39 protein-coding genes and 2 pseudogenes (1 of these 41 running past the window's edge) are annotated in these 49,755 nt (G+C 58.5%); 10 read left to right on the top strand and 31 right to left on the bottom strand.

Annotated features, from left to right (window positions below; genetic code table 11):
• The 23 genes and pseudogenes from HMPREF3143_RS11785 to HMPREF3143_RS11900 all read right to left on the bottom strand — a co-directional run.
• Positions 1–9, bottom strand: the start of a protein-coding gene (locus tag HMPREF3143_RS11785) for a hypothetical protein (RefSeq protein ID WP_227463224.1). It extends 402 nt beyond the left edge of the window; 9 of the gene's 411 nt are visible here — the first part of the coding sequence; its start codon is at positions 7–9; its stop codon lies off the left edge, out of view.
• Between the two features lie 231 nt (positions 10–240).
• Positions 241–1,659, bottom strand: coding sequence for a serine/threonine protein kinase (locus tag HMPREF3143_RS11790; protein ID WP_039024227.1), 1,419 nt, complete (start codon positions 1,657–1,659; stop codon positions 241–243).
• A gap of 24 nt (positions 1,660–1,683) precedes the next feature.
• On the bottom strand, positions 1,684–4,299 hold the full coding sequence (gene tssH / locus HMPREF3143_RS11795) for a type VI secretion system ATPase TssH (protein ID WP_070533148.1): 2,616 nt from the start codon (positions 4,297–4,299) through the stop codon (positions 1,684–1,686).
• Positions 4,300–4,337: 38 nt separating this feature from the next.
• Positions 4,338–5,381 (bottom strand): type VI secretion system baseplate subunit TssG, encoded by a 1,044-nt coding sequence (gene tssG / locus HMPREF3143_RS11800; protein ID WP_070533150.1) that lies wholly within the window; start codon positions 5,379–5,381, stop codon positions 4,338–4,340.
• The gene (tssF, locus tag HMPREF3143_RS11805; RefSeq protein ID WP_070533152.1) at positions 5,378–7,249 is read right to left on the bottom strand and encodes a type VI secretion system baseplate subunit TssF; all 1,872 of its coding nucleotides are present in this window, start codon (positions 7,247–7,249) and stop codon (positions 5,378–5,380) included. The genes tssG and tssF overlap by 4 nt, the downstream gene beginning before the upstream one ends.
• A gap of 2 nt (positions 7,250–7,251) precedes the next feature.
• Complete coding sequence (gene tssE, locus HMPREF3143_RS11810; RefSeq protein ID WP_024909842.1) at positions 7,252–7,815, bottom strand: type VI secretion system baseplate subunit TssE; 564 nt, start codon at positions 7,813–7,815, stop codon at positions 7,252–7,254.
• Positions 7,808–8,620 (bottom strand): type VI secretion system accessory protein TagJ, encoded by an 813-nt coding sequence (locus HMPREF3143_RS11815; protein WP_070533154.1) that lies wholly within the window; start codon positions 8,618–8,620, stop codon positions 7,808–7,810. The genes tssE and HMPREF3143_RS11815 overlap by 8 nt, the downstream gene beginning before the upstream one ends.
• A gap of 9 nt (positions 8,621–8,629) precedes the next feature.
• Positions 8,630–9,628, bottom strand: a complete 999-nt coding sequence (locus HMPREF3143_RS11820; RefSeq protein WP_021240378.1) for a hypothetical protein — start codon at positions 9,626–9,628, stop codon at positions 8,630–8,632.
• A 16-nt stretch (positions 9,629–9,644) separates the two neighbouring features.
• Positions 9,645–10,442, bottom strand: coding sequence for a PP2C family protein-serine/threonine phosphatase (locus tag HMPREF3143_RS11825; RefSeq protein WP_008502637.1), 798 nt, complete (start codon positions 10,440–10,442; stop codon positions 9,645–9,647).
• Entirely contained in the window at positions 10,439–12,199 is a 1,761-nt protein-coding gene (gene tagH / locus HMPREF3143_RS11830) for a type VI secretion system-associated FHA domain protein TagH (protein WP_070533160.1), read from the bottom strand. The genes HMPREF3143_RS11825 and tagH overlap by 4 nt, the downstream gene beginning before the upstream one ends.
• An 86-nt stretch (positions 12,200–12,285) precedes the next feature.
• Positions 12,286–12,639 (bottom strand): T6SS amidase immunity protein Tai4 family protein, encoded by a 354-nt coding sequence (locus tag HMPREF3143_RS11835; protein WP_070533162.1) that lies wholly within the window; start codon positions 12,637–12,639, stop codon positions 12,286–12,288.
• Position 12,640: 1 nt separating this feature from the next.
• The gene (locus tag HMPREF3143_RS24835; RefSeq protein ID WP_084832175.1) at positions 12,641–13,063 is read right to left on the bottom strand and encodes a putative T6SS immunity periplasmic lipoprotein; all 423 of its coding nucleotides are present in this window, start codon (positions 13,061–13,063) and stop codon (positions 12,641–12,643) included.
• A 67-nt stretch (positions 13,064–13,130) separates the two neighbouring features.
• Positions 13,131–13,615, bottom strand: a pseudogene (locus tag HMPREF3143_RS11840) (Hcp family type VI secretion system effector).
• A 681-nt stretch (positions 13,616–14,296) separates the two neighbouring features.
• Entirely contained in the window at positions 14,297–14,962 is a 666-nt protein-coding gene (locus HMPREF3143_RS11855; RefSeq protein ID WP_254668430.1) for a hypothetical protein, read from the bottom strand.
• Positions 14,963–15,060: 98 nt separating this feature from the next.
• Positions 15,061–16,560 (bottom strand): annotated as a pseudogene (gene tssC, locus HMPREF3143_RS11860) (type VI secretion system contractile sheath large subunit).
• 3 nt (positions 16,561–16,563) lie between these two features.
• On the bottom strand, positions 16,564–17,088 hold the full coding sequence (gene tssB, locus HMPREF3143_RS11865; RefSeq protein WP_008502644.1) for a type VI secretion system contractile sheath small subunit: 525 nt from the start codon (positions 17,086–17,088) through the stop codon (positions 16,564–16,566).
• Positions 17,089–17,163: 75 nt separating this feature from the next.
• Positions 17,164–18,180, bottom strand: coding sequence for a type VI secretion system protein TssA (gene tssA, locus HMPREF3143_RS11870; RefSeq protein ID WP_070533166.1), 1,017 nt, complete (start codon positions 18,178–18,180; stop codon positions 17,164–17,166).
• A gap of 11 nt (positions 18,181–18,191) precedes the next feature.
• Complete coding sequence (gene tagF, locus HMPREF3143_RS11875) at positions 18,192–18,908, bottom strand: type VI secretion system-associated protein TagF (RefSeq protein WP_070533168.1); 717 nt, start codon at positions 18,906–18,908, stop codon at positions 18,192–18,194.
• Between the two features lie 16 nt (positions 18,909–18,924).
• On the bottom strand, positions 18,925–22,545 hold the full coding sequence (gene tssM / locus HMPREF3143_RS11880; protein ID WP_070533170.1) for a type VI secretion system membrane subunit TssM: 3,621 nt from the start codon (positions 22,543–22,545) through the stop codon (positions 18,925–18,927).
• Positions 22,546–22,548: 3 nt separating this feature from the next.
• A complete protein-coding gene (locus HMPREF3143_RS11885; protein WP_008502648.1) occupies positions 22,549–23,787 on the bottom strand; it encodes a DotU family type VI secretion system protein in 1,239 nt (412 codons plus the stop codon).
• A 17-nt stretch (positions 23,788–23,804) separates the two neighbouring features.
• The gene (tssK, locus tag HMPREF3143_RS11890; RefSeq protein WP_070533172.1) at positions 23,805–25,148 is read right to left on the bottom strand and encodes a type VI secretion system baseplate subunit TssK; all 1,344 of its coding nucleotides are present in this window, start codon (positions 25,146–25,148) and stop codon (positions 23,805–23,807) included.
• A 28-nt stretch (positions 25,149–25,176) separates the two neighbouring features.
• On the bottom strand, positions 25,177–25,680 hold the full coding sequence (gene tssJ / locus HMPREF3143_RS11895; protein WP_023344389.1) for a type VI secretion system lipoprotein TssJ: 504 nt from the start codon (positions 25,678–25,680) through the stop codon (positions 25,177–25,179).
• Positions 25,681–25,703: 23 nt separating this feature from the next.
• Positions 25,704–26,198 carry a hypothetical protein gene (locus tag HMPREF3143_RS11900; protein ID WP_039266581.1) on the bottom strand — a complete coding sequence of 165 codons (495 nt, stop codon included), beginning with the start codon at positions 26,196–26,198 and terminating at the stop codon, positions 25,704–25,706.
• A gap of 1,003 nt (positions 26,199–27,201) precedes the next feature.
• On the opposite strand from HMPREF3143_RS11900, the gene HMPREF3143_RS11905 reads away from it, so the two are divergent.
• Both HMPREF3143_RS11905 and HMPREF3143_RS11910 read left to right on the top strand, forming a co-directional pair.
• Positions 27,202–29,490 carry an FdhF/YdeP family oxidoreductase gene (locus tag HMPREF3143_RS11905; protein ID WP_070533174.1) on the top strand — a complete coding sequence of 763 codons (2,289 nt, stop codon included), beginning with the start codon at positions 27,202–27,204 and terminating at the stop codon, positions 29,488–29,490.
• Positions 29,491–29,511: 21 nt separating this feature from the next.
• A complete protein-coding gene (locus HMPREF3143_RS11910) occupies positions 29,512–30,408 on the top strand; it encodes a LysR family transcriptional regulator (protein ID WP_023294033.1) in 897 nt (298 codons plus the stop codon).
• Here HMPREF3143_RS11910 and HMPREF3143_RS11915 read toward each other — a convergent pair.
• Both HMPREF3143_RS11915 and HMPREF3143_RS11920 read right to left on the bottom strand, forming a co-directional pair.
• Positions 30,387–31,145, bottom strand: coding sequence for a phosphate/phosphite/phosphonate ABC transporter substrate-binding protein (locus HMPREF3143_RS11915; RefSeq protein ID WP_070533177.1), 759 nt, complete (start codon positions 31,143–31,145; stop codon positions 30,387–30,389). The two genes, HMPREF3143_RS11910 and HMPREF3143_RS11915, sit on opposite strands and share 22 nt — an antisense overlap.
• Positions 31,138–32,109 (bottom strand): fatty acid desaturase, encoded by a 972-nt coding sequence (locus HMPREF3143_RS11920; RefSeq protein WP_045334984.1) that lies wholly within the window; start codon positions 32,107–32,109, stop codon positions 31,138–31,140. Before HMPREF3143_RS11920 ends, HMPREF3143_RS11915 begins: the two co-directional genes overlap by 8 nt.
• A 148-nt stretch (positions 32,110–32,257) precedes the next feature.
• Here HMPREF3143_RS11920 and HMPREF3143_RS11925 point away from each other — a divergent pair, with 148 nt between their 5' ends.
• Together HMPREF3143_RS11925 and gap are read left to right on the top strand one after the other, a co-directional pair.
• Positions 32,258–33,238, top strand: coding sequence for a GlxA family transcriptional regulator (locus tag HMPREF3143_RS11925; protein WP_039024216.1), 981 nt, complete (start codon positions 32,258–32,260; stop codon positions 33,236–33,238).
• Positions 33,239–33,316: 78 nt separating this feature from the next.
• On the top strand, positions 33,317–34,327 hold the full coding sequence (gene gap / locus HMPREF3143_RS11930) for a type I glyceraldehyde-3-phosphate dehydrogenase (protein ID WP_070533179.1): 1,011 nt from the start codon (positions 33,317–33,319) through the stop codon (positions 34,325–34,327).
• A 41-nt stretch (positions 34,328–34,368) separates the two neighbouring features.
• On the opposite strand, the gene HMPREF3143_RS11935 is transcribed toward gap, so the two are convergent.
• Positions 34,369–35,556: an MFS transporter gene (locus HMPREF3143_RS11935; RefSeq protein WP_070533181.1), complete on the bottom strand. Its 1,188-nt coding sequence runs from the start codon at positions 35,554–35,556 to the stop codon at positions 34,369–34,371.
• Between the two features lie 115 nt (positions 35,557–35,671).
• Between HMPREF3143_RS11935 and HMPREF3143_RS11940 the strand changes: the two genes are divergently transcribed.
• Both HMPREF3143_RS11940 and HMPREF3143_RS11945 read left to right on the top strand, forming a co-directional pair.
• Positions 35,672–36,628, top strand: coding sequence for an AraC family transcriptional regulator (locus HMPREF3143_RS11940; RefSeq protein WP_008502659.1), 957 nt, complete (start codon positions 35,672–35,674; stop codon positions 36,626–36,628).
• 102 nt (positions 36,629–36,730) lie between these two features.
• Positions 36,731–38,416 carry an alpha,alpha-trehalase gene (locus tag HMPREF3143_RS11945; RefSeq protein ID WP_070533183.1) on the top strand — a complete coding sequence of 562 codons (1,686 nt, stop codon included), beginning with the start codon at positions 36,731–36,733 and terminating at the stop codon, positions 38,414–38,416.
• A 64-nt stretch (positions 38,417–38,480) separates the two neighbouring features.
• Here HMPREF3143_RS11945 and HMPREF3143_RS11950 read toward each other — a convergent pair whose 3' ends face one another.
• Together HMPREF3143_RS11950 and HMPREF3143_RS11955 are read right to left on the bottom strand one after the other, a co-directional pair.
• The gene (locus HMPREF3143_RS11950) at positions 38,481–40,583 is read right to left on the bottom strand and encodes a TonB-dependent siderophore receptor (protein WP_070533184.1); all 2,103 of its coding nucleotides are present in this window, start codon (positions 40,581–40,583) and stop codon (positions 38,481–38,483) included.
• 112 nt (positions 40,584–40,695) lie between these two features.
• Positions 40,696–40,950 carry a GlsB/YeaQ/YmgE family stress response membrane protein gene (locus HMPREF3143_RS11955; protein WP_008502662.1) on the bottom strand — a complete coding sequence of 85 codons (255 nt, stop codon included), beginning with the start codon at positions 40,948–40,950 and terminating at the stop codon, positions 40,696–40,698.
• Positions 40,951–41,158: 208 nt separating this feature from the next.
• Between HMPREF3143_RS11955 and HMPREF3143_RS11960 the strand changes: the two genes are divergently transcribed.
• Positions 41,159–41,890: a flagellar brake protein YcgR gene (locus HMPREF3143_RS11960; RefSeq protein WP_008502663.1), complete on the top strand. Its 732-nt coding sequence runs from the start codon at positions 41,159–41,161 to the stop codon at positions 41,888–41,890.
• Positions 41,891–41,928: 38 nt separating this feature from the next.
• Here the strand turns inward: HMPREF3143_RS11960 and emtA are convergent, their stop codons facing one another.
• A complete protein-coding gene (gene emtA / locus HMPREF3143_RS11965) occupies positions 41,929–42,540 on the bottom strand; it encodes a membrane-bound lytic murein transglycosylase EmtA (RefSeq protein WP_008502664.1) in 612 nt (203 codons plus the stop codon).
• A 107-nt stretch (positions 42,541–42,647) separates the two neighbouring features.
• Here emtA and ldcA point away from each other — a divergent pair, with 107 nt between their 5' ends.
• Positions 42,648–43,562, top strand: a complete 915-nt coding sequence (gene ldcA / locus HMPREF3143_RS11970) for a muramoyltetrapeptide carboxypeptidase (RefSeq protein WP_070533186.1) — start codon at positions 42,648–42,650, stop codon at positions 43,560–43,562.
• A gap of 97 nt (positions 43,563–43,659) precedes the next feature.
• Positions 43,660–45,393 carry a potassium/proton antiporter gene (locus tag HMPREF3143_RS11975; RefSeq protein WP_032675016.1) on the top strand — a complete coding sequence of 578 codons (1,734 nt, stop codon included), beginning with the start codon at positions 43,660–43,662 and terminating at the stop codon, positions 45,391–45,393.
• A gap of 95 nt (positions 45,394–45,488) precedes the next feature.
• Here the strand turns inward: HMPREF3143_RS11975 and dadX are convergent, their stop codons facing one another.
• Both dadX and HMPREF3143_RS11985 read right to left on the bottom strand, forming a co-directional pair.
• A complete protein-coding gene (gene dadX / locus HMPREF3143_RS11980; protein ID WP_008500515.1) occupies positions 45,489–46,559 on the bottom strand; it encodes a catabolic alanine racemase DadX in 1,071 nt (356 codons plus the stop codon).
• Between the two features lie 9 nt (positions 46,560–46,568).
• Positions 46,569–47,867, bottom strand: a complete 1,299-nt coding sequence (locus tag HMPREF3143_RS11985; RefSeq protein ID WP_021240402.1) for a D-amino acid dehydrogenase — start codon at positions 47,865–47,867, stop codon at positions 46,569–46,571.
• Positions 47,868–48,188: 321 nt separating this feature from the next.
• Between HMPREF3143_RS11985 and HMPREF3143_RS11995 the strand changes: the two genes are divergently transcribed.
• On the top strand, positions 48,189–49,721 hold the full coding sequence (locus HMPREF3143_RS11995; RefSeq protein ID WP_023293929.1) for a SpoVR family protein: 1,533 nt from the start codon (positions 48,189–48,191) through the stop codon (positions 49,719–49,721).
• Positions 49,722–49,755 lie beyond the last annotated feature (34 nt).

Raw genomic sequence — 49,755 nt, forward strand, 5'->3', positions numbered from 1 at the left:
AAGATCCATACTTCCCCAGAAATACCATAGATGGCTATTTAAATGAGCGAGGTTGTTTTGTGTACGCCCGTTATTGTTATTTAAAAAAATGGGGGAGCACATATTGGCTTCAACTCAACCCTCCGGGTTAGGAATAAATTCAAAACGCACAAACAGGAGAGACAATCTTCTCGTACTCCTTTGAATGAAGCCTAAGACTTCTAAAATCGTACACTTCCATAGTCTCCCCTGTTTATATTCCTACGGATTCACCAGCCAGGTGCCCGGCTTGGTAATATCCAGCGTCTGGCCACGCGTTCTTCCGTTGCCCTGCAGTTCAATCTTCGCCTCACCGGCCGGCAGCTTGAGCGATGCATAGCCGTTGGTTCCCGGGCGCAGCGCTTTTGGCTCGCCGTTCACTTTCAGCGTTTCGCCGTCGAGGATGCGGATATAGACCAACGCAACAGGGCTCGCGGCAGGCGGTGGCGTCTGCTGTGCCGTCGCCGGTTCGCTCACCTTCGCCGTTTCTGGCTTCACGTCTGGGGCGTTCGCGGCGGTTTCGGTTGGACGCGTCTCTGCCGGTGCCTGCGCAGCCTGCTCTGGCGCATCTTTGCCGCCGCTGAACAGCATCGCGCCAGCGACAACGCCGACCAGCACGCCTGCGGCAACCATGCCCGGGATCCTGTAGCGACGCCAGTCGAGCAGCGATGCCGGCTGTTCCTCCTCCACCGGTACCAGCATCGTGCCGGGCTTTTTCGCCGTCAGCACGTCGTTAATCCCGGCGACCGGCATCTCTATCAGCGCGGCGAACTCGTCGATGGACTGCGGACGGTCTTCCATGTGCAGCGCCAGCGCGCGGTCAATGGCCTGCAGCAGCGGAATGGAATAGCCCTGCGGCATGATTTCCACCAGCGGTTTGCAGGTATCCTGAATAGAACGCACCACGCTGACCGGCGGCGGAGAACCCACAATCAGGGTACGCAGCACGGCGCCGAGGGCGTAAATGTCCGTCCACGGGCCCTGCTCGCTTTCGTTGTCGTCGGTGTACTGCTCGATCGGCGCAAAGCCCGGGCGCAGCATGGTTTCCGTTTCATCGGAAAGGTTACCGATGGTGCGGCGCGCGGAGCCGAAATCGAGCAGCACCGGCAGGCCGTTATCCTGGATCTGGATGTTATCCAGCGAGATGTCGCGGTGCAGGTAGCCTTCGTCGTGGATGGTCTTGATCGCACCGAACAGCATCGGCAGGGTGCGACGGATCCAGGCTTCGTTGATCAGCTCCGGCTTTTCCTCGCGCAGGCGCGAAAGCGTGGTACCGCTGTAAAACAGCGTCCCCATATAAGCCGTGTCGTTTTGCACCCAGAAGCGCAGGACGTGCAGCAGGTTTGGGTGGTTAAAGCGCGCCAGCAGACGCGCTTCCTGAATGAAGCTGTTCAGGCCCGCGGAGAACGCTTTGCCAAAGCGCTCGCTGCGCAGCACCAGGGTCATGTCATCGCCGCGTACGGCGAGCGAGGAAGGCATAAATTCTTTGATAGCGATAGTGCGTTCGAGCTGGTGATCCCACGCGCGATAGACGATGCCAAAACCGCCGCCGCCGATCACCTCTTTGATTTCAAACTCGTTGAAGCGGTACCCGATCGGGAGCGCGTTTGGGACAGTCCGATTGTTATCATTATCCGTCATCTTTTACAGTTCTCTTGATGATTATTACGCGGCAAACTGACAGTGAAACTCGCCCTGCTCGCAGGTGACGTGCAGACGTCGGTACTGTTCGTCGCTGCGGCTGGCGGTAAGTAAGATCTGGCTCATCTGAGGCAGCAGGGTGTTGGTCAGAATAGCATCCACCATGCGGCCGCCGGACTCCACCTCGGTGCAGCGCTGAACAATCTGTTCCACCACGCTGTCGTCAAACTCAGAAATAATGCTGTGATTCTCTTCCAGACGACGCTGAATGCGCCTGAGCTGCAGGCGAACAATCTGCCCCAGCATCTCGTCGCTAAGCGGGTAATACGGCACCACCAGCAGGCGGCCCAGCAGCGCGGGCGGGAAGACCTCCAGCAGCGGCTGGCGCAGGGCACCGCTTAACGCGTCCGGCTCCGGCATCAACTCCGGATCGGCGCACATGGCGCTAATCAGCTCGGTGCCGACGTTAGACGTCAGAATAATAATGGTGTTGCGGAAATCGATGTGGCGCCCCTCGCCGTCCTCCATCCAGCCTTTATCAAAGACCTGGAAGAAGATCTCGTGGACGTCCGGGTGCGCTTTCTCAATTTCGTCCAGCAGCACGACGCTGTATGGACGGCGGCGGACGGCCTCGGTTAATACCCCGCCTTCACCATACCCTACGTACCCCGGAGGCGCACCTTTTAAGGTGGAGACGGTGTGCGCTTCCTGGAACTCGCTCATGTTGATGGTAATGACGTTCTGCTCGCCGCCGTACAGAGATTCGGCGAGCGCCAGCGCGGTTTCGGTTTTACCAACGCCGGACGGGCCGCACAGCATAAAGACGCCCACCGGCTTGTTCGGGTCGTCCAGCTTCGCCCGCGAAGTTTTCACGCGGCGGGCAATCAGGTCCAGACCGTGACGCTGGCCGATAACGCGCTGGTTCAGCGTGTCGGCAAGGTTGAGTACCGCGTCGATCTCGTTTTTCACCATCCGGCCCAGCGGGATCCCGGTCCAGTCAGAGACCACCGCAGCAACCACGTTTTCATCCACCGCGGCAAAGAGCAGCGGCTCGTCACCCTGTAAGGCGTTCAGCGCTAGCTGCTGTTCCGCCAGCTGGCCGCGCAGCTCGGCGGTATCTTCTTCGCCCGCCGCGAACAGCGCGGCGCGCAGGCGGATAATCTCCTGCACCAGGCTGCGCTCTTCTTCCCAGCGCCGGGACAGGGCTTCGCGTTTTGTCTCATACGCGTCTCGTTCGGCGCGTAATGCCGTGACGCGATCGGCATCACCGGCCCCCACGCGCGCTTCGCGTTCGGCAATCTCAATTTCCACATCCAGCGCGGCAAGATGGCGCAAGCAGTCTTCCAGCTGCGCAGGCGGTGCGCTCTGGCTGACCGCGACGCGGGCGCAGGCGGTGTCGAGCAGGGCCACGGCTTTGTCCGGCAGCTGACGCGCCGGAATGTAGCGATGAGACAGCTTCACCGCCGCGCTGACCGCTTCGTCGAGCAGCAACACCTGGTGATGCGTCTCCAGCGGCGACACGGTGCTGCGCAGCATCAGAATGGCTTTCGCTTCGTCCGGCTCGTGCACCGGCACCGTCTGGAAACGACGGGTCAGCGCCGGATCTTTCTCAATGTACTTTTTGTATTCTGCCCAGGTGGTGGCGCCGATGGTGCGCAGCTGGCCGCGCGCCAGGGCTGGCTTCAGCAGGTTCGCCGCATCGCCGGTCCCCTGCTGGCCGCCTGCGCCAATCAGGGTGTGGATCTCATCGATAAACAAAATGATCGGCGTGGCGCTGGACTGGACTTCGTTAATGAGCGCCTGCAGACGGGCTTCAAACTCGCCTTTCATGCCTGCACCGGCCTGCAGCATACCGATATCCAGCAGCCACAGCTGAATGTTCTGCAGCGGCTCCGGCACGTCGCCGTCGGCGATACGCAGCGCCAACCCTTCCACCACCGCCGTTTTCCCGACTCCGGCTTCCCCGGTCAGCAGCGGGTTGTTCTGACGACGGCGCATCAGGATATCGACCATCTGGCGGATCTCCTCGTCGCGCCCGACGACCGGGTCAATCTTCCCTTCCCGGGCGCGGGCGGTCAGGTCCTGGCCATACTGGGCCAGCGTCCCCTGAGCAGCCGGTACTGCACCCGCCGGTGCGTCGACAGCGGCAGCGGCCTGCTGCGTCTCTTTGCTGTTGGCGCAGATGGTATCGAACTGCTCAATCAGCACCTCGACGTTAAGGCGGGTGAACTGCGCCGAAATGCTTTTCAGCACGTTGGCCAGGTTCCAGGTTTTGAGTATGCCGATCAGCAAATGGCCGCCGCGAATGCGGCTGACGCCAAACTTCAGCGAGCCGAAGACCCAGGCGCGCTCCACGGCGCTGTCGATATGCTCGGAGAGATCGGAAACGGAACTCGCCCCGCGCGGAAGCACATCCAGCGCGGCAATGATATCGCGCGTCAGCTGCTGCTCGTCGAGGGCAAAGTGGCGGATGACCTGCTGCAGATCGCCATCCTGCTGCTGCATCAGCTGATGCAGCCAGTGCACCAGCTCAACATAGGGGTTGCCGCGCAGCTTGCAGAACGCAGTGGCGCTTTCCAGAGAGGTAAATAACAGCGTATCCAGTTTGCCGAAAAGCACGGCACGGCTAATTTCTGACATGTTAGTTTCCATTAACAATGATTCGGTATACGGAAGGATTACCGCTCTGCGCGATACACCAGATCGCCGCGCGGGACAGGCTGCGGCTGAAGGCCCAGCCAGGTGTTATAGCCTAATCGCCCATGACTGCCGAGCGTGGCGCCCTGCACCGCGTCTGCGCGCAGGATCACCCGCGTTTCCCATTCAAACTCCACGCCGGCGTACTGACGCACCCAGTCGCGCAGCTCGGTGACCCACGCTTCACCCGGCAGAAAGCGGTTGTACTCCTCCGCGCTCAGCGGGCCAATCTCGATGCGAAACTTATGCTGCACGTCGCGGACGGCGACGCCGAGAAAGGCGGACTCACCCATGCGCGGCATGCGGCGTCCTTCCCCAAGCTGCGCCTGCTCGCGCGTGGAGAGCGGCATCCACTGCGGCACGTTGCTGACCAGTTTGACCGGCGCCTTAAAATAGCTGCGCAGGATCTTCTCCAGCCCCTCCGGATCCCGCCCGTGACGGGTCAGGTGCCCGGCGTGGGTAAAGCGCGCGTGTGAGCTCAGGCTGCCGTTGTCCATCTGACCCGGCTGGCCCATACCAATCAGCGACGCCAGATAGCCCTCAAAGCGCTTGTTATCGGCACGGTCCAGCGAGACGGTGGGCTGCGCATCCGCCCAGGCGCGGTAAAACAGCAGCGCCAGACGATGGTGGAACAGATCGGCAAACGCGCTCAGGCTGGTGTCCTGATGATGATAAATACGCTCGCGGGCGTACTCGGTCATGTGGACCGGCAGCGGGCCGTTCGGGCCAAACAGGCCGAAACTGAGGATAGAGACCTCATGCAGCCCGCTCTCTTCCCGCTGACGCACCCTGGCCAGCGTCGACGGGGCAAAACTCATCGACGGCTGCTGGCCGATGCGCAGCGGTTCAAATTTTGGCAGCGGCGCGCGGCCCAGCGGATAGCGCTCGCCGCCCTGGGCATCAATGCGCCTTAACAGCTGAAACAGATCGTAGCGCCAGGGCGTCTCACAAACGCCGTGCCAGAACGCATCCGGCAGCTTCGTCAGGCGATGCACGCGCAGCGGTGCAGTGGCGGCGTCACTCATATCAGCGCCCTTTTACCCATGCGCGGCGCCCAGTAGCCAATCTCGCCGCGCTGCTGACTTTTCAGGGTGAACTCGGTGAAGCTGTTGATAGAGACCAGACGGGCAAAGAGGCGCTCCATCACGCTGCCGAAGAGCCACGGACTGGCCCCCGAAAAGGCTCGCTCATCCACCGTCAGGGTAATGCCGATCCCGCGGGCGAACACCACCGGGCCGGGTTCAGGCACGCGGCGGTGAACCGGCTCCAGCACGCAGTGGCGAACGCCCTCCACCTGACGCGCCACGGGCGTTTCGGCCAGGTTGGCGTACAGCCCTAACAGCTGGCGCAGCGCGGCAGCCCCCTCCTCATTGTCACTGTCCATCAGGCTGAGGTAGTTCATCTGCAGCTGGCTGATAAGCCGCCAGGTGCTGAACCCTTCTGCCAGCGCCGGACGCGGCGGCGTCGGCCCTTTACGCAGGGTGAGGGATTTCACCGGCATGGAGTCAGCCATAATGAACTCCCCGAGCTCCTGCTGCAGCATCAGCGGCAGGTCACGGCTGGTGCAGAGCACCTCCGCAGAGATATAGCGCAGATTTTCCTGCCACGGCGCGTGCTGTTCATCCACCAGCGAGACGAAGACCTCCGAGCCGATATAGCCGGTACGGGTGCCGTAGCGCAGCGCGTGCTCGGACAGCACGCGCTGCTCGCGTCGCAGGGAAAAATAGGCCCCGTAGTTGCCCGCATCGCCGCTCCAGGTGCTCCAGAACGGACGAAACGTCTGGTCATCACGCTGGCCGTCCGCGCTGCCATAGATTTTTTTTACCGCGTAGATTTCATAATCCAGCGGACGGATGTTATCGACCACCAGATGGTATTCATGCTGACCGTCATTTAGCTTCTGCCGCGCCGCAACTTTCGGGAACAGGTTGATGACCGGCGTGCAGTGCAGCGCCAGATGGCTGGCATCGACCACGCGCTCCAGCTGTTCATCCGACTTATCCAGCAGGATGAAGATGTCGAAGGCTTTTTCACCTTCACAGCGCTGGATGAGCGTGCTCAGGCCGCTGAGGCTAATGAAGCGGAAACGGGCCGGAAACGCGAAATACTCCTGCAGCAGGCGATAGCCGTCAAAGTTACGCAGATCGTCCGGCAGCAGCGCCTGGTCAGGCTCAAATCCCTCCTGGCGCAGCGCATCCGTTGCCAGCAGCTGCCGCTGCGGCTGCGGGCTGACCGTCTGACAGACGATCCCGGCGTGGTGCTCCATCACCAGCTCCAGCAGCTTCAGCGCCTCGATATCCGGACCGGCGAGGAAAAACTCAAGACGGTCAAAATCCAGGTGCCCGAGATGTTGCGGGCCGTCGCAGGCGATGCGGATCCGCAGGGCGCTGCCGATCCCCCGCTGGCTCAAACCCAGCTGTGCGAGCGGCAAATCGGCGGGGACTCCGCCCAGCTCGACCTTGTCGATTTTCAGCGGCAGCAGGTTGACCTCGTGCGCCGTGGTATAGCTGCAGGTCACGCCGGTTTTTTTCAGCGCCAGGCTGTCCATCATGGTGCCGCGCGGCACGATGAAGCCCTTGCTCAGGTCGCCCCGGCTGCTGTCGGGCTGAATCTCCGCAATCGCCATCGACGGCGTGGGCGCAAGATAGTTTGGCGCAATCATCTCCAGCAGACGCTGGGAGAAGCGCGGAAACTCCGCGTCCATTTTCATCTGCACGCGGGAGGTCAGGAAGGCGAACCCTTCCATCAGACGTTCGGTATATGGGTCCGCCACGTCGATGCCGCGCATGCCCAGCCGTCCGGCGACTTTCGGGTAGCGTTCGGCAAACTCGGCCCCCATTTCGCGCAGGTAGGCCAGCTCACGGTTGTAGTATTCGAGCAGTTTACTTTCCATGATTACCCCGCATCTTTCAGTTCAAAATGGCCGTTTTCCAGATCGACATCGGTGCGAAACAGAAACTCCAGCGGGTACGGCACGCACCATAAACGCCCTTTGATCTCGATGGAGAGCACGTTGTGCAGATCCAGCGAGGAGGTATCCGACACGCAGCGGACCTGCAGCCCCTGCGGCAAAATGCGTGGTTCAAAATTGATGATGGCCTCGGTGAGCTTGCGCTGAATGTCGTGCCATTCGATGTCCGACATTCTTTTCCCGGCCAGGGGCGCGACGCCGAAGTTAACCACCGAGCGGCTCACGTGCGGTAGCGCGCTTAAATCGCCGGAGGCATCGTGGTTGATGGTATTAAACAGCCACTGCAAATCGCGCAGCACATTGCGGCGCAGGGCGGCGTGGGTGATCAGATTGCTGTTGGCCGACTCACGCTTTTTTTCCGGGTCGTTATCAGTGAGGCGATCGAGCAGCGAGGGCTGCATTTTGTCGCGCGCCCCCACCTTCTCCTGCTTGCTGCGGGCTTGCCAGCCGCTGCGCAGCAGATCGCCTTCGCCAGCGGGATTACTCATCGGCTCCATCCGTCGCAAACGTCACGAGGCTTAAGGACAGCAGCGGGCTTTCGCTTTGCTCGCTCAGCCAGGCCTTCTGGCCCTGGCCTTCATAGAGCGTGCCGTCAGTATCGAGCGGGTGCCAGTCGGTGGTCCGCCCCAGTTTGACCGCATCGGAAGCATCGGCGGCAAACGGGTAACGCGCCGGGATCTGGCACACCTGCTCCGTCCCGTCCGTCAGGCGCACCAGCGCGTGACGCCAGACCAGGTCGGTCACGCTGGCAGGTGCCTGGAAACGGATCTCCGCGATAGCGTTAAACGGCAGCCAGAAATAGCGGCCGTTGACGATGGTTTCGCATACCGGGCCGAGACGGGCATCGCCGTCCATCAGCCAGTCAAAAGCCTGCGTCTCCTCGTTTTCGAGGGTAATCTGGCCGGGGGTGGCCTGCGCCTGTTCAAGGGCTTCCAGACGCAGCGCCTGCGCGCGCTCACCCTCCTCGCTCAGCGCCGCCGCAAGGGTGGTTAGCCACGGCCACTGGGTTTCAGGCATCGCCGGACGCGCCTGTCCCGCCATCACCTGCGCGCGCTGCAGCTCGCCCTGAATGGACTGCTCCAGCAGCGTGACGGTGGGTTTCGCCTGCGGCTTCAGCGCCAGCCAGCTTTTCAGCTGGGTCAGTGCGCGCGTCCAGTTGCCGCTCAGGGTTAAAAACTGCACGAACGCGGCGCGGAGGTCGGCATCCGCCGGACGAGATTTGATGTCTGCTTCCAGACGCGCGAGCGCGTCGTTGAGCGACTCACCCGCCAGGTGTTGATAGAGCGTATTCATCGCCATTCCTTAATTTGCCGCGCGCCATGCGCCAACGGCCGGATCGCGCAGCTGAGGACGCAGGGTGTCAATCAGCACGATATTCAGCGGGGTGCCGGGTGCCACCCAGGCGCTCCAGGTTTTTTTCACCGCGGCGATACGCGCCTGCAGCTTTGCATCGTCGCTGGCGGTTTCACGGGAGATCTCCACCGCGACCGTGCCGTTGCTCTTCCAGCTGTTCAGGGCGCTGTCGTAAGGCAGGATCATCCAGCTCTGGTCGCTGTTTGGGGTGCTGAATACCATGCGCTCTTTGTTGACGGAGGTGATCAGCGCGTTTTCCGGGTCGGCGCTTTGATTCAACCCGGTGACCGGGAAGCCATGAATGTACGTTACCGCCATCTCTTTCTGCCCGCCGTTGCGGGACTGCGACACAACGGTGTGTCCGCTCAGCCAGCTGCCATTCCCGCAGCGGGTGGTGTCAGAATCCGGAATGAAGAGCGCCGGTGCAGAGGCGCCCCCTTCCCAGAAGGTGCGCAGGTGGCAGCCGTCCTGCAGGGTAAACTCCTGCCACGGCGTACGGTCGGCGGCAACGGTGCGGGAAGCCACGTTCTGATCGGGCGGCAGTAACGCGCCGCTGGCTGGGGTGGCGGTGACGGTCGCAGCAGGCGCGGCCTGCTCCTGTTTCACCACCAGCGCCCAGTCCTGCGCTTTGCCAGCCGTGCCCTGCGCCAGCGTGGTTCCCGCCGGATCGTTGAGCGTCCAGCTGAGTTTATTGACTTTACTGCACTGGTGTTCCAGCAGCGCGCCAAGACGCGGCACAAAGTTCTCCAGCACGGAGACGTCTTTCTTGCCGTTCGCCACAATGCGCAGCGCCACCTCAGGCTTACACCAGCTCTGCGGCGTGTTGTCTTTGATGTTGTCGATCCAGATATCCAGCTTCTGCGCAGGAGACTGCACGATGCGGAAATTTTCAGCCTGCGCGGTAGAGGTCGCCGCCAGAAGTGCCAAACCCGATAGCCAAAGTTTCATATCGTTCCTTGTGTGTCTAATCAGTTCCGCAGGGAAGAAATTGTGCTGCGTCAGAGAGGGTGTGCAGCAAAGTGGTGTCCTGAGGGTTGCCCATCCATACCGCCAGGGCAGTATAGTTATCCTGGGCATTCCCCTCCTGTTCGCCATTCTTTTGAATGATTTGGTTCATTAAGGTCAGCCACTCCTGCGGCGTATTCACCATATGCAGCGACTGCTTCATTTGCTCTTCGCTGACGCCGTGCCAGAACCCGTCGGTGCAGAGTAAAAAGGCATCGCCGTCTTCAACCTGCACCACGTCGCTGTAGCTCGCTTCCGGCCCGCCGTTTTCAATTCCCAGCGCCAGATAGAGCAGATTGCTGTTCAGGTTGTCGGTCTGGTGCCCGGCATCTTTCATCTGCTGTACCAGGCTGTGGTCGGTGGTCACATGCCACAGCCATCCCCGGCGGAACAGGTACAGGCGGCTGTCTCCGGCATGGGCCCAGTAGGCCAGCCCGTAATCACGGTCAATGAACAGGCTAACCAGCGTCGTGCCCATCCGGCGATAGTCCTGAACGGCCTGCTGTTCGCTGAGAATAGTGCGATTCGCCGTCTGCACGTAGTCGCGAATATGCTGCGCATTAAGATGTTTGTCGCCATCAAAGCGGGAGATAATGCTGTTGCGGGCCAGCGCGGCGGCCACTTCACCGCCCGGCAGCCCCGCGATGCCGTCGCAGACGACAAAGCAGGCTGAACGTTCCCCAATGGTTTCTCCCGTCTGATCCTGGTTGCTGGCGCGCGTCCCCTGGCGGGAGAGAGAAGCCGTTGCGATATTCATTTGTCTTCCGATCCGCTCTGTGAGTCTTTGTACTGATTGACCTCCATGTCATACGCATGAAGGAAGGCCTCGCCGAACAGGGTGTGGAAGTCGTCCTCAATCTCGCCCGCCGTCTCGCCATAGCTACGAACAAAGTAGTCCCACAGGGCGGCTTTGCGGCTGCCCGGCAGCGCCAGACGCGAGGTCATGCCGTTCTGCTTCGCCTGCTCTTCCAGCTGTTCCGGGTTAAAGGACTGCAGCATCGCGGCAATGATGGCGCGGATGCCGGAGATCATGCCCAGCTGGTGCGCCTGCAGATCGATCAGCGCGTCGCGCACGGATTTGGTCGGCGGCATAAAGCCCGGCATCGGGGTGCCGAACATCTGGATTAACACGGTTTTGCCGGTCGGCAAAAGCTTGAACGGGTTGTTGGCATCGTCCAGCACCATGGTCATGTCGGCTTTTACGCCGCGCTTGAGAATGGAGCGCGAGGAGAGCAGCGCCACTGTCCCCTGGGAGAACATGCCGAGGATCTGCCCCAGCTGACGCATATTTTCACGGTCAAACTGCGGAACGGGCTGCATTTCGCTGAGCCCCATCCCCTCCAGCAGCGCCTCCAGCAGCTCGCCCTGCAGCACTTCGCCCTTCTCACCGCTGTTTGCCGTGGCAGTTGGGGCGGCGGCGTTATTCACCGGATCGATGCGCAGGCGGCCCTTCGGTGCCTGAGCGCTGCTGCGCGCAACGGCCTGTGGCGTCGGCATGGTGAAGCCAGCGTAATCCGGTCGCGCGGGTTCCTCTTCAGCACGCGGTTCTTCCTGCGGCTCAGGGGCGAACAGCGGAGAATCGGCCAGCGCGTCCTCTTCCTGCTCAGGTTCCGGCACGGGGGCTGGCTTCTCGTTAATCACGTCATCCGGATGGGTTAACGGCACGCCGCCCATCAGCCCGAGCGGGTCGTCATTACGCGCGGCTGGCGCGCTGGACTTACCGCCAAACAGGGCCAGCGGATCGAGCTCATCCGTCGCCTCTTCGTTCGGGGCTGGCTGGGTCTCAACCGGTGGCACCAGCGTGGAAGGCGTAACGTCGTCAAAAATGCTCTCTTTTTTAAACAGCGCTTCGTCGCTGAACAGCGAGTCCGGATCGACATGCTTACGTTCGAGCGTGGGATCGCTGTCGTTGAACATCGCCAGCGGATCTTCGGCGTTACGCTCCGGGGCTACAGGCTGGGAGAACGGATCGTGCGATGCCGCAGGCTGCGGCTTTGTGCGGTTGCTGGAGATGCTGTCGGAGATGGAAAACTCCTGCATCAGGCTATCCCAGATCTCCGTTGGCACGGCGGTCGGCTCGGCTTTTCCACGGGGTGCGGCACTCGCCGGTTTCGGCTGCTGCGCAGGCGCAGGAGCCACGGTCGGACGCGCCTGCTGGTGCAGGCTGGCCGCCATGCGGCTCACGGGCTGGGTATCGTGGATCAGTTCGGTCACTTCGATACGGTAGTCATCAATACCGAGAATGTCGCCATCCTGCAGCTCAACCTGACGTCCCCGCTCCAGCGGAATGTCATTTAATACCACACGGGTAACGCTGCCGCGGTTGGTGACGCGGCATTCGCCCTGAGCGTCAACGTGAACAATGGCCTGCAGACGAGAGATGGTGCGGTCATTGTCCGGCAATACCAGATTGTTATCCGTACCGCGCCCAATGGTGCCGCCCGGGGCGTAAAAATCACAGCTGCTTTGCGGCGGCTGATGACCGGGTTTCGTAGAAATAATCGTGAATCGCATGGCGTATTCCTGCTGGTATGATTAGCGCTCAAACGCTGCCGCTCTCGGGGCGAGAACGGCGGCGTTTGGGGGCGATTCCATTGGTTCTATTTTGCGGTTTTGAGCGGACGAATCGCGTCGCTGTTGGCGATTAAGCTGCACTTTAAAACCTGATATTGACCCGGTTCGGTACCACCTACTTTCTCTTTCAGTAAAGAAACAATCACCTTGTCAGCTTTTTCAAAATTCTCAGCAGGGAGATTGCTTGCTTCCAGCCATGCGGCCGCGCTGGCCTCTGCATCGTCTTTCAGACTTTTACTGTCCGCAATCTTACTGATGCATCGATTTTGCACCCAGTTTTCAAAGATTTGTTGCTGAGAAAAAACGCTGACATCAGGCAGGGTTTGGGCATAAACAGCTGGGGCATTTATAGCCAGGATCAGCAGTAATAAACGTTTCATTTCAGGCTCCAGAATGTTGCGTTAGTAGGAATAACTTAAACTGGCCTGAGGGACCTTCTTCTAAAATGAAACGAGCCGCATAACGAATAGAACCGTTTTTCCCTGACACTTTCAGAGCAATATCATATTCTCCCGCTTGCCACGTAATCCCCATCCACTGATGACATTGTTGGGTCGTTAACGTCACCTCAGGACTAAACGTTGACGGCGGCGATATCGCCTTCCATTCATTTCCCGCGCGTTTCATTATGGTGGGTGAATGACTGGTGACAGGCGCGTCTACCCCAGAGTTAGCAGGAATAGCAAAGCAGGGCTCGTTGTTCTTTAGCGTAACCGAAAGTGACTGATATTGTGCAGGATGAGACACACAGGCGTTCGCCATTAACGTGACTGCAAACACACCGAATAACTTTTTTATAACCATGCCCGCCGATCCCAAGGGTTCTTGACGCTGATAAAGACCGGGGAAAATTCCCCGGCCACATGCGCAATTACGCTTCTTTGTTCTCTTTGATGTTCCAGCCAGCGCTACTTTCAGCACCTTTACCACCAGAAGTGGTCTGCTCCCAGAGTACTGCTGTTTCACTTTCGCAGCCTGGAATGCATAGGTCACACCAACGGTATCGCCATTGTCAGCGCCGGTGTACTGCACAGAGGTCACCAGCACATCTTCCAGCGTGATGCGGGAGTATTCCACCTGCTGGCCGCCCGCTTTACAAACGGACAGCTCAACTTTGGTCAGGTGTTTACCGCTGGCGCAGTGTTTCAGGATAGCGGTGGTGGATTTGTCGATCAGCGCGTTAACGTGCAGGTCGTTAAAGTTAACTTTACCGGCACCGCCGCCACCGCCAACGCTCATATTACCTGGCTGGGAAGCGCCCCAGGAGAAGGAGGTAATATCAGTCCAGCCGGTGTGGTTAGAATCTTTAGATTCGCCCGTAACACCCTCGACCTTCAGAAACATATCAATAGCCATAATATCTACTCTTCGTGGATGAAAATTATTGCTTTCGAAAAAGCACTTATATGGCAAACAGGAAAGCATGGGGCTGAATAAAACCGTCCATATTTTACCTCTGCCTCTAGCCTGACGAATTCGTACTTCGTACAGACTCTTCAGAGTGCCTGCAATTGCAACCACCCTAAATTTTGTTAGTTACACTTCATGGTAACTAAGCGCTAGACAATCATTCACTGTATCATCTAGAATATTTTCAATCGTCTATCATTCATCAAAGGCAACATAACATGAAGAAAATATTGTTATTAATACTTACCATTGTATTTTTAATTATCGCAATTTTCACAACTGTAGATCTTTTTCAGTCCGCCTGGTATGTATTTTCATTAGAAAAAGTCACTACAACTTCTGCAGGTTTACTTTTTGGAAAATTACTTTTCCTGCTGGTCATACTTTTAGCATTTTACTTCTCGCTAAGATTTTTGCGCAAATCAAAGCCTTGATTTTAATTTTTCCGCAAAATAGTAAATAGCGATAGATGCAACTAAGAGAATGATTAATAGAGCGGCATTTATCGTTATTTCCAAGATGGTTACCGACCAATCAAAAACAAAAATATAATAGCCAAGAGTTGAGAAAAAAAGCATAAATGAAACAATAAGCATGAGATAGACTATAACGTACTTTGATGCTCTTTCAAACACGAGTAGCTCCTGCTAAAAACTGACTAAAAATCTCTTTATCTATGGCACCATGACTCTGTTGGAAATTTATAGCTTCAATAAATGGCTTAACATTATCTTCAACGAGAAAATATAACAAATCTAAATCGCCCGCACCACGCAACTCATAGTAAACATTTTTGTTTAATTTTAATAGATCGTATGAGGCATAAACTGAGCGAGAAATTGAAGCCCCCACACTTAATACACCAGTAAGCCCTGCAGAAACAAGAAATCGCGGCACAATTTTTGAAACGAATAGCGTAATTAATTCATTCACGAAAACCATTTTAAAGGCTATACCACCTACTTGCGACCCACCGACTTTTAGGAGGAGTTCCTTAGATTGTTCTTCAGATAAACCAGACAGATATCGTTTGACCACTGTATTGATTAACCGACGCACATCTTCTGATGTAAGCCCTTTTTTTATTAAAGTTAACAATCTAATTTTATCTGTTTCATTTCGCGACCGATGGTCTGTATCCAGAAAATCTTTTGTTAACATCCATAAGTCTTCTGGAATTGACATAAAACCATCGACCGCGCTGCGAGCGAAAATTTCTGGGCCACTTTGTTTACGCGTATCAAAAATTTTCAGCATGCCATCTGCAATTTCTTTTGGTGAACTCGTTCCCAAAGTTGATTCCTCCTGAGGTTCATGAATGTCGATGGCTTTCTAGATGAATTTTGCCAATGTAGTTTACTTTGCCGGCCCTCCAGGGCCGGCACTCATCATCACGCGTCTTTCGTCTTCAGCGACGGCAGTTTAGATACCAGACGCAGAGAAACGGTCAGACCTTCCAGCTGGTAGTGCGGACGCAGGAAGAACTTCGCGGCGTAGTAGCCCGGGTTGTCCTCAATCTCCTGCACCTGCACTTCCGCAGCCGCCAGCGGTTTGCGGGACTTGGTCTCCTGGGAGGAGTTCGCCGGGTCACCGTCCACGTAGTTCATGACCCAGTCGTTCAGCCAGCGCTCCATCTCTTCGCGCTCGCGGAAGGAGCCGATTTTGTCGCGCACGATGCACTTCAGGTAGTGGGCAAAACGGCAGCAGGCGAACAGGTACGGCAGGCGAGAAGCCAGACGCGCGTTGGCGGTGGCATCCGGGTCGTGGTACTCGGCCGGTTTTTGCAGGGACTGCGCGCCGATGAAGGCAGCAAAGTTGGAGTTTTTGCGGTGAACCAGCGGCATAAAGCCGTTTTTCGCCAGCTCGGCTTCACGACGATCGCTGATGGCGATCTCGGTCGGGCACTTCATGTCCACGCCGCCGTCATCGCTCGGGAAGGTGTGGCACGGCAGGTTTTCCACCGCCCCGCCGGACTCCACGCCGCGAATCGAGGTGCACCAGCCGTACTCTTTGAAGGAGCGGTTGATGTTGGCGGCCATCGCGTACGCGGCGTTCGCCCAGGAATAGCTGTTGTGGTTCGCGCCGTCGGTCTGCTCTTCAAAGTCAAAGCTGTCCACCGGGTTGGTGCGAATGCCGTACGGCAGGCGCGACAGGAAGCGCGGCATCACCAGCCCCAGATAGCGGGCATCTTCGGATTCACGCAGTGAACGCCAGGCGGCGTATTCGGTGTTCTGGAAGATCTTGGTCAGGTCGCGCGGGTTGGCCAGCTCCTGCCAGGACTCCATCTGCATCACGCCCGGCGCGGTACCGGTAATGAACGGACAGTGTGCCGCAGAACCGATGCGCGCCATTTCCCCCAGCAGCTCGACGTCCTGCGGGCTGTGGTCGAAGTAGTAGTCGCCGACGATGCAGCCAAACGGCTCGCCGCCGAACTGACCGTACTCCTGCTCGTAGATTTTCTTGAAGATCGGGCTCTGGTCCCAGCCCACGCCCTTGTAGCGCTTCAGGGTGCGGCCCAGCTCCTGCTTGGAGATGCTCATAAAGCGGATCTTCAGCATCTCGTCGGTTTCAGTGTTGTTCACCAGGTAGCTCAGACCGCGCCAGGCGCTCTCCAGCTTCTGAAACTCTTCGTGGTGAATGATCTGGTTCACCTGCTGCGACAGCTGCTCGTCGATACCCGCAATCAGGTTCTGAATGGTGCGCTAGGTATCGTTCGAGAAGGTGACGGTATTTTCCAGCGCCTGCTGCGCCAGGGTTTTGACCGCGCTTTCGACGGCGGAACGCGCCTGGTCGGTTTTCGGGCGGAACTCTTTGTTCAGCAGCGCGCTGAATTCATCCTGGCTGAACGCCTGACCCGCCTGCTGCTCGTGTTGTTGAGTCTGGTTGCTCATCGATTATTCCTCGCTACCTTTCGCGCTTTCGTCATTTTTCGGCAACTGGCTCAGGGATTTGAGCAGCGTCGGATCCTGCAGAATTTTTGCGATCAGCTCTTCCGCACCGTTTTTGCCGTCCATATAGGTCAGCAGGTTGGAGAGCTGGGTGCGCGCTTCCAGCAGCTTGTTCAGCGGCTCAACCTTGCGGGCCACCGCGTCCGGCAGGAAGTCATCCATGCTGTCGAATGTCAGATCGACGTTGAGCTTACCTTCGCCGGTCAGGGTGTTGTCCACCTGGAACGCCACGCGCGGCTTCAGCGCCTTCATGCGTTCGTCAAAGTTGTCGATGTCAATTTCGAGGAATTTACGCTCGTCGACGGCCGGCAGGTTTTCCACCGGTTTGCCGACCAGATCGGCCATAACGCCCATCACAAACGGCAGCTGAATTTTACGTTCTGCACCGTAGATCTCTACGTCATACTCGATCTGCACGCGGGGGGCACGGTTACGTGCGATGAATTTCTGCCCACTGTTACTCATTGCCATGATGTTCTCCATCAAAGATGCGCGGTGAAGGTGAAACGCCAGGCTCCATGCCTGACGTCATAATGCCTGGACGCGCTATTCGCGGCGCCCAAAGATGTTTTCCAGTTGGTTAACGCCGTCTGGCGCCAGGTCGCGAATAATGTCCATAAAGTTAAGTTCTGACAGCCGCTGCACCCGTTCAATCATCAGCGGTGCGGGGTGGCTCGGTTCGTACTGCGCAAAATACTGCTTCGCTTTTTCCAGCATCAGCTGGGCGTCGGCGCGGCTGGTGACCTGCACGCTGCGCCAGTCGGTCACCGGCTGAACGGGCTGCGTAGCCGTCGGCTGCTGCTCAGCCTGGGGTTCAGCCTGCGCATCACGGTTCGGCAGCAGCTTGCTGATGTCGGTCACCTGACAGGCGCTGGCCACCAGCCCCACGGTTTTCAGCAGCTGCTCCATCTCAGGTACGCCGCTTTCACCGAGATGCCCGGTAAGCAGCTCGCGAATGGCCAGCAGACGTTCGTTAATGACGATGACCGCGGCGGTCCCCGGCTGGTCGCCGCGAGCCAGCTCGTCAATCAGCCGCGGGCGCCCGCCGGGATAGTCCGGGCATTCGGTTTTACTGCCGTCCAGCAGGGCCTGGGCATCCCGCAGCGAAATTTCATCGCCGTTTGAACGCAGCAGCGAGGCGTTGCGTACCGCGACCGTCAGGTCAGATTTATCACTCAGCCCGGCGAGAGCGTTGATGCGGTAGAACGGGTCGGTTTCGCCATACTCTTCGAGCAGCGGATAGAGCGGCTCCCAGTAGCGGGCGATCGCCTCCTGCACCAGCAGTAATCCGTCCGCGTAGCCTGCCAGCCCGCGACGGCGGGTCCAGGCATGGGTTAACGCCAGCAGGACGCGAAGATCTTTGGTGCGGGTCAGCAGGCTGGTGGCGTATTTTTCGACCGTGTTCCAGTCAGCAGGCTCCGCCGGGATGATGGTGTCGCCAAACTGCTGTTCCGCTTTCCCAAGGCTTGCCTGGTTCATCGCCTGGAAGTCAGCGTCGTACTCCAGGTTTTCGCCGCAGGGGTTGTCGGGGCTTATGGGCGCGAGAAATTCTTCGATATTCATGAGATCCCTGCTTATTCAAACATAGGCGGATAGAGACCGTGACGGCCCGGACGGGCGCCCCCTGCCGGATCGAACAGCAGGGTGAAAAGCTGCCCGGTAAAGTTACCGCTGTGCACGTGGGTGTAGAGCGGGTATCCGTCGCAGCGGTTGGTCCACCAGTAGCTGGTCTGACGCAGCGGGTCAAAGCACTCTGCCGCCTGAGGCCAGCCCAGCGTGCTCTGGCCGTCCTCGTCGTAGCCAATCACATCCAGGATGTCGGAGCGCTTTTGCGGCTCGACCGGCTGCGGCGCCGGAATGGACATCAGCATCTCATCAAGCTGCGAGGCGGAAAAACTGTTGCGCACCGCGTGCAGCCCGAGGCGTCCAATCTGCTGATACCAGCTTTCGGCCTGGCTGAGCAGGCTGGTCGACCACTCTGACGGGACGAAGCTCAGCTGAATGCAAACCGGGTATTGTCGGCCGACGCTGTCGCGCCCGGGCAGCAGACAGCCCATCTGGATCATCTGGCTGCCCAGCATGGGCGGTACCACAAAATTCCAGACGGGTGCTTTCTGAAACGGGCGCTCGCCGCTGCGCTGCTCTTCCTGCTGCCAGGCCAGCAGACCGACCTGGAACCAGTGCGACCACTGGCGCTGTAAGGTGTCAGGAAAGCGGCGCTGCAAAAAATCTCCGGCGCTGGGTAACTTGCCATACCAGCTGTAGCGGTTCATCGCAGGGGTATTCGTCATACGGCTGTCCTTGCGGTTATGGGCATGAGAAACGGGGAAGCTGGAACGGGTTGCGAATGCTGTTTGGCGCAAACTCCAGCGTGACCTGATGTCCGTCGACGTTGAAGGTGGCCTGACGGCTGAGGCTACCCGCCCCCGGGCTGGTGCTCGCTTTATCAAAGAAGCGGTTCAGCGCCCAGGAACCGTTGGTCACCAGCGTCGCCGTGCTGCCGTTCGCCAGACCCAGCTGCATGCGGACCTGGTTGGTGCCGCCCGGCCCCGGCCAGTTCATGATCTGCACCGCCTGCGGCCCGTGGCTGTAGCGCAGCAGCTGACCGTCCACGTCCAGGGTCAGGTTCAGAATGGTGTTATCCATTCGCACGGTGCGAACCGTCACCTTGAAGGACGGCGTGGTTGCGCCGTTAGCAAAGAAGGCGTCGCGAATCGACTGGGCCTGCTGGAACGGTCTCAGCAGCCCTTCGCTTCCCGGCAGCGTTTTCCCGTCGATGCCCGGCATAAAGCGCCAGTTGGCCTGGGTGGTGTCCACTTTGCTGGTCAGGTTATCGCGAAAGAAGGTATCCATCAGCCCGGTCCCCGGCGCAAACATGCGCGCGAGATCGTCAGGGGTGACCTCGGTGCTGGCGCTGCGCACCAGCGGGTAGCGACCGGCAATCGCCTGACGGCAGAACCCGCCCACCTCAACGTTAATGCGCTTACGCACGTTTTCCAGGTCACGGCGCTGGGTGTCGCTGCTGGCGCCCACCGCCATGTTGCTGAACATGGTTTGCAGCCCGCCCGGCAGACGACCGGCGCTGGCCTGCAGGCGGCTGATCGCCTCCCCGCCCGGCGCCGGCATGCCGCTGTTGGCCGCGTCCTGCACGGCGGTCAGGTAGCGATACAGCTCATCCACCTGCTTGAGAAAATCGTCAAACACGATGGTCTTCCCGCCCTTCTCCAGCGGCTGGGCCAGCTCAATCATCGGCGCGTAATGGTCGGTCACCAGCTGCTCCGGCGCCTGGGTAACCGCGGCGGCCTGCGTTGGCGCGTTGTCATTATTGCTGAACAGCGCTTCCAGCGTGCGGGTGGCGCGGCTGCTTTGCGCCTGCGCTTTACCCGCATCTTCCGGCGCTGGCGTATCGCGGGAGAGCATCAGGACCTGGCTCAGGTTCTGCACCAGGCGGCGCAGCGGCGAGTTGGCGCCGGAAAGCAAGCGCGCGGTGTTGATGCGCTGGGAAAGGTCGGCGCTGTTATTCAGCTGAATGTCAGCGAGAAAGCGATCCCAGTTAGCGATAAAGTCGCGCATATAGAGCTGGCGCACGGCGTTATCGATCTGCGGTTTATCTTCCTGCGCCGTGGCGGCCCCCAGCACCCAGGCGTCGTCCTCGTGCAGCGCCGTAGTGACGCTGTCAATCTGGCCGTTAAAGCTTTTCCAGTAGCCGTCCGGCGTATACAGACCCGGAACGCCCTCGCTCACCGGCTTGCCGCTTTTGCGGGAAAATACCAGCTCGCTCTGCGGTCCGCCCAGGTCGGAAAGGGAGACCGGCTTCAGGTTGTCGTCATGTTCCAGCAGGCGCTTCAGGCGGCCGTAGACGCGGGTTGAAAGCGGCTGCTGGCCGATCATCGCTCTTTCGCGCGCCACCAGGGACTCGTCCTGCGCGTACGGTGAGGCCTGAATTTTCGGCTCCAGCAGCTGCGTCAGGTGCCATTCAAGCTGCTGCAGCTGCGCCTTCGTGACGTTCTGCGGCAGGTTACGCTGCAGGTTGAGCATTACCCACGAATGCAGGAATTTGCCGTCGTAGTGCTTCGGCTGATAGAGCATCTGATAGGCTTTCAGCGCCTCGTAGCTGTATTCCACATCGCTGCCGTTGTCGTTGCGAAGCCAGGTGGTGATGTGCATGGCGACGGCAGGGAGCAGCATCTGATCCAGCGCTTTCTGATACAGGGACTGAGAGGCGTCGCTAACGTCATCCCCGCGATAAAGCCCCATACGGCGGGAGACCGGCGGATCGTTCACATCAAACGCGTCGCTTTTCGGCAGATCCACCAGGCTATTCAGCAGCGGCAGCAGTTCGAACAAATCACGCTGGGTCTGGTTCTGTAAGGCCTTGCTCTGCTGGTCGAGCAGCGGAACCTTCGCATCCACTTCTTCCAGGTAGGCCTTGTTTTTGGCATAGCTGGTGAGCCACAGTCCACCCAGGATCACCAGCAGGGCCAGCAGGGCCGCATAGCCAGACCAGATCACGGCCCGGTTGCGCAGCTCCCACCAGCGGTTTTCTCCGGCGATCCCGGCTTCCTGGAAGATGACGTTTTGCAGCAGGTTCTTGATGAAGAAACTCTGGCCTTTTGCGCCCGGGATTGGCGATTCTTTGCTGACCGAATCCCAGTTATCGCTTTCTGCCCCTTCCGGCAGCGACAGCGCGCGGTTCAGTTCGCCCATCACGCGGTCGAACGGCATGCCTTCCTGCGTCCCGCTGGCGAAGTAGATCCCGCGCGGAGAGAACTCGGTTTCGAAGTTCGAGCGGGCGAAGACCGTGCTGAGGTAATCCGCCAGCAGCGGACGCAGCGCGGCGAACTCCTGCGGGAAGAGATACGCTTCGGCGCGGGTCTTCGCGTCATGCTCTTTGAGCATGGTTTCCGGCAGCCCGGCGTCGAGGCGCTGCTGCAGCAGAGAAAACTCCTGCTGGAAATTGCCCATCAGGTCGTAATCGGCGTGTTTGGTTTGTTCCCACGGTAGCGTGAAGCCCCAGATCTGGTCGCGCTGCGCTTTATCGTAGTCGGCAAACCAGGCGCGGAAGCCTTTAAGCAGGTCGGCCTTGGTGACCATCACGTAGACCGGGAAGCGAATCCCCAGCTGTTCATGCAGCTCGGACAGCCGCTGACGCAGGTTCACCGCCTGCTGGCGGGACGCCTCGGCTGACTGGGTGAGCAGGTCAGAAATGCTGATGGTGACGATCACACCGTTGATCGGCTGGCGGCGGCGATACTTGCGCAGTAACCCCATGAACTGCAGCCATTCCCCGGCGTCCTGCACCTGCTCGCTCTCCTGGGTGGTATAGCGACCCGCGGTGTCCAGCAGCACGGCCTCGTTGGTAAACCACCAGTCGCAGTTGCGCGTGCCGCCAATGCCGCGCAGGGCGGTCTTACCGAAACGGTCGGCCAGCGGGAACTGCAGCCCGGAGTTGACCAGCGCCGTGGTTTTACCGGACCCCGGCGCGCCGATAATGACGTACCACGGCAGCTGATAAAGGTATTGCGTGCTGAAGCGCTGCGTCCACTGGGCGCCCTGTCCCGCATTGCTGAAGTGCGCTTTTTTCAGCATCTGCGCGGCTTCATCAAAACGGCTGGCGAGGATCTGCTCCTCGTTGTTCAGTCGCTTCTGCGGATCCGCCGCTTCCGGGCTGGTGGTGTTCTCATTGAGCTTGTCCATCAGCTTGCGGTTCAGCCAGGCGTTATAAAGACGCGGCAGAATGTGGCCCTGCGCCCAAAGCAGATAGACCACGGCGATACTGATAATGCGGTTCTGTTCAGATTCAAGCGGCCGGGTGTCCACGATGGACAACAGCGGGCCAATCATCCAGATCACCGCCGCCAGCGCCGTGACGCCGAGGAAGCTCCACAGAATGCGGTTAGTCAGTATGGAAAGAAGAGTCGTCAGCATTCCTTAGTTTCCTTGCGGCAATCCGTTCAGCTCGGCCTGGGTATTTTCAGGCGACACCAGCAGAGTAATTTCCACACGGCGGTTACGGGCGCGGTTTTCAGGCGTCGTGTTCGGCGCCACCGGGTTAATCTCGCCCCGCCCTTCCGCTTTCACGCGGCCAGGCTGAGAGAGGCTTCCCTGCAGCATTTTCTGTACCGAGCGGGCGCGTTCCAGAGAGAGTTCATAGTTAGAGGCAAAGCGCGCGCTGCGGATCGGCACGTTGTCGCTGTAGCCCACCACCAGAATTTTGCCGCTCACGTTATTCATTGCCTGCGCGATGCGGTGGATGACCGGTTCATAGCGGTCGCGCACGACGGTCGAGGCAGAGGCAAACAGCCCGTCGCCTTTCAGGATAACCACGCTGCGATCCGCTTCGTCTTTCACCGCGACGAGGCCAGCCTCGATCTCCGGCTTCAGGAAGCCGCGCAGGTTCAGCACTGCCGGAAGCTGACGCGCCGGTTGCTGAATAGTGGTTTCCGGCAGCTGGGACTGGTAAATCTTCGCCAGCACCGGGTTGGTGCTGTCGCCAAGACGCCAGTTGAGCACGATATAAAACAGACAGGCGATAAACCCGGCCAGCGCCACGCAGGCCCAGAGAGGAACCATCGGCCGCCAGAGCTTGCGCAGCACCGGGCGATCTTCCGGATGGGGAGAAAGCGGCGCCGGATAGCTGCCGCGCACGCCGCGGATCATCTGCCACAGCCGCTGCTTGATGGTCTCAAGCTGGGTGCGTCCATTGTCCAGCACCCGATAGCGTCCTTCGAAGCCGAGCAGCAGGCAGTAGTTGATCATCTCCAGCAGCAGAATGTGCTCGCGCGGGTTTTGCGACAGGCGCGCCAGCAGCTGGAAGAACTTCTCGCCGCCCCAGGTTTCGTTATGGAACGTCACCAGCAGGCCGTTGCTTGACCAGACCCCGCTGCTGCCCCAGGGGGTCAGCGCGGCAGCCTCATCGAGCGCCGTACAGAGGCAGTAGCGTGCCCCGACGATCACTTCGTAGGGCAGCCCCGCCTGCTGACAGCGGACTTCGAAACGGCGAATTTCATCGATCAGGCGCTGGCGTAACGCCACCTGATCGTCGTGCGATACCGAATGACGGATCTGCGGAATCGCATTGAGCAGCGGATTGGCGGCCGCCACCAGCTGATTGTTGCTACTGGCCCCGGTGAACGCGGCATCGCTGCCGGTATCCTGTCGTTCCTGCATATTAAGCGCTCGCTTTATTATTCTGTCGGGCTACGGATGGCCCAAAACTCCATATCCAGCCCCGGGAACTCCCCCGCAAGGTGCAGGGCGAATGCGCCGGACTTATCCATCTCGTGCCACAGCTCGCTGCCCTTTTCGAGCTCAAAGTAGCTGTAGCCGGCATGCCACGGGATCTGCGGCGGTGCAACCGGCATGGCGCGCAGCATAATGCCCGGCAGCTGAAGCTGAACCAGATCGCGGATTTTCGACACCGGTGCGACCTTCATCTGCGCCGGGAAATGGGTTTGCAGGTGTTCGCCCGGCACGTTGGCTTTGACCGCCAGCACGAAGCCGAACTCACGCACCATGCTGGTTTCAGGCACCGTGGCGATGTTGAGGCCGTGAGAGCGCTCGTTAAGCGGCAGCTGGATAGCGTGGTCTTCCATCACCAGCGACAGCCCCTGACGCAGCATCAGCATCAGCTTGCTGAAGCAGTTCGCCAGATCGTCATGATCGTAAATCGGCAGCACGCTTTCGGCGGTACGCTGGGACGTCCAGGTGGCAAGCTCGGTCGCAAACGGCAGCCAGCTGCGCCAGAGGGTTTCCGGGTGCAGCAGCGGGAGGTTTTTTAAATGAGACACCTCGCCCAGATGACGATTAACCAGCGACAGCAGCGTAAACTCGATCATTTCAGAGGTGTTAAAGCGGCCTGGCTGGCGCAAACGGCCGCCAATCTGCTGGCTGCGCTGCACCAGTAAGCCGTGCAGATCGTTGATCATGCTGTAGATCTGCGGGCTGTTATTGGCATTGAGCATCGGCGGGATGTAGCTGTTGTCGAGCCGCACGTGGTTGTCGTTACGCTTCTCGGTCACAAACGCCACGCCGATGGCGGTCCACTCCGCCGTGAGGTCTTTTTCGAGCATCAGGGTCAGACGCAGGCGGCCAAACTGGACGGTAGCATCCCCCACCGACATGGCGTTATCGTCCTCCACCTCCTGCTCGAACGCGATAAAGCGCGCCAGCGAGGATGGCTCTTCGCTGAAAATCACCTCTTCTCTCTCGCCACGACGAACCGGCAGTGCGAGCACCACCTTTTCGTTGGTGAGATTGTCAGGAATTTTCAGCGGTACTGGACCGTTACGCCCGTTGCGCACCTGGAAAAAGGTGCCGTCCGGCAGCAGCCCACTGCAGTAGCTCAGGGCAATGCATCCCTGACGAAGCATCGCTTCATCCAGTTCAACGTCGAGAAAGCCCCAGAGATACGATCGCTGCAGCGCGCCCCATTCACGAACATGGTTGAGCAGATAGCTTTCAGTCCGCTGAAAATGGTGTGGACGCAGGAACATGCCTTCGGTCCAGACGACCTTTTCTGCTTTCGTCATGATGATGTGTTTCCTGTTTAGAAGCGCGTTACTGGCTGATGACCCGAATGCCGTTCACGTCGAGAAAAACGTTGGCCTGAAGTTCATCGGCGGACCATTTCCAGAACTGGTAGATATGATTTTCGCCAGGCACGGGCAGAGGGAGTGAAACGCGCCATTTTTTGCCATCCAGCACCTGGTACTCCGCCATCACGCCGATGTAGCGAGCCTCCGGCGAGCTTTGCCCGCTGAGAGTTTTTGACAGCTGTCCCGGCATCAGGAAGAACACATCGCTGTTCAGCAGATTCGCGCCAAGCGTGGCTGACGCGTTGTTCTGCAGGGAGTAGAAGTCGCTGGACATGAAATCCGCATCGGATTTCAGCAACAGCACCCGAACCTTAAGCGGCGCAGATTCATTGATTTGTGGATGAGCCTGAAACTGCAGATTGTAGCGGGAGGGGTCGCTGTGTGAAGACGACGAACAACCACCGATCAGCGCGAAAATCATCGCGTAAAAGAATAACCACAGCCTATGAAAATTTTTATTATTCATAAAAATGCGCTCATGAAAGCCGTTTAGTTCAGGATCCAGGTACCGTTAGCGCTGTCTTTGCAGGCTTTGCTGTTGCCGTCGACATCGACACAGGTCGCTTTTTTACGCGTCTTATGGCGAATGGCCTGTTTACGCACGGCGGCATCGTACTGGTCGGCCTTGATAACGGCGCGCATCGGAACGTAACCAATCAGCTGCTCGTTGCCTTCATCGGCAAGCGCCATCCAGTAGTGTTCAACCTGACCCAGCACCACGTACGTTTTTCCGGTATCAAGAGTGCGGATAACTTTACCGCCGAAGTCAGGACGGCTCATCAGAGAGGCTGGATACATGGCACGATACGGCTCGTTAACCGGCGTGAACTCCGTCGGCGGCGTCACAGCGTGACGGTGGGTTAAGGTGACGCCGTTGACCTGGCTGGTCTCGATCGTATCGTCGTTGATCACAGGTTTCTGCGGTGCTTTACAGCCCGCCACCGCCATTACAAACAGAAGTGAAAACAGTACGCGCATTTTCATATGCTTTTCCGTAGCGATATTTCGATGATGGAGATAAGGGGATGAAGTTTGACTTAAGTGCTATTGTTAAAATAGCCAGGATATTTTCGGGGCGTTACTACTTTAAGGGCATAGCTACCGCACGAGCCTTTCAGAATAAGGCCCAGTGTCTTCCTGACATATTTTGACAAACGGTAAACAAGTTTACATGAGCTTCGTATCAATTCAATATTTACCGCCGCGTAACTGTTGGTAAATGAAGCAGTCGGAAAATTATAGGATTAATCCTATGATAAAAAACGATATGGCCCACCCTTTCTTATTTCTCCACCACAAAACCACATAACATCATGTTTTATATATTAAAAAAAACAAAAGAGAACCACTTTCATTAACGCAATCACGCTATTATCGCCACTACCATAATTAGTAGAATTCGCGTTTTTTTGATGTCAAAGGAATATATCCCTGATGAATTATTTGTTGCACTAACAGGGTATCTTTAATATTGAAGACGCTTCATCGCCTGGGTGAGAATATTTCACTTATGCAGAAAAATGTTAATTTCATGCCGCAAAAAAAGCGTATATTTTAGGCCGTAATAATTCCACTGACAGGTATACCTTATATCGATTATTCATTAAGCCTGAGTAAACCTTCCTGTCATTTCCTCAAATGAAAAATGCCTCCGGCAGCCCGCCAGCCGCGAATCGTGGCGATATCTCCAGCGCAACAGCTTCAGTCGATGTTTTACTGGCGCTACATACTTTCCTGCTCACTGCCATCTATCTCGCCTACCGGACGATAGATAAGATTTATTATTAAAATGATAAATATTCGTTATAATTTCTTTAAATATTTAAACACCAGACCAGATAAATTACTGTAATAAAAAGAGTTTGCGTTAAGGCATTTTCCCTTTCCGTATGTGCGTTGCCATCCGGTCGTCATTGCTTTCACCTATTGCTCTCGTCAGTGATTTATTGGCTCAGGCGTTGTGTGATCGAACAAATCAGGAGTGGGTATGAACAAGAAAAGACGCTCGGTGCCAGGCATCAGACATTATGACGGCCCTGCCGGCGGCTGGGGCGCATTGAAAGCGACGGCGATTGCGGTACGCACCCAAATGGATACCTTTGACGCCCCGGCGACGCTGCTGCGCACCAACCAGCCTGACGGCTTTGACTGCCCGGGCTGCGCGTGGCCTGATAAAGAACACAAATCGACGTTCCAGTTCTGCGAGAACGGCGCCAAAGCGGTGACCTGGGAAGCGACCAGCAAACGCGTCACCCCCGCGTTTCTGGCTGCAAACACTGTCTCCTCGCTGCTGGCAAAATCGGACTTTGAGCTGGAAGGCTACGGGCGGCTGACGCATCCCCTGCGCTATGACCGCGACAGCGACACCTTCCGTCCCGTCGACTGGGACGAGGCGTTTCAACGCATCGGCGAAGTACTGCGCGGGCTCGAACCGGACCAGGTCGAGTTCTATACCTCCGGACGCGCCTCTAACGAAGCGGCGTATCTGTTCCAGCTGTTCGCCCGCGAATACGGCACCAACAACTTCCCCGACTGCTCAAATATGTGTCACGAGGCCACCAGCGTCGGTTTGCCCCGTTCGATTGGCATCGGGAAAGGGACCGTCTCGCTGGACGATTTCGACAAGACGGAGCTGGTGATCTCCATCGGCCATAACCCCGGTACGAACCATCCGCGAATGATGGGGACCCTCCATGAGCTGGCCCGTCGCAACGTGCCGATTATCGTCTTTAACCCGCTGCGCGAGCGCGCGCTGGAACGTTTTGCGGACCCGCAAAGCGTGATTGAAATGGCGACCTACGGCTCCACGGATATCGCTTCGACCTATTTCCAGGTGAAGGCCGGAGGTGATGCCGCCGCGCTGAAAGGGATTGCCAAACACCTGCTGGAAATGGAGGTCGCTCGCGGGGACGTGCTCGATCGCGCGTTTATTGCCGAACACACCCAAGGCTTTGAGGACTTTGCCGCCGATATCGCGCAAACCCGCTGGGACGAGATTGAACGCGAGTCGGGTCTCAGCCAGGCGGCGCTCAAACAGGTGGCCGAGGCCTATGCGAAATCGAATGCCACCATCATCACCTACGGGATGGGCATTACCCAGCACAACAAAGGGACGGCCAACGTCCGCCTGATCGCTGACCTGCTGCTGATGCGCGGGAATATCGGCAAGCCCGGCGCGGGAATATGCCCGCTGCGCGGCCACTCAAACGTGCAGGGGAACCGTACCGTCGGGATTAGCGAGAAACCCACGCCGGCCTTCCTGAACCGTCTGAAGGAGGTTTTCGGCTTTGAGCCGCCGTCTCACCACGGCCATGACGCGGTGCAGGCCACCCAGGCGATGATCGACGGCCGCGCGAAGGCGCTCATCTGCCTCGGCGGTAATTTTGCGGTGGCGATGCCCGACCATGAACGCGGGTTCCCGGCCATGGGATCCCTGGATTTGAGCGTCCACGTCGGCACCAAGCTCAACCGTACCCATCTGCTGGTGGGCAAAGAGACCTTTATTTTCCCATGTCTTGGCCGTACCGAGCTGGATGTTCAGGCCACCGGCCGCCAGTCCATTACCGTTGAAGACTCGATGTCGATGGTGCATGCCTCATCCGGCAAGCTCAAACCCGCCTCCCCGTTGCTTCGGTCAGAACCCGCTATCGTCGCGGGCATGGCGAAAGCCACCCTGCCGGATACCCGCGTGGACTGGATGACGCTGGTTGAGGATTACGACCGTATCCGCGATCTGATCGAGCAGACCATTCCGGGGTTTGAGAACTATAACGCGCGGATCCGCGTTCCCGGCGGCTTCCGTATGCCGCTGCCGCCAACGCAACGTCTCTGGCCAACGGCGACGGGAAAAGCGATGTTCTCGGTCTTCGACGGCGTACACGAGAACGCCAGCGGTGAAGGTGAGCACGTCCTGCGCCTGATCACGCTGCGCAGCCACGACCAGTACAACACCACCATTTACGCGCTGGATGACCGCTACCGCGGCGTGTTTGGTCGCCGCGACGTGCTGTTTATGAACGAAGAGGATATGGCGCAGTCAGGGCTGGAACACGGCGACCGCGTGGATATCGAAACCGCCCTGCCCGGCAACGGACAGCGTCTGGAAGACATTACCGTGGTGGCGTACAACATCGCGCCGGGGACCGTCGGGGCCTATTATCCGGAGGCCAACGTGCTGGTCCCGCTTGATTATCTGGATAAGGACAGCGGTACGCCGTCGTATAAATCCGTTCCGGTTCGCATCACCCTGCGCTCAAAAGAGATCCGCATGCTGTAAGCCGATCGCGCAGAGAAAAAGATGGATATTAAACAGTTAAAATATTTAATCGCGCTCGACGAGACCCGCCATTTTGGCAAGGCGGCCTCGCAGTGCAACATCACTCAGCCGACCCTTTCCATGCGCATCCGCAGCCTGGAAGAGGAGCTCGGGCTGGTACTGATTGTGCGCGGGCAGCGCTTTGAAGGGTTTACGCCGGAGGGTGAACGCATCCTCGCGTGGGCCCGCGCGCTGCTGGCTGCACATGACGGGCTACAGGCAGAAGCCGCGCTGTGCAAAGGTCAGGTGGTGGGCGAACTCCGTCTGGGGATGGTGCCGCTGGCGAGCGTGGATCCGATGATCTTTATCCGTCTGCTGACGGAAAAATACCCGGAGCTGACCTACAGCCTCTATTCCATGTCTTCCGCGCAGATTGCCGACGGCGTCAGCCGCAATCAGCTTGAGCTGGGGATTTGCTATCTCAACAGCATCGATACCAGCCTGTTCGATATTATCCAGCTTCCCAAAACGAAGATGGGCCTGCTGCACGACGTCCGCCATTTCCAGCTCGGCCAGGAGACATTGACCTGGCGCGATCTGACGGATTTTCCTCTGGGGTTCCTGACCAAAGGGATGCATTATCGGGCGCATATGGAGGCCAGCTTTAAGTCTGCTGGCATTGAACCGAGGTCCGTTTTCGAGAGCGACTCCACGTTCCAGATCATCCAGGCGGTTCAGAGCGGCGTGTGCTGTGCCGTGATGCCGCTGAACAACGGGCTGGAAGAGTTGAACAGCCATTTCAGGATTGTCCCCATCGCCGACGCGGATATCGAGGCCCCTGTCGGCCTGATTATGCGCAGGCAAAAACCCGTCTCCTCGCTGGCGCTGCGCTGTTTTACCGACGCGCAGGAGATCTATCACGCCAGCAATGAGGCGTAGGCCTGACGCGTCACCACGCTAAAACCGCGGATCAGCACCGCGTCGCAAACGGCCCGGTGCTCCGGCGAACTCACCAGCGCGTGGAGCGCATCGCGAAGGGCGTTCAGGGTCTCAGGCGAGGTGCGGGGCGAGGTAATGAGCGGCAGCCCCGGCGTCAGCGGGGTACGGTCAATGACCGCCAGACCCGTCAGGCTTTCCGGTTCGTGACGCTGCAGCAGTGCCCAGGTGACACAGTCGATGGCCGCGATATCCCCTGCCCCGCGTTTGACATCAATCAGCGACTGGCGATGGCTGCCGCTGAAGGACGTTTGCGCGAAAAACGGCTCCTGAGCCACCAGAGGCGCCACTTTTTTTCGCAGCGCATTGTAGCCGGACTGCGAGTCCGCAGAGTTACAGACCGCCCGTCGGCCGCGAAAATCCGCCAGCGTGAGGTGGCGATCCTCCTCGCGCACCACCAGAACGCTGCGGTAGTGGAACCCTTTGCAGCCCGGGGCCGCGTAGTGAAAACAGCCGACGACCTGCACGTCCGAAAGCTGCGTGACCAGCGGATAACCGCAGGCCTGGCTGAGGATAAGCCCAGGCTGTCGCCAGTGGGTGAGCAGATCGGACTCCGGCCCGTCGGGGACATCTTCGACGGGCACACCGCGAGCGGCCAGCAGCCCCTTTACCGCCAGCCAGAGCGCGCGGGTGTCGGCGCGATCCACCGCATACATGGGAAACGCCAGCAGGTTACTCATATCCCTCCTCCTGTTGTTTTCCGGGGTGAACGGTGACGTCGACGGGCCTGGCCCAGAACTGGCGCAGCCATTCAACGTAGCCCCTGACGAGAAAACCGCGGTTTCGCTCCCGGTACGCCTCCCGGTTTTGCTGGTAGATCGCCTTCAGCCCGTACCACGGCACCCCCGGTAAATCATGGTGTACTGAATGGTAGTTGAGATTTAAAAACAGTATCCGCCAGAACAGCCCGGCCTCGTTAATGACGGAGCGCGCCAGCGGATCGTCCGCTGCGCGATGTTCGAGAAACGATCGCACCTTGGTCAGCGCCAGCGCCGGATAGCTGACCGCCAGCACAAACCAGACGGGTGAAAAACCGACGTGCGTCATCCAGGCGAAAAGCGCCGCCAGCAGCGTGATGTGAACCAGCCACATCGTCATCGCCCGCAGGTGAAAATGACGAAACGCCGCCCCGGCGCTGCCCAGCGTCTGGACGATATCCAGCAGCGGCGCCAGCAGAAGCCGCCCGGCAAAGGTATTTCGGGCCCGGATCAGGCGCTTCTGCCAGGGGGAAAAGCGCGCCCAGCTCGCCTCGGTAAAATAATACGACTCCGGGTCATCCACCGGATGGGTCAGGCTATCGTACCGATGGTGGGCCAGATGGGAATCCCGGTAGAGGCCATACGGATACCAGACCGCCAGCGGGAGCGTGCCGAACAGCTGGTTAAGCCAGGCAAAACGGGTGGGATGCCCGTGGATAAGCTCATGCTGCAGGGACATATACCAGGCGGTAAACCCGATCAGCAGCAGCGTGGCGGGCAGCAGGCCGAGCGTTTGCCAGAACGCCAGCGTGGCAAACCAGCCCGCATAAATCGTGAACATTAACAGCCAGGTGGGCAGTTCGCTTCGCCATAAGAAACTCGACGCGAGGCGGTGAATTTGATTGCGTTGTTGCGGATGTAAATAGAGGGAGCTTCGTTTACCCATTCCTTCAGACGCCGTTTCGCCAGAGACAGAGCCCTGACGATCGGGGATTACGCCTGAAATCACAAACAACTTAAATCGCTTTGCTTTGCCAGAAACGTGAAGTGCGGGCACGCTTGACTTATTCTGTATTAAATGTACTTTTCAGGACATGAAGAAGATCCTGATTATCGTTCCCGACGGCGGCATGCTGTTTGAAGCCGCCGGTATCGCCGACATTCTGATGCAGGCCAACCGGCTGCATCCGGAAGGGCTTGCGCATCCCCGCTACCGGATTATCATCGCCACCACGCAGCCTCACCAGGTGATCCACGGCCAGTCCGGCCTGAACCTGCTGGCGGACTATCGTCTGCCGGAGCTGGATCCGCGCGAACCGCTGGACACGATTATCATCACCGGACGCGGTATGAACGAGCAGGAGAGCATAGCCGTTGTGGACTGGCTGCACCTCGCAGCGCCGCACGCCCGGCGGGTAGCCTCTATCTGCGGCGGCGCGATGCTGTTGGCCCAGACCGGCTTGCTGGACGGTCGGCGCGCCACCACCCACTGGCGGCTGCTGGAGACCCTGCAAGCCCAGTACCCGTCAATCCAGGTCGAAGGCGGCCCGCTGTACATTCAGGATGGCCCCATCTGGACCTCCGGCGGCGTGAGTTCCGGATTCGACCTGACCCTGGCGCTGGTGGAGGACGACTACGGATTTACCCTCGCCCGCGACGTGGCGCAGGATATGGTGATGTACCTGCGACGTCCCGGCGGACAGCTGCAGTTCAGCCGCTACAGCCTGCAGCAGCCGGGCACCGCAGGGCCGATAGGCGAAGTGCAAAGCTGGATCCTGCAGAACCTCACCGCCGATCTGTGCGTGGAGAACCTGGCCGAGAAAGCGGCGATGAGCCCGCGTAACTTCACCCGCGTGTTTACCCGCGAGGCCGGGGTCTCGCCTGCCCGCTACGTGACCGAAGCGCGACTGGCCGCCGCCCGCCAGCTGCTTGAGCAAACCCGCGATCCCCTTGAGCGCGTTGCGGAGCAAAGCGGATTTGGCACCAGCATTAATTTACGCCGCATCTTTGAGAAACAGCTTCACCTCACGCCCGGCGAATACCGCCAGCGCTTTCACTGCCGCAAGATGGCGTAATCTGATCCTTTTTTGTCATTTACGCCAGCCGGCCCGACGCCTACAGTGACTCCAGACAACAGAGATAAGGAGTGCACCATGGTTAAGGTCGGTATTAACGGTTTCGGCCGTATCGGACGTAATGTCCTGCGCGCGGCGCTGGGCAACCCGGATCTGCAGATTGTGGCGATTAACGATCTGACGGACAGTAAAACCCTCGCCCATCTGCTGAAGCACGATTCCCTTCTGGGCAAACTGCCCGCGCCCGTTGAAGCGGGTGACAGTGCGTTGCAGGTAGACGGCCAGCGGATCGTGGTTTTTAGCGAACGCGACCCGGCGAATATCCCATGGCATGATGCCGGGGTAGACGTGGTGATTGAGGCCACCGGCTTCTTTACCGAGCGGGAGAAAGCGGCGGTGCATATCACCCACGGCGGCGCTAAGCGCGTCATCATTTCCGCCCCCGGGAAGAACGACGACCTGACGATTGTGATGGGCGTCAACCATGACCAGTACGATCCCGCCCGGCACGCGGTGGTGAGCAACGGGAGCTGCACCACGAACGGTCTGGCACCGGCCGCTCAGGTGCTGCATCAGCAGTTCGGAATTGAGCATGGCCTGATGAACACGACGCACGCCTACACCAACAGCCAGGCGCTGCACGATCAGCCAGAGAAAGATCTGCGCGGCGCCCGCGCGGCGGCGCTGTCGATTGTGCCCTACTCCAGCGGCGCGGCGAAAGCGCTGGGGAAAGTGATCCCCTCCCTGGACGGCAAGCTGACCGGGTACTCCCTGCGCGTGCCGGTGCCGGTGGTGTCGATTGTCGATTTAACCGTGACGCTGAGCCGCAATGTGACCGCCGAAGAGGTGAATGACGCGTTCCGCAACGCGGCCGCCAGCGGCCCCCTGAAAGGCATTCTGGGCTATAGCGATGAACCGCTGGTCTCCAGCGATTACCAGGGTGACCCGCGCTCCTCGATTATCGACGGGCTTTCCACGCTGGTGATTGGCGGGAATATGGTGAAGATCCTGGCGTGGTATGACAACGAATGGGGCTTCTCTAACCGCCTGGTGGATCTGGCGGTATTGATGGATAAGAAAGGGCTGTAAACCTGAGGCCGGGTGGCACGAACGCTCACCCGGCTAAAAAATTACTCCGCTTTCACTTTCACACCCATAAACACAATCACCATCGCCGTCACCAGCAGCAAACCGCTGCCCGCGAACACGCCGCTGGCACCGTTAAGATCAAATACCGCCCCACCTCCGGCCGCACCGGCGCTTATCGCCAGCTGGATTGAGGCCACCAGCAGCCCCCCTGCACTTTCGGCTTCATCCGGAACGGTGGTCGCAAGCCAGGTTGACCAGCCCACCGGAACCAGACCAAATGCAAAGCCCCACAGCGCGACCAGCAGCCCGTCCAGCATGGCCAGATGACCAAAGGCGACCATCATGAGCGCGAGAACGCCCATCGCAAACGGCACCAGCGCCAGCGTCAGGCGCAGATTGCGTGCCAGCAGATGCCCGGCCACGGAGGTGCCCACAAAGTTGGCGATACCAAAGCCCAGCAGGATCAATGAAATGGTTTCCACGCTCGCCTGTCCTACCGTCTCCAGGAACGGACGCAGGTAGGTAAAGAAAGCGAAATGGCCGCTGAAGATCAGGATGGTCGCCAGCATGCCGCCGATCATCCCCGGACGGCGCAGCACGCGGAACAGCGTACTCAGGCTACCGCTGCTCTCCGGCTTCATGGACGGAAGCACCCACAGCTGCCACAGCAGCGCCAGCATGCTCGGCAGAATGCAGAGCACAACGACGTTGCGCCAGCCGATCAGGCTGCCCAGATAGCTGCCCAGCGGCGCCGCGACTACCGTGGCAATCGACACGCTGGAGAAGATCACCGCCAGCGCTTTCGGCACTTTATCTGCCGGAACCAGACGCATCGTCGTGGCCGTCGACATGGCCCAGAATCCCCCGATCGCTATCCCCAGAAGCAGGCGCCCCATTAGCAGGACGTGCAGATTGGGCGCAAAGGCCACCAGCAGGCTGGAGATAATTTGCAGCACCGAGAAAAACATCAGTACCCAGCGGCGGTCGATACTCTTGGTTGCCGGGGTGATCAACAACCCGGTGACCAGCGCCACCAGCGCGGTGGCGGTGACAGCCTGTCCGGCCATCCCCTCGGTCACGCCCAGGCTCGCGGCCATGGGTGTTAACAAGCTGGCGGGCAGAAATTCTGCCGTAATCAAACCAAATACCCCCAGCCCCAGTGAATAGACGGCCCGCCAGGCGGGTTTTGCAGGCGCTACCGCCTCGCTCGCCGCGACACATGAACTCATCTGTTGATCTCCCGTTATAAAAATGTGACTACTGTCGCAAAAGAATAGAAGGTTCACCCTGGACGATCTATGACATATAATCTCCACTTATTGATTATTCGTCCGGAGTTGCGCCATGACCGTACAGTCACCCGATTTGATCAGCGAACTTTTACGGGGCATGCGCCTGTCAGGCGTGAAATACCGGCGGATTGAAGCCAGCGCGCCCTTTGGCGTCGCGTTTCATCAGGCTCCCGGCCGGGCACAGTTCCATTTTGTGAGCCACGGTAGCGCCCTGCTGCGCATGGAGAGCGGCGCAACGTTCGAACTGAGCGGTGGCGACGCCCTCTTTATTCCCGGCGGGAATTCCCACGCTTTGCTCTCTGACGAGCAGGCCACCCTTACCCCGGTCAACGCCTTCCCGAGCGAGCCTATCTGCAGCTCGGTCTGCGCCATTACCTGCGAGCCCTGCCCGGAGAGCGAGAACACCCTCATTTTTAGCGGGTGCATGGATTTTGAGCTGGGCGGGATGCAGCCGCTGATCAAGGCGATGCCGGAAGTGATGATGGTTAGCCGGCTGATGTCCACCTGGCCGGAAATTCATCCGCTGCTGGCGGCGATGGAGCGGGAATCCGCGGCGCGTCAGGCCGGGTATGCCGGGATCCTTGCGCGGCTGGCCGACGTGGTGGCGGCGTTAATTGTGCGGGGCTGGGTTGAAGGCGGCTGTGGCAAAGCCACCGGCTGGGTGCAGGTGCTGCGCGACCCGCGCCTGAGCCGGGCCATTTACGCCATGCACCAGCAGCCAGGCCTGAACTGGAGCGTGGCGGATCTGGCAAAAGAAGCAGGCACGTCCCGCTCCGTTTTCGCGGAACGGTTTCTCGCGGCGACGGGAACTACCCCGGCAAAATATCTCAGCGAGCTGAGAATGCGGCTGGCCATTCAGTACATTCGCCATGAAAACCAGCCCATTGAAACCGTCGCGCTGCGGCTGGGATACGGCTCTCTGGCGGCATTTAGCCGGGCGTTTAAGCGCATCATTGGCCATGCGCCGGGCACGCTGCGGGAAGCCAGCCAGACCGCGGAAGAGGTCTGAAAGCGCGGCAATATTTAACGCGAAGCGGGCAATATTCGTCTAAGGTTTTCAGGTGATTGACAACAGCGGTCACGCTGTTTAGTGAAGACAGGAGACGAACTGATGATAAGACCTCGTACACTACGCCCCGCGTTTTTGCCCCTTGCGTTAGGCGGCGCGCTGCTCGGCGTAACGACACTGGGCTATGCCGACGATAACCCCGCAACCCAGACAACCTCACCCGATATTTTACTTGGCCCTCTGTTTAACGATGTGCAGAGCGCCAAACTGTTTCCCGATCAGAAAACCTTTGCGGATGCCGTCCCCAAAAGCGACCCGCTGATGATTCTGGCGGACTACCGGATGCAGCATACGCAGTCCAGCTTTGACTTACGCCACTTTGTCGAGATGAACTTTACGCTCCCTGCGGAAGGGGAAAAATATGTTCCGCCTGCTGGACAAAGTTTACGTGAGCACATTGACGATCTCTGGCCCGTACTGACGCGCACTACCGATAAAGCCAGCAACAAATGGGATTCCCTTCTGCCGCTACCGAAGCCCTACGTTGTGCCCGGCGGTCGTTTCCGCGAGGTCTACTACTGGGACAGCTATTTCACCATGCTGGGCCTGGCTGAGAGCGATCATTGGGACAAAATCAGCGACATGGTGTATAACTTTGCGTATGAGATCGACACCTTCGGCCACATTCCCAACGGCAACCGCAGCTATTACCTGAGCCGCTCCCAGCCGCCGTTTTTCTCACTGATGGTTGAACTGCTGGCGACCCATGACAGCGACGCGCTGAAGAAATATCGTCCGCAGATGGAGAAAGAGTATGCCTACTGGATGGACGGCGTCGATGCTCTGCAGCCGGGCCAGGCCAACAAACGCGTGGTGAAGCTGGATGACGGCGCTGTCCTCAACCGCTACTGGGACGACCGCGATACGCCGCGCCCGGAGTCCTGGCTTGACGATGTGAATACCGCGAAAAGTAACCCTAACCGACCGGCAACCGAGATCTACCGCGATTTGCGTTCCGCCGCGGCCTCGGGATGGGACTTTAGCTCCCGCTGGATGGACGATCCGCAAAAACTTGGCACCATCCGGACCACCAGCATTGTGCCCGTGGACCTGAACGCCCTGATGTTCAAGATGGAAAAACTGCTGGCCCGGGCAAGCCAGGAGAGCGGCGATGCCGCCAGCGCAAGCAAGTATGAGACGCTGGCCACCGCGCGCCAGAAAGCCATCGAGAGCCACCTGTGGAATGATAAAGAGGGCTGGTACGCCGATTACGACCTGAAGAGCAAGAAGGTACGCAATCAGCTCACGGCGGCGGCCCTGTTCCCGCTTTACGTCAAGGCGGCGGCGCAGGATCGTGCCGAAAAAGTCGCCGCGGCAACCTCCTCTCGTCTGTTGAAGCCGGGCGGGATAGCGACCACCACCGTCAACAGCGGCCAGCAGTGGGATGCGCCAAACGGCTGGGCTCCGCTGCAATGGGTGGCCGCGGAAGGGTTGCAGAATTACGGGCAAGAGAAGGTCTCAATGGATGTGACCTGGCGCTTCCTGAAAAACGTTCAGCATACCTATGACCGGGAAAAGAAACTGGTCGAGAAGTATGACGTGTCGACCACCGGTACGGGCGGCGGCGGCGGTGAGTATCCGCTGCAGGACGGCTTCGGCTGGAGCAACGGCGTGACGCTGAAGATGCTGGACCGGGTCTGCCCGAAAGAGAAACCGTGCGACAGCGTGCCGGAGAATCGGCCTGCGGCGAATGATGAGGTGGCGCCGGTGAAAGCCTCGGCGCAGTAAGCGAGTATTGCCGGGTGGCGGCTACGCCTTACCCGGCCTACTTTTTGCCCTCACAGGGCCTTGTTCAGAAACTGTAACTTGCCCCTAGCTGATACGTTCTGTCGCGCCCAATCCAGCAGTTGGTCGCGTCGTAGCAGGTCAGCGTCTCTTTGTTGGTGATATTCTGCGCGCTGGCTTTAAGCGTTAGCCCTGCCAGCGAAGGCAGGATTTCACCCATTCGATAGGATACCGACAAATCGTACTGGGTGGTACCGCCCAGCTTACCCGCATCGTTAGCGGGTGAGATTTCCATCGGGCCGGTGTAGCGTGCGCCCGCGCCCAGCATCAGCCCTTTCAGCGGTGTGTTTTCAAAGGTGTAATCCCCCCAAAGGTTGAAGGCATTCTCCGGCACCTGCGTTGGACGTTTACCTTTGTACTTGTCATCTTCCGTGTTGATCGCGTGGGTGTAGGCGTAGTTGGCAATCAGCGTCAGGTTGTCCGTCGGGCGGCTGATGGCAGACAGTTCCGCCCCTTTGGATTCCACTTCCCCGGTCTGACGATAGTTCAGGAAGCCCGGATCGGAGGTAACGACATTTTTCTGGCGGATGTTAAACACCGAGGCGGTAAAGGTGGTGGCGTAATCCGCCAGCAGATATTTTACCCCACCTTCCACCTGCTTGCTGGTGGTCGGTTTGACGTCTTTCGCCACGAGCGTGCCCTGCGGCGACACCGGCGCAAAACCTTCGGAATAGCTGATAAACGGCGAAATCCCGTTATCAAAGGCGTAAAGCGCGCCCAGGCGTTTGGTGACGCGATCCTGCGATACCCAGGCCTTGTCACCGTTTTGCAGATAATTGGTGGTGACGGAGCGATAATCATCGTAACGCAGGCTGGCCAGCAGATTTAAGCCGCCAAACTCCACCTGATCCTGCAGGTAATAGCCGTTCTGCTGATAGCTCAGACGGTTTTTCTGAGCGGTATACAGCCCTAATGCGCTTTCGCTGATTTGCGAATAGTCAGGATTGCGCATATCCATGCCCGGCGTGGTCGACGCGTAACGGTAGTGGAAATGGGAGTTCAGCTTCTGATAGTCAAACCCGGCCAGCAGATGGTGTTGCCAGTCGCCCAGCGCCACGGTTTTAGTGACCTGGTTATCGATGTTGAAGCTCTGCAGATCTTCATCGGTGGTGTAGGCAAAACGGTTGAGCTGATAAACCTCGCTTCCCGTTCCCGTTGCATAGACGCTGCGCTGATGCGTGTCGACGTCGAAATAGCGCGCCTTCTGGTTAAAGCCCCAGCCGCTGTCGAACTCATGTTCAAAGCTGTAGCCCAGCATCCACTGACGCTGCTTAAACCCGCTCAACTCATCACCGGCGTAATCGCGCTTGCCCGCGTATGTCGAGCGCAGGTAGGCGATCGGAAGCGGGTTAGACGGCGTCAGGCTCGGGGAGTTCTGCGCCAGCGCATCCAGGGTGAGGCGGGTTTTGCTGTCGGGCTGCCAGGTGACGGACGGGGCAACCAGGTAGTTTTCATACCGGGTGGTGTGCGGCTGATCGTCATTTTCCGTCGCTTTACCCAGCAGGCGGTAGTTCCAGTCGCTGTTGGCAATCTGCCCGGTTGAGTCGAGATAGCCCTCTTTCAGGTTGCGGTTGCCGGTGTTAAAACCAAATTCGGTTCGCGCTTCCCGCTGCGGCTTTTTACTCTGGATATTCACCAGCCCGCCCGGCGAGCCGCCGCCGTAGAGAACCGATGAGGGGCCTTTCAGGATATCAACGCTGTCAATCAACAGCGGATCGATGCGCGCTTTGGTATTGCCGGTGACGTTATAGGGTAACTGCAGCCCGTTGTAGAACTCCTGGTCGACGGTAAAGCCACGAATTTTATATTCGCTCATGTAGGAGGTATTTCCCCGCACTTCGGTTGAAACGCCCGGCGCATAGCGGAGGATTTCATTCACGGAATTCGCATGGCGCTTGTCAATTTCCGGCGCAGAGAGGGTCGTGATGACCTGCGGCGTTTTACTTTCAGCTACGGCCGATTTCGTGGCGCTGTTCGTCCAGGCCGGCAGCGCGCTGCCCTGCTCTGCGCCCGTGACGACGATAGTGGATTCTTCGGCGAATGCCGGAGCGTGCAGTGCGAGCGTGATGGCGCCTGCCAGGGCGCAAAGCGTAAAACGAGAGGGAGTCATAATGTCGTCTTGTTGTTAGATGCAATACGGAACGACAATTATTATCATTTACATTAACAAATCAATACTCAGGTAAAAAAACGGCCCTCCGCAGAGAGCCGTTTACGTTATCTTATGCTCGTCGCAGTAACCTGAATATGCCCAGCACCACAATGGCGCCCACGACAGCGACCAGAAAACTGTGCAGGTCAAAACCACTTATGTTGCCTCCGAAGCCAAACATCGTCGCCAGCCAGCCGCCCACAACCGCACCAACGACCCCGAGTACGCAGGTCAAAATAAAGCCGCCGCCATCGTTTCCCGGCATGATCAATTTCGCGATAGCGCCAGCAATAAGACCAAAGATAATCCAGGCGATGATACCCATAGCGATGCCCTCTTGCAGGTTTAACGCATGTGCAGAAAACCTTCTGCACAGCTAACTTAAGTATAGGTCATCGCCGGAAAATCATTTTCTTGTCACCGACTTATCTTTGCCTGAACAGGCAAAAAAAACTCACCGGTTTGTATTAAGTTTCATTGCAGATTGCCGATAACGCTAAGACAGTCTGTCATCTATCAAGGAGCCATCCGGCGTGAGTCATTACAGTGAGCAGTTCCTCAAGCAAAATCCGCTGGCTGTATTAGGGGTATTACGCGACCTGCAAAAAGGTGAAGTGCCGCTGCGCATCAGCTGGTCGAATAATCAGTTCATTAGTAAGATCCTTGACGCCTCGCAGGAGCGACTGGTGATTGATTTAGGCAGTCAGGAGTATGAAAACCGCGCGGCGCTGAAGGCGGAGAATATCGCGGTGATGGCCGAAACGCAGGGCGCCAAAGTGGAGTTTGTCCTGTCGCGACTGGAACTGAGCGAATACCAGGGGCTGCCGGCCTTTGTGACCCCGCTTCCCACTAATCTTTGGTTTGTCCAGCGCCGTGAATATTTCCGCATCAGCGCCCCGCTTCACCCTGCCTACTTCTGCAAGGCCAAAATGCCGGACAAAAAAGAGATTCGCTTCCGTCTCTTCGATCTGTCGCTGGGCGGTATGGGCGCGCTGATGGATACGCCGAAGCCTGACGGACTGGTAGAGGGCATGCGGTTCACGCAAATCGAGCTGGATATGGGGGGCTGGGGGCGTTTTTATTTCGATGCACAGCTGATTGCCATCAGCGAACGCACCGTCGTGGACAGCAAAAATGAAACGATCACCACGCCGCGTCTGAGCTTCCGTTTCCTCAACGTCGGACCTGGCGCTGAGCGCGAACTGCAGCGCATTATCTACTCCCTGGAGCGGGAGGCGCGCGAACGCGCAAATAAAGTTCTGTAAAAAACATCGGGCAGCGTGACCGCCGCCCGTCTGCGGCATTACATGGCATCCATCGCTTTCTGCACTTTCCAGATATAACGAGGCGCCTGTGGTGCCGGGTGATTTTTCACCACATGCTCAAAGAATTCGTCTTTGTCCATGCCGTTAATCTCTTCTATCGCCTCTTTGCGGTCAGAGGAGAAGGTTCTCAGCAACGCGCCGGCGCCGTTAACGTAAGACACCACCAGCGCGTACTGCATGACCTCCGGATCCTGAATCCCCTTCAGCACGCCATGCTCCATGATGCTCAGATAGGCCGTGCCCATTGAAATGTTGCGCTCCGGGTTCTTCAGCTCGCTGGTCGACGGCTGGCCGCTCCAGCCCATGTAGCGGTATACCTCTCTCCCCGCCGTTGACGCTTTAAGCTGCATCAGCCCCACCGCGTTCGACTTGCTGACAAGCGTGGGGTTACCGCCGGATTCCACCGCAATGATCGCCGTGATGAGGCGCGGACTGACGCCCCAGGCTTTCCCGGCTTGTTCACTGATCGGCATCCACTGCATCGCCCGCTTCACCGGCACTTCCGGGTTCCAGGGCGGGTTTTGATAATCATGTTTTGAACTACAGCCAGCGAGCAACACAATCAAAAAAGCAAACCATCTCAATTTCACGTCATCTATCCTTATAGCCGGTCATCGCGGTGCGCCGCCCCTTGAAGCAGGCGGCGTATACGCGGCATGATATAGACAATTAGTTTCTCATTCAGCAAGGAATTGCCATGTCTCAGATTCATCTCATCGCGCCGTCGGGCTACTGCATTAACCAGGACGCGGCGCAGCGGGGCGTTCAGCGTTTGCTGGAATCGGGCCACCAGGTAGAAAATCAGACGATTATCCCCCGCCGCCAGCAGCGTTTTGCCGGTACCGAAGCGCAGCGGCTGAATGATATCAACAGCCTGGTGAACCTGAAGGGTGAAAACCGGATAGTGCTGGCGGTGCGCGGCGGATATGGCGCGAGCCGGCTGCTGGAGAGCATTGACTGGCAGGGCCTGGCGGAGCGTCAGCAGCAGGATCCGCTGCTGATATGCGGCCACAGCGATTTCACCGTCATCCAGCTTGGGCTGCTGGCGCTGCATAACGTCATCACCTTCAGCGGCCCGATGCTGGCCGGTAACTTCGGCGCGCCGGAGCTGGAAGCGTTCACCGTGGAACATTTCTGGCGCGCGCTGCGTAATCCCACCTACAGCGTGGAGTGGCAGGGGAATGGACCGCACTGGGAATGCGAAGGTCAGCTCTGGGGCGGCAACCTGGCGATGCTGGTTTCGCTCATCGGTACGCCGTGGATGCCGCAAATCGAGGACGGCATTCTGGTGCTGGAAGATATCAACGAACATCCGTTCCGCGTCGAACGCATGCTGTTGCAGCTCTATTATGCCGGTGTTCTTGAGCGCCAGTCCGCGATTGTGCTGGGCAGCTTCAGCGGCGCTGCCCCGAATGACTATGACGCGGGTTACTCCCTGGAAACCATGGTTGAGTTCATTCGCTCGCGGCTGGATATTCCGGTGATCGCCGGTCTGGACTTCGGTCATGAGCAGCGCACCGTGACCCTGGCGCTGGGGGCGCACGCCTCCCTGCTCCATAATGATTCCGGCTCCCGGCTGACCATCAGCGGCCATCCTGTCATAAAGGCATAAAAAAGCCGTTATACCCCCTTAATAAAACGCTGTTGCCGTCGTTAATATGTTAGGGTTTTAGTAACAGCGTTAACATTGAGGTGGGAGTAAGAGAACATTGGATGCCGCAGCGATAATCAGCCTTTTCATTCTGGGTTCGGTCCTTGTAACCAGCAGTATTTTATTAAGTTCATTTTCATCGCGTCTCGGCATACCTATTCTTGTTATTTTCCTCGCCATCGGCATGCTGGCCGGCATTGATGGCATTGGCGGTATCCCATTCGATAACTACCCTTTCGCCTACATGGTGAGTAACCTGGCGCTGGCGGTGATCCTGCTGGACGGCGGCATGCGCACCCAGGCGAGCTCCTTCCGCGTGGCCTTAGGGCCTGCGCTGTCGCTCGCCACGGTTGGCGTGTTGATTACCTCCGGTCTGACCGGGATGATGGCCGCGTGGCTTTTCCATCTCAATATCATGGAAGGGTTGCTGATAGGCGCCATCGTGGGCTCAACCGATGCGGCTGCGGTGTTTTCCCTGCTCGGCGGAAAAGGGCTTAACGAACGCGTTGGCTCCACGCTTGAGATTGAATCCGGCAGCAACGACCCGATGGCGGTGTTTCTCACCATCACGCTGATTGAGATGATCCAGCAGCACGAGACGGGGCTCAGCTGGATGTTTGCGTGGCATATCCTGCAGCAGTTCGGGCTGGGGATTGTTATTGGCCTGGCGGGGGGATACCTCTTACAGCAGATGATCAACCGCATCTCGCTGCCCTCGGGGCTTTACCCGCTGCTGGCCTTGAGCGGCGGCATTCTCATTTTTGCCGTTACCACGGCGCTGGACGGCAGCGGCATTCTCGCCGTCTACCTCTGCGGGTTCCTGATGGGCAACCGCCCTATTCGCAACCGCCATGCCATTTTGCAGAACTTCGACGGCCTGGCATGGCTGGCGCAGATCGGCATGTTCCTGGTGCTCGGTCTTCTGGTTACCCCATCGGACCTGCTGCCCATCGCCGTTCCGGCGCTGCTGTTGTCTGCGTGGATGATCTTCTTCGCCCGTCCGCTGTCGGTATTTGCTGGCCTGCTGCCGTTTCGCGGCTTCAACCTGCGCGAGCGCGTCTTTATCAGCTGGGTGGGTCTGCGCGGCGCGGTTCCGATTATTCTTGCGGTCTTTCCGATGATGGCCGGTCTGGATAACGCCCGGCTGTTCTTTAACGTGGCCTTCTTCGTGGTGCTGATTTCGCTGCTGTTCCAGGGAACGTCCCTCGGGTGGGCGGCAAAAAAAGCCAAAGTGGTGGTACCTCCCGTGGGCTGGCCGGTGTCGCGGGTGGGGCTCGACATTCATCCGGAAAACCCGTGGGAGCAGTTCGTCTACCAGCTGAGCGCCGACAAATGGTGCGTGGGCGCTTCGCTGCGCGATTTGCACATGCCGGCCGAAACGCGCATTGCCGCCCTGTTCCGCGACAATGTCCTGTTGCACCCTACCGGCAGCACCCGCCTGCGCGAAGGGGATATTCTCTGCGTGATTGGCCGCGAGCGTGACCTGCCCGCGCTGGGCAAGCTGTTCAGCCAGTCGCCGCCGGTGGCGCTGGACCAGCGTTTCTTCGGCGATTTTATTCTGGAAGCCAGCGCCAGGTTTGCCGATGTGGCGCTGATTTACGGCCTGGATGAAGGTGCTGAAGACGGAGATAGCCAGCAAACGCTGGGCGAAATCATCCAGCAGCGGCTTGGCGCTGCCCCGGTCGTGGGCGATCAGGTAGAGTTTGCCGGGATGATCTGGACGGTAGCAGAGAAAGAAGATAACGCGGTAAGGAAAGTCGGTTTGAGGCCGATGGAAGAGGAAGCGGAGTAACGGTTTTTTTGCCGGGTGGCGGCTTCGCCTTACCCGGCCTACAAAACCCTCGAACGTAGGCCGGGTTAGCGTTAGCGCCACCCGGCGAACATACGTTACACCGTCACAACCGGCACCCTCGGTGCCAGGGCACACATCAGTTCATACCCTACCGTGCCCGCCGCGGCCGCCACGTCATCAATTTTGATTTCGTTACCCCACAGCTCGACCGGGGAACCGATACCCGCCTGCGGGCAGGGCGTCAGGTCAACGGCCAGCATATCCATTGATACGGTGCCTACCGTTCCCGTGCGGACTCCATCTACCCACACAGGCGTACCGGTCGGCGCAATGCGCGGGTAGCCGTCGGCATAGCCGCCCGCCACGATACCAATCCGCTGCTCGCCCTTTGCCCGATAGCGGCTACCGTAGCCCACCGTGTCGCCAGCTTTCAGGGTCTGCACGCCAATGATTTCGCTGCGCAGGGTCATAACCGGCTTCAGGCCGCTGTTGGCGATATCCTGCCACTGGCCCGAGGGCGACGCGCCGTACAGAACGATCCCCGGACGCACCCAGTTGTAATGCGCCTCGGGATGCCACAGCGTGGCCGCCGAGTTGGACAGCGAGCGCGGGCAGTCCAGCCCTTCTGCCGCCTGCTCAATGCGGACCATGGCATCGGCGATACCGTCCGGTTTTTCCGCGTCGGCAAAGTGCGCCATCAGCGTCATTTCACCCACGTTCTTCAGGGCGCGTAGCTGCTGCCAGACCGTATGCACCCGCTCAGGCTGGAAGCCCAGGCGGTTCATGCCGCTGTTGACCTTGAGATAGATATCCAGCGGCGCGTGGAGCTTCGCATCCTGAATCGCTTTGATCTGCCAGTTGCTATGAACGCTGGTGGTCAGCCGGTACTTATCCAGCAGCGGCAGATCGTCGGCGTGGAAGAAGCCCTCCAGCAGCAGTATGGGCCCTTTCCAGCCGCGCTCGCGCAGCAGAATGGCCTCTTCAAGATTGAGTAACGCAAAGCCATCGGTGGCGCTCAGCGCGCTCCAGATACGGTCAATGCCGTGGCCGTAGGCATTCGCTTTCACCACCGACCACACGCGGGCGCCAGGTGCTGCCCGACGAACAATCTGCAGGTTATCCTTCAGGGCCTGCAGGTTCAGCTGAGCGAGAACAGGACGGGACATGACAGCTCCTTAGTTATGCGCGCCGTGCAGGTGCTGTGGACGCGACGGCGTAAACCCCGATTGATAGCGCGCGACACTGAGATCGTCAAACGGAATGGCCGGCGTGCGTCCGGAAATCAGGTCGCTCAGCAGCTGTCCGGAGCCGCAGGCCATCGTCCAGCCAAGCGTACCGTGTCCGGTATTGGTCCACAGGTTTTTGAACGGCGTGCGCCCCACAATCGGCGTGCCGTCCGGCGTCATCGGACGCAGGCCGGTCCAGAAGGTCGCCTGCTCGACAAAACCACCGCGCGGGAAGAGGTCCCCCACCACCATCTCCAGCGTTTCACGACGCGGTTTCAGCAGTTCGGTGTTGAAGCCGACAATCTCCGCCATGCCGCCTACGCGGATGCGGTTATCGAAGCGGGTAATGGCGATTTTATAGGTTTCATCCAGAATGGTAGAAACCGGTGCGCCGCTCTCCTCTTTTACCGGAATGGTCAGCGAGTAGCCTTTTAGCGGGTAGACCGGAATATCGAGAATGCCCTTCAGCATCGCGGTGGAGTACGAACCAAACGCCATGACGTAGGCATCCGCTTTGATCACCTCTTCGCCACACTTCACGCCGTAAATTTTTTCCCCTTCCGACAGCAGCTTGTCGACAGAGGTGTTAAAGCGGAATTTCACCCCCGCCTGCTCGCACATCTGCGCCAGACGCTGCGTAAAGAGCTGGCAGTCGCCGGTTTCGTCATTCGGCAGGCGCAGGCCGCCCGTCAGCTTATGCGCCACTTCCGCCAGCGCAGGTTCAACCTGACCAAGCTGGCTGGCTTCCAGCAGCTGATACGGTACGCCAGCATCTTCCAGCACGGCGATATCGCGGGTGGCGTTTTCATACTGTTGTTCGGTGCGGAACAGTTGGAGCGTTCCGCCCTGACGGCCTTCGTACTCAATCCCGGTTGAGGCGCGCAGCGCTTTCAGGCAGTCGCGGCTGTATTCCGCCAGGCGCACCATGCGCCCTTTGTTCTCCATGTAGTGGCGGGTGTCGCAGTTGCGCAGCATCTGCCACATCCACTTCAGCTGGAACTGCGTGCCGTCAAGGCTGATGGCCAGCGGCGCGTGGCGCTGGAACATCCATTTAATCGCTTTCAGCGGAACGCCCGGTGCTGCCCACGGTGCCGCATAGCCCGGAGAGATTTGCCCGGCGTTCGCCGCGCTGGTTTCCAGCGCGGGGCCTGACTCACGATCGATAACGGTGACGTCATGTCCCGCCTGACTTAAATACCAGGCGCTGGTTACCCCAACGACACCACTTCCCAGTATGACAACACGCATAGCCACTCCATTATGTGCAAAAGAACAATCTTCTAATTACAGATTGATAACCTAGTTGAAAATATTATTCAACATATGACTTTTTTATGGTGACTTACCTCACACATCCCCCAGCATCAGGGGGTAGTGCTAATTTGGGATCTCCTGCTGCGCGTTATTTTTAACCAGCATAAAATGCTGAGAGACACCGTTTTTTTGCCGTATCAAAAACGCGAAATCGCAAAGAAAAAATTTCTGCCCCAGCACGCTTTTTAACACGTTGATCTATGCTTGAAAGGAGGCTCTCCAGACAGAGAGAGCACCCACAACGAGGGCGCGCTAATGGCTACTATTGATTCCCTGAACAAGGACAACACACGTCTGAGCGATGGACCCGACTGGACCTTCGAGCTGCTGGATGTTTACCTCGCCGAGATCGACCGGGTCGCAAAACTGTATCGCCTGGATACCTACCCCCATCAGATTGAAGTCATTACGTCCGAACAGATGATGGACGCCTACTCCAGCGTCGGGATGCCGATCAACTATCCGCACTGGTCGTTTGGTAAGAAATTTATTGAAACGGAGCGGCTGTATAAGCACGGCCAGCAGGGTCTGGCGTATGAAATCGTCATCAACTCCAATCCGTGTATCGCCTATTTAATGGAAGAGAACACCATTACCATGCAGGCGCTGGTGATGGCGCACGCCTGCTACGGGCATAACTCCTTTTTCAAGAATAACTATCTGTTCCGCAGCTGGACGGATGCCAGCTCCATCGTCGATTACCTGATCTTCGCCCGTAAATACATTACCGACTGCGAAGAACGCTACGGCGTGGACGAAGTGGAAAAACTGCTCGACTCCTGTCACGCGCTGATGAACTACGGCGTTGACCGCTACAAACGCCCGCAGAAAATCTCCCTGCAGGAGGAGAAGGCCCGACAGAAAAGCCGCGAAGAGTATCTGCAAAGCCAGGTGAACATGCTGTGGCGCACCCTGCCGAAGCGTGAGGAAGAAAAAACGATCGCCGAAGCGCGGCGTTATCCGTCCGAGCCACAGGAAAACCTGCTCTATTTTATGGAGAAGAACGCCCCGCTGCTGGAGCCGTGGCAGCGTGAGATCCTGCGCATCGTGCGGAAGGTGAGCCAGTATTTCTACCCGCAAAAACAGACGCAGGTGATGAACGAAGGCTGGGCGACCTTCTGGCACTACACCATCCTCAACCACCTGTACGACGAGGGGAAAGTCACCGAGCGGTTCATGATGGAGTTCCTCCACAGCCATACCAACGTGGTGTTCCAGCCGCCCTATAACAGCCCGTGGTACAGCGGGATTAACCCGTATGCCCTTGGCTTCGCCATGTTCCAGGACATTAAGCGTATCTGTCAGTCGCCGACGGAAGAAGACAAGTACTGGTTCCCGGATATCGCCGGATCTGACTGGCTGGAAACGCTGCACTTTGCGATGCGCGACTTTAAGGATGAGAGCTTCATCAGCCAGTTTATGTCGCCGAAGATCATGCGTGACTTCCGCTTCTTCACCGTGCTGGACGACGACCGCAACAACTATCTGGAGATCTCCGCAATCCACAACGAGGAGGGTTACCGTGAGATCCGCTCTCGCCTCTCTTCCCAGTACAACCTGAGCAATCTTGAACCCAACATTCAGGTGTGGAACGTGGATTTGCGCGGTGACCGCTCCCTGACGCTGCGCTATATCCCGCACAATCGCGCGCCGCTGGATAAAGGGCGTAAAGAGGTGCTGAAGCACGTGCATCGCCTGTGGGGCTTTGACGTGCAGCTGGAGCAGCAGAATGAAGACGGGAGCGTCGAGCTGCTTGAACGCTGCCCGGCGCGGTTGAATACGCTGTAGTTTTTTGCCGGGTGGCGGCTACGCCTTACCCGGC

This window comes from Enterobacter sp. HMSC16D10 (assembly GCF_001807145.1).
Classification (GTDB): Bacteria; Pseudomonadota; Gammaproteobacteria; order Enterobacterales; family Enterobacteriaceae; genus Enterobacter; species Enterobacter roggenkampii.

Bases quoted from the DNA above. Each gene is read 5' to 3' on its own strand.
- HMPREF3143_RS11790 (WP_039024227.1), bottom strand. From the start codon at position 1,659: ATGACGGATAATGATAACAATCGGACTGTCCCAAACGCGCTCCCGATC.
- tssH (WP_070533148.1), bottom strand. From the start codon at position 4,299: ATGTCAGAAATTAGCCGTGCCGTGCTTTTCGGCAAACTGGATACGCTG.
- tssG (WP_070533150.1), bottom strand. From the start codon at position 5,381: ATGAGTGACGCCGCCACTGCACCGCTGCGCGTGCATCGCCTGACGAAG.
- tssF (WP_070533152.1), bottom strand. From the start codon at position 7,249: ATGGAAAGTAAACTGCTCGAATACTACAACCGTGAGCTGGCCTACCTG.
- tssE (WP_024909842.1), bottom strand. From the start codon at position 7,815: ATGAGTAATCCCGCTGGCGAAGGCGATCTGCTGCGCAGCGGCTGGCAA.
- HMPREF3143_RS11815 (WP_070533154.1), bottom strand. From the start codon at position 8,620: ATGAATACGCTCTATCAACACCTGGCGGGTGAGTCGCTCAACGACGCG.
- HMPREF3143_RS11820 (WP_021240378.1), bottom strand. From the start codon at position 9,628: ATGAAACTTTGGCTATCGGGTTTGGCACTTCTGGCGGCGACCTCTACC.
- HMPREF3143_RS11825 (WP_008502637.1), bottom strand. From the start codon at position 10,442: ATGAATATCGCAACGGCTTCTCTCTCCCGCCAGGGGACGCGCGCCAGC.
- tagH (WP_070533160.1), bottom strand. From the start codon at position 12,199: ATGCGATTCACGATTATTTCTACGAAACCCGGTCATCAGCCGCCGCAA.
- HMPREF3143_RS11835 (WP_070533162.1), bottom strand. From the start codon at position 12,639: ATGAAACGTTTATTACTGCTGATCCTGGCTATAAATGCCCCAGCTGTT.
- HMPREF3143_RS24835 (WP_084832175.1), bottom strand. From the start codon at position 13,063: ATGGTTATAAAAAAGTTATTCGGTGTGTTTGCAGTCACGTTAATGGCG.
- tssB (WP_008502644.1), bottom strand. From the start codon at position 17,088: ATGGCAATGAGTAACAGTGGGCAGAAATTCATCGCACGTAACCGTGCC.
- tssA (WP_070533166.1), bottom strand. From the start codon at position 18,180: ATGAATATCGAAGAATTTCTCGCGCCCATAAGCCCCGACAACCCCTGC.
- tagF (WP_070533168.1), bottom strand. From the start codon at position 18,908: ATGACGAATACCCCTGCGATGAACCGCTACAGCTGGTATGGCAAGTTA.
- tssM (WP_070533170.1), bottom strand. From the start codon at position 22,545: ATGCTGACGACTCTTCTTTCCATACTGACTAACCGCATTCTGTGGAGC.
- HMPREF3143_RS11885 (WP_008502648.1), bottom strand. From the start codon at position 23,787: ATGCAGGAACGACAGGATACCGGCAGCGATGCCGCGTTCACCGGGGCC.
- tssK (WP_070533172.1), bottom strand. From the start codon at position 25,148: ATGACGAAAGCAGAAAAGGTCGTCTGGACCGAAGGCATGTTCCTGCGT.
- tssJ (WP_023344389.1), bottom strand. From the start codon at position 25,680: ATGAATAATAAAAATTTTCATAGGCTGTGGTTATTCTTTTACGCGATG.
- HMPREF3143_RS11900 (WP_039266581.1), bottom strand. From the start codon at position 26,198: ATGAAAATGCGCGTACTGTTTTCACTTCTGTTTGTAATGGCGGTGGCG.
- HMPREF3143_RS11905 (WP_070533174.1), top strand. From the start codon at position 27,202: ATGAACAAGAAAAGACGCTCGGTGCCAGGCATCAGACATTATGACGGC.
- HMPREF3143_RS11910 (WP_023294033.1), top strand. From the start codon at position 29,512: ATGGATATTAAACAGTTAAAATATTTAATCGCGCTCGACGAGACCCGC.
- HMPREF3143_RS11915 (WP_070533177.1), bottom strand. From the start codon at position 31,145: ATGAGTAACCTGCTGGCGTTTCCCATGTATGCGGTGGATCGCGCCGAC.
- HMPREF3143_RS11920 (WP_045334984.1), bottom strand. From the start codon at position 32,109: ATGGGTAAACGAAGCTCCCTCTATTTACATCCGCAACAACGCAATCAA.
- HMPREF3143_RS11925 (WP_039024216.1), top strand. From the start codon at position 32,258: ATGAAGAAGATCCTGATTATCGTTCCCGACGGCGGCATGCTGTTTGAA.
- gap (WP_070533179.1), top strand. From the start codon at position 33,317: ATGGTTAAGGTCGGTATTAACGGTTTCGGCCGTATCGGACGTAATGTC.
- HMPREF3143_RS11935 (WP_070533181.1), bottom strand. From the start codon at position 35,556: ATGAGTTCATGTGTCGCGGCGAGCGAGGCGGTAGCGCCTGCAAAACCC.
- HMPREF3143_RS11940 (WP_008502659.1), top strand. From the start codon at position 35,672: ATGACCGTACAGTCACCCGATTTGATCAGCGAACTTTTACGGGGCATG.
- HMPREF3143_RS11945 (WP_070533183.1), top strand. From the start codon at position 36,731: ATGATAAGACCTCGTACACTACGCCCCGCGTTTTTGCCCCTTGCGTTA.
- HMPREF3143_RS11950 (WP_070533184.1), bottom strand. From the start codon at position 40,583: ATGACTCCCTCTCGTTTTACGCTTTGCGCCCTGGCAGGCGCCATCACG.
- HMPREF3143_RS11955 (WP_008502662.1), bottom strand. From the start codon at position 40,950: ATGGGTATCATCGCCTGGATTATCTTTGGTCTTATTGCTGGCGCTATC.
- ldcA (WP_070533186.1), top strand. From the start codon at position 42,648: ATGTCTCAGATTCATCTCATCGCGCCGTCGGGCTACTGCATTAACCAG.
- dadX (WP_008500515.1), bottom strand. From the start codon at position 46,559: ATGTCCCGTCCTGTTCTCGCTCAGCTGAACCTGCAGGCCCTGAAGGAT.
- HMPREF3143_RS11985 (WP_021240402.1), bottom strand. From the start codon at position 47,867: ATGCGTGTTGTCATACTGGGAAGTGGTGTCGTTGGGGTAACCAGCGCC.
- HMPREF3143_RS11995 (WP_023293929.1), top strand. From the start codon at position 48,189: ATGGCTACTATTGATTCCCTGAACAAGGACAACACACGTCTGAGCGAT.